Annotated in this window: 48 protein-coding genes (2 of these 48 running past the window's edge); 21 read left to right on the top strand and 27 right to left on the bottom strand. The window is 67.3% G+C overall.

Going from position 1 to position 57,671, the window contains the following annotated elements; genetic code table 11:
* The 13 genes from CDN99_RS20110 to CDN99_RS20050 all read right to left on the bottom strand — a co-directional run.
* A protein-coding gene (locus tag CDN99_RS20110) for a secretin GspD/PilQ domain-containing protein (RefSeq protein ID WP_088386667.1) crosses the window boundary here: on the bottom strand, positions 1-324 show its 5' portion. 2,058 nt of this gene lie to the left of the window's left edge; 324 of the gene's 2,382 nt are visible here — the first part of the coding sequence; the start codon lies at positions 322-324; the stop codon falls past the left edge of the window.
* 12 nt (positions 325-336) lie between these two features.
* A complete protein-coding gene (locus CDN99_RS28720; RefSeq protein ID WP_088386666.1) occupies positions 337-939 on the bottom strand; it encodes a hypothetical protein in 603 nt (200 codons plus the stop codon).
* A gap of 10 nt (positions 940-949) precedes the next feature.
* Positions 950-1,834, bottom strand: a complete 885-nt coding sequence (locus CDN99_RS20100) for a hypothetical protein (RefSeq protein ID WP_088386665.1) — start codon at positions 1,832-1,834, stop codon at positions 950-952.
* A 398-nt stretch (positions 1,835-2,232) separates the two neighbouring features.
* Entirely contained in the window at positions 2,233-2,589 is a 357-nt protein-coding gene (locus tag CDN99_RS20095; protein ID WP_088386664.1) for a hypothetical protein, read from the bottom strand.
* Positions 2,590-2,610: 21 nt separating this feature from the next.
* A complete protein-coding gene (locus CDN99_RS20090) occupies positions 2,611-2,937 on the bottom strand; it encodes a hypothetical protein (RefSeq protein ID WP_088386663.1) in 327 nt (108 codons plus the stop codon).
* 22 nt (positions 2,938-2,959) lie between these two features.
* Positions 2,960-3,289: a hypothetical protein gene (locus CDN99_RS20085; protein WP_088386662.1), complete on the bottom strand. Its 330-nt coding sequence runs from the start codon at positions 3,287-3,289 to the stop codon at positions 2,960-2,962.
* Positions 3,290-3,709: 420 nt separating this feature from the next.
* Entirely contained in the window at positions 3,710-4,318 is a 609-nt protein-coding gene (locus CDN99_RS20080) for a DUF416 family protein (RefSeq protein ID WP_088386661.1), read from the bottom strand.
* A gap of 3 nt (positions 4,319-4,321) precedes the next feature.
* A complete protein-coding gene (locus tag CDN99_RS20075) occupies positions 4,322-8,218 on the bottom strand; it encodes an RHS repeat domain-containing protein (RefSeq protein WP_158218899.1) in 3,897 nt (1,298 codons plus the stop codon).
* Between the two features lie 97 nt (positions 8,219-8,315).
* On the bottom strand, positions 8,316-11,831 hold the full coding sequence (locus CDN99_RS20070) for an FG-GAP-like repeat-containing protein (RefSeq protein ID WP_141100883.1): 3,516 nt from the start codon (positions 11,829-11,831) through the stop codon (positions 8,316-8,318).
* A complete protein-coding gene (locus CDN99_RS20065; protein WP_088386658.1) occupies positions 11,798-12,157 on the bottom strand; it encodes a hypothetical protein in 360 nt (119 codons plus the stop codon). Before CDN99_RS20065 ends, CDN99_RS20070 begins: the two co-directional genes overlap by 34 nt.
* Before the next feature lie 208 nt (positions 12,158-12,365).
* Positions 12,366-12,764 carry a hypothetical protein gene (locus CDN99_RS20060; RefSeq protein WP_141100882.1) on the bottom strand — a complete coding sequence of 133 codons (399 nt, stop codon included), beginning with the start codon at positions 12,762-12,764 and terminating at the stop codon, positions 12,366-12,368.
* Positions 12,765-12,813: 49 nt separating this feature from the next.
* Positions 12,814-13,236, bottom strand: a complete 423-nt coding sequence (locus CDN99_RS20055; RefSeq protein ID WP_141100881.1) for a hypothetical protein — start codon at positions 13,234-13,236, stop codon at positions 12,814-12,816.
* An 82-nt stretch (positions 13,237-13,318) separates the two neighbouring features.
* Positions 13,319-13,669 (bottom strand): hypothetical protein, encoded by a 351-nt coding sequence (locus tag CDN99_RS20050; protein WP_202820299.1) that lies wholly within the window; start codon positions 13,667-13,669, stop codon positions 13,319-13,321.
* 216 nt (positions 13,670-13,885) lie between these two features.
* Between CDN99_RS20050 and CDN99_RS20045 the strand changes: the two genes are divergently transcribed.
* From CDN99_RS20045 to CDN99_RS20000, 10 genes are all read left to right on the top strand, one after another.
* Complete coding sequence (locus CDN99_RS20045; protein WP_088386654.1) at positions 13,886-14,911, top strand: LacI family DNA-binding transcriptional regulator; 1,026 nt, start codon at positions 13,886-13,888, stop codon at positions 14,909-14,911.
* A 209-nt stretch (positions 14,912-15,120) separates the two neighbouring features.
* Complete coding sequence (locus CDN99_RS20040; protein ID WP_088386699.1) at positions 15,121-16,362, top strand: ABC transporter substrate-binding protein; 1,242 nt, start codon at positions 15,121-15,123, stop codon at positions 16,360-16,362.
* Positions 16,363-16,377: 15 nt separating this feature from the next.
* Positions 16,378-17,313 (top strand): carbohydrate ABC transporter permease, encoded by a 936-nt coding sequence (locus tag CDN99_RS20035; protein WP_088386653.1) that lies wholly within the window; start codon positions 16,378-16,380, stop codon positions 17,311-17,313.
* Positions 17,314-17,347: 34 nt separating this feature from the next.
* Entirely contained in the window at positions 17,348-18,211 is an 864-nt protein-coding gene (locus CDN99_RS20030; RefSeq protein ID WP_238139614.1) for a carbohydrate ABC transporter permease, read from the top strand.
* Between the two features lie 11 nt (positions 18,212-18,222).
* Complete coding sequence (locus CDN99_RS20025) at positions 18,223-19,683, top strand: GH1 family beta-glucosidase (RefSeq protein ID WP_238139613.1); 1,461 nt, start codon at positions 18,223-18,225, stop codon at positions 19,681-19,683.
* A 15-nt stretch (positions 19,684-19,698) separates the two neighbouring features.
* Complete coding sequence (locus CDN99_RS29665) at positions 19,699-20,835, top strand: ABC transporter ATP-binding protein (RefSeq protein ID WP_088386651.1); 1,137 nt, start codon at positions 19,699-19,701, stop codon at positions 20,833-20,835.
* A 349-nt stretch (positions 20,836-21,184) separates the two neighbouring features.
* Positions 21,185-24,256: a TonB-dependent receptor gene (locus tag CDN99_RS20015; protein WP_088386650.1), complete on the top strand. Its 3,072-nt coding sequence runs from the start codon at positions 21,185-21,187 to the stop codon at positions 24,254-24,256.
* A 113-nt stretch (positions 24,257-24,369) separates the two neighbouring features.
* A complete protein-coding gene (locus CDN99_RS20010) occupies positions 24,370-25,113 on the top strand; it encodes a SapC family protein (RefSeq protein WP_088386649.1) in 744 nt (247 codons plus the stop codon).
* Between the two features lie 37 nt (positions 25,114-25,150).
* On the top strand, positions 25,151-26,152 hold the full coding sequence (locus CDN99_RS20005; protein WP_088386648.1) for a cupin-like domain-containing protein: 1,002 nt from the start codon (positions 25,151-25,153) through the stop codon (positions 26,150-26,152).
* A 10-nt stretch (positions 26,153-26,162) separates the two neighbouring features.
* Positions 26,163-27,773, top strand: a complete 1,611-nt coding sequence (locus CDN99_RS20000) for a tryptophan halogenase family protein (protein ID WP_088386647.1) — start codon at positions 26,163-26,165, stop codon at positions 27,771-27,773.
* Positions 27,774-27,803: 30 nt separating this feature from the next.
* Here the strand turns inward: CDN99_RS20000 and CDN99_RS19995 are convergent, their stop codons facing one another.
* The 9 genes from CDN99_RS19995 to CDN99_RS19955 all read right to left on the bottom strand — a co-directional run bounded on the left by CDN99_RS19995 (position 27,804) and on the right by CDN99_RS19955 (position 38,708).
* Positions 27,804-29,282, bottom strand: coding sequence for a C13 family peptidase (locus CDN99_RS19995; RefSeq protein WP_088386646.1), 1,479 nt, complete (start codon positions 29,280-29,282; stop codon positions 27,804-27,806).
* 134 nt (positions 29,283-29,416) lie between these two features.
* Positions 29,417-30,310, bottom strand: coding sequence for an aromatic amino acid DMT transporter YddG (yddG, locus tag CDN99_RS19990; protein ID WP_088386645.1), 894 nt, complete (start codon positions 30,308-30,310; stop codon positions 29,417-29,419).
* Between the two features lie 47 nt (positions 30,311-30,357).
* A complete protein-coding gene (locus tag CDN99_RS19985; protein ID WP_088386644.1) occupies positions 30,358-31,683 on the bottom strand; it encodes a hypothetical protein in 1,326 nt (441 codons plus the stop codon).
* On the bottom strand, positions 31,676-32,116 hold the full coding sequence (locus tag CDN99_RS19980; protein ID WP_088386643.1) for a hypothetical protein: 441 nt from the start codon (positions 32,114-32,116) through the stop codon (positions 31,676-31,678). The genes CDN99_RS19985 and CDN99_RS19980 overlap by 8 nt, the downstream gene beginning before the upstream one ends.
* Positions 32,117-32,233: 117 nt before the next feature.
* On the bottom strand, positions 32,234-33,097 hold the full coding sequence (locus tag CDN99_RS19975; protein WP_088386642.1) for a glycoside hydrolase family 16 protein: 864 nt from the start codon (positions 33,095-33,097) through the stop codon (positions 32,234-32,236).
* A gap of 18 nt (positions 33,098-33,115) precedes the next feature.
* Positions 33,116-34,399, bottom strand: coding sequence for an extracellular solute-binding protein (locus tag CDN99_RS19970; protein WP_088386641.1), 1,284 nt, complete (start codon positions 34,397-34,399; stop codon positions 33,116-33,118).
* 87 nt (positions 34,400-34,486) lie between these two features.
* Positions 34,487-35,905, bottom strand: a complete 1,419-nt coding sequence (locus CDN99_RS19965) for a glycoside hydrolase family 30 protein (RefSeq protein WP_088386640.1) — start codon at positions 35,903-35,905, stop codon at positions 34,487-34,489.
* A gap of 123 nt (positions 35,906-36,028) precedes the next feature.
* Entirely contained in the window at positions 36,029-36,364 is a 336-nt protein-coding gene (locus CDN99_RS19960) for a YnfA family protein (RefSeq protein WP_088386639.1), read from the bottom strand.
* A gap of 49 nt (positions 36,365-36,413) precedes the next feature.
* Positions 36,414-38,708 carry an aminotransferase class V-fold PLP-dependent enzyme gene (locus CDN99_RS19955; protein ID WP_088386638.1) on the bottom strand — a complete coding sequence of 765 codons (2,295 nt, stop codon included), beginning with the start codon at positions 38,706-38,708 and terminating at the stop codon, positions 36,414-36,416.
* A 102-nt stretch (positions 38,709-38,810) separates the two neighbouring features.
* Between CDN99_RS19955 and CDN99_RS19950 the strand changes: the two genes are divergently transcribed.
* Both CDN99_RS19950 and CDN99_RS19945 read left to right on the top strand, forming a co-directional pair.
* Positions 38,811-39,272 (top strand): Lrp/AsnC family transcriptional regulator, encoded by a 462-nt coding sequence (locus CDN99_RS19950; protein WP_162296494.1) that lies wholly within the window; start codon positions 38,811-38,813, stop codon positions 39,270-39,272.
* A 209-nt stretch (positions 39,273-39,481) separates the two neighbouring features.
* Positions 39,482-40,021, top strand: coding sequence for a Csu type fimbrial protein (locus CDN99_RS19945; protein ID WP_088386636.1), 540 nt, complete (start codon positions 39,482-39,484; stop codon positions 40,019-40,021).
* Between the two features lie 73 nt (positions 40,022-40,094).
* Here the strand turns inward: CDN99_RS19945 and CDN99_RS19940 are convergent, their stop codons facing one another.
* Together CDN99_RS19940 and CDN99_RS19935 are read right to left on the bottom strand one after the other, a co-directional pair.
* A complete protein-coding gene (locus tag CDN99_RS19940) occupies positions 40,095-40,853 on the bottom strand; it encodes a class I SAM-dependent methyltransferase (RefSeq protein WP_202820298.1) in 759 nt (252 codons plus the stop codon).
* Between the two features lie 155 nt (positions 40,854-41,008).
* Positions 41,009-41,437 (bottom strand): TOBE domain-containing protein, encoded by a 429-nt coding sequence (locus CDN99_RS19935; RefSeq protein WP_088386635.1) that lies wholly within the window; start codon positions 41,435-41,437, stop codon positions 41,009-41,011.
* A gap of 198 nt (positions 41,438-41,635) precedes the next feature.
* On the opposite strand from CDN99_RS19935, the gene CDN99_RS19930 reads away from it, so the two are divergent.
* Complete coding sequence (locus CDN99_RS19930) at positions 41,636-42,919, top strand: DUF2325 domain-containing protein (RefSeq protein WP_158218898.1); 1,284 nt, start codon at positions 41,636-41,638, stop codon at positions 42,917-42,919.
* Positions 42,920-42,956: 37 nt separating this feature from the next.
* Here the strand turns inward: CDN99_RS19930 and CDN99_RS19925 are convergent, their stop codons facing one another.
* Both CDN99_RS19925 and CDN99_RS19920 read right to left on the bottom strand, forming a co-directional pair.
* Positions 42,957-43,505 carry a molybdopterin-dependent oxidoreductase gene (locus tag CDN99_RS19925; protein ID WP_088386633.1) on the bottom strand — a complete coding sequence of 183 codons (549 nt, stop codon included), beginning with the start codon at positions 43,503-43,505 and terminating at the stop codon, positions 42,957-42,959.
* A gap of 79 nt (positions 43,506-43,584) precedes the next feature.
* Entirely contained in the window at positions 43,585-44,211 is a 627-nt protein-coding gene (locus tag CDN99_RS19920) for a LysE family translocator (protein WP_088386632.1), read from the bottom strand.
* 245 nt (positions 44,212-44,456) lie between these two features.
* Between CDN99_RS19920 and groES the strand changes: the two genes are divergently transcribed.
* The 4 genes from groES (at position 44,457) to CDN99_RS19900 (ending at position 51,347) form a co-directional block, all read left to right on the top strand.
* Positions 44,457-44,747 (top strand): co-chaperone GroES, encoded by a 291-nt coding sequence (groES, locus tag CDN99_RS19915; protein ID WP_067277665.1) that lies wholly within the window; start codon positions 44,457-44,459, stop codon positions 44,745-44,747.
* A 186-nt stretch (positions 44,748-44,933) separates the two neighbouring features.
* Positions 44,934-46,571, top strand: coding sequence for a chaperonin GroEL (gene groL / locus CDN99_RS19910; RefSeq protein ID WP_088386631.1), 1,638 nt, complete (start codon positions 44,934-44,936; stop codon positions 46,569-46,571).
* A gap of 215 nt (positions 46,572-46,786) precedes the next feature.
* The gene (locus CDN99_RS19905) at positions 46,787-48,910 is read left to right on the top strand and encodes a DUF1631 family protein (RefSeq protein ID WP_088386630.1); all 2,124 of its coding nucleotides are present in this window, start codon (positions 46,787-46,789) and stop codon (positions 48,908-48,910) included.
* 118 nt (positions 48,911-49,028) lie between these two features.
* The gene (locus CDN99_RS19900) at positions 49,029-51,347 is read left to right on the top strand and encodes a patatin-like phospholipase family protein (protein ID WP_158218897.1); all 2,319 of its coding nucleotides are present in this window, start codon (positions 49,029-49,031) and stop codon (positions 51,345-51,347) included.
* A 256-nt stretch (positions 51,348-51,603) separates the two neighbouring features.
* Here CDN99_RS19900 and yihA read toward each other — a convergent pair whose 3' ends face one another.
* Positions 51,604-52,302, bottom strand: coding sequence for a ribosome biogenesis GTP-binding protein YihA/YsxC (yihA, locus tag CDN99_RS19895; protein WP_193531737.1), 699 nt, complete (start codon positions 52,300-52,302; stop codon positions 51,604-51,606).
* 538 nt (positions 52,303-52,840) lie between these two features.
* On the opposite strand from yihA, the gene CDN99_RS19890 reads away from it, so the two are divergent.
* From CDN99_RS19890 to msrP, 4 genes are all read left to right on the top strand, one after another.
* Entirely contained in the window at positions 52,841-53,431 is a 591-nt protein-coding gene (locus CDN99_RS19890) for a c-type cytochrome (protein ID WP_375134454.1), read from the top strand.
* A gap of 142 nt (positions 53,432-53,573) precedes the next feature.
* On the top strand, positions 53,574-55,688 hold the full coding sequence (locus CDN99_RS19885; RefSeq protein WP_238139612.1) for a cytochrome c biogenesis protein ResB: 2,115 nt from the start codon (positions 53,574-53,576) through the stop codon (positions 55,686-55,688).
* Position 55,689: 1 nt separating this feature from the next.
* A complete protein-coding gene (ccsB, locus tag CDN99_RS19880) occupies positions 55,690-57,105 on the top strand; it encodes a c-type cytochrome biogenesis protein CcsB (protein WP_088386627.1) in 1,416 nt (471 codons plus the stop codon).
* A gap of 232 nt (positions 57,106-57,337) precedes the next feature.
* Positions 57,338-57,671: the start of a protein-methionine-sulfoxide reductase catalytic subunit MsrP gene (gene msrP, locus CDN99_RS19875; RefSeq protein ID WP_088386626.1), read on the top strand. The gene runs 659 nt beyond the window's last position; only the first 334 of its 993 coding nucleotides appear in the window; it begins with the start codon at positions 57,338-57,340; its stop codon lies off the right edge, out of view.

Raw genomic sequence — 57,671 nt, 5'->3', positions numbered from 1 at the left:
CAGCGCCTCGCGCAGCGACGCGGTGGCCTCGTCGTACTGGCCGCTCGCGCGCTGGGACAGCGCCTGCGTGATCAGCCGCATCTGCGCGTCGTTGCGAGCCTGCAGCAGCGAGCTGCGCATGGCGGTGCTGTCGGGGAACTCCTTGACGCCGTCCTCCAGCGTGGCGAGCGCCTGCTGATACTGCCCGCCGGCCATGGCCTTGCGGGACTCGTCGCGGATGCGGTTCTCGGCGCAGCCCGCGATCAGGAGCAGCACCGCGAGCGCGCTGGCGGTGCAGGCGCGATGGCGGGTCGGCGGACGGAAGCGGTCGGGTCTCTGGAGCATCGGGCAGTCGAGTCAGGGCGACGGCGCGGCCGGCGGGATGCGGATCACGGCACGCTGTTGCAGGGGTTCGTAGATGAGGCGGATCTCGTCGTCGGTGATGGACTCGACGCGGTAGCCCTCGTCGAGCCGGGTGCCGGCCTCGACGAGCAGGTCCTTGTCCGGCCGCGCCAGGTAGACCTTGCGCTGGCCCTGCGGGTCGATCAGTTGGCCGAGGTAGCGGTAGTTCAACGGCGGCGCCGCGGGTGGAGGCGGCGGCGGCGGTGGAGGTGGCGGCGGAGGCGGTGGCGGCGCAGGCGGCTGCGGGACCGAGAAGGGATCGCGGTCGGCGGGCTCCAGCGGCTGGTCGGGCAGGCGCGCGGGCACGGCGGCCAGGGCGAGCGTCGCGGCGCCGACGCGTGGCGCGGGTGGCCGTGTCGTCGGCGTCGGGCCGCCCTGCCCGGCCGGCGCGGGCGCGGTGGCGGCGACGACCGGGGGTTCCGTGGGAGACAGCAAGGCCCAGGCGCTCGCCACGGCGCTCAGGCCGAGCGCCCAACGCAGGCCGGGGCGCAGCCCCTTGGCATTGCCGGTGTCGGGCGATGGCGGCGGGGGCATGGACGTCGAAGGGCGCTTGAACATGGCCACGTCCTCAACGGCGCACCGCGGACGCGGACGTCGGGGCGGTCGGGGACTTGGGGGCGGAGGCCGCGCGAGCCGGCGCGGACGCCACTGCGGTCTTGACGGACATCGGAGAGGAAGCCGCAGAGGCGCTCGACACCGCGGGCGCGCTGGTCATCGGCGCAGACGCGCCAGAGGCCGGGGCGGCTCGCGGCGCAGCCACCGCGGTCTGCGGCGTCACGCCCGTCGTCGCGCTTTCCGCGAGCGGCCGGCTCAGCCAGGTCGCGACGACGCGGGCTTCCAGATCACCGCCTGGATTCATCGGACGGATTCCGTTTCCCGCCATCGCACCCGCGCCGTTCATGGCACCGGCGTTGTTGAAGCCGCCCGACGACATGGACGGCGCGGCACCGGGCGCGCGTCGCAACGACAGCTGTTGCAGCACGGCCTGCTGCGCATCGCGCGTCAGCAGCTCGGCGAGCACCGTCTTGATCGCCCCATAGCTGCCACGCAGGTTGAAGTCGAGGCTCATGCGGCCGAGCGTGTTGGTTGTCGCCGGCTGATGCGCGGTGGAAATCGCGGTCACCCACACGGACTGTCCTTCCGCCGCTTCACGCAGATGCGTGACGGCGCGCGCGGAGGACTGCGTCAATGGCAGTCGGGCGGCGAAGGGCGAGGCATCGCTGGGAGGCGTGACGGCGGCCTTCGCGCGCAGGTCGGCGAGCGTGCTACGCGTGGCCAGGCGTTGGGCATCGGCGCGTTGCTCCACCTGGCGGGCGGCGAGCCACAGTCCGCCGGCAACCAACGGCGGCACCAGCGCCAGGGCGACCCACGCGAAGGTCGGCGCCTGAGCGATGCGTCGTTGGAGCGTGGCTGGATCCGTCAGCGCCCGCCAGTCGATGGAAGTCAGGCGCATGACGAGGGCGGGACGGGTCGGGAAGATCCGGCCGGGACTGCTGCCGAATGCATGGAGGGCTCCGGGCTACGCGACCGCGAGGGCGGTCACGCGCGGGCACGTCGCCGTGACAAGCACGGCAGATCTCGGCACGCCGGTCGCGCGCATGTCTGGAAACTTCATCTTGCCCTCCCTCATCCGCGGCGGGTGCCCGCCGGGCGGCCTTGTGTTCTTCGGCCAAGGCGCGACTTTACCGTGTCGCCATCGATCTTTGCGTGACGGAAGACGGGGGTGGGGTAGAGGATTGCCCTAGGGCGGCGGGGTCGGGTCGTGCATGCCCAACCCATGAACCGCAGGCAGCACCCGAGATCGGGCGCAGTGCGAACTGAATCGGGTCGATGAGGGGTTTGACGGCCTGCTCAACGCACGAGGCCGAGCGTCAGCGCTTTTGGGATTCGTACGCGGCCATCACCCCAAAGATCGACGCAGCCATCCACCCATCCGTTGAGCTTCTTGCCGGACGCCGGTGCGGCCAGCGCGGTGGCATACAGGTACTTGAAGCGCGGATCGGTCTTCTCGATGAGCACGAGTTTCTCGTGCCCTGGAGTGGCGCAGGTCTCGGAATGGCCGGTGGCGGCGTACTCGATGATCGCGTGACCAGTGTCGTGAATGCCGACGCTGATGACCTCCTGCGGGTTGTTGCCGCTGCCGGCCCAGACGGACACGGCGGAGAAAGTCAGGAGGCAAGAGACGATGGCAGGGATGCGGAGCGTCATGTTGAGGTTTCTCCCGTGGGGTCAATCGCCGGCCATGCCGATGGAGCCGATCACTTCATCCCAGACCGGCGCATCGCAATTCACCCCATCCCGCGAGTAGCGGACGATGACCTTGCGGTTGGCCATGTAGGCCGCGATGGCGATCGCGATCGCCGGTTTCGACAGCGCCGGATTGGCCGTCGCCCGAATCGCGCCGTTCAGGTAGCCGCCATTGACGGCGATGAAGAAGTTGCCGTCGACGTCACTCCAGACCTTGGTCAGGCGCATGGGCGCGCATTCGGTGTAGGCGTGGCTGACCAGCGGCAGGCTGGAGAGCAGGAAGGCGCTGATCAGAAGAAACCTTTTCATGGCGGCTGTCCTTTTTTCAATGTCATTGCCCGGCGTCGATTCCGAAGCTGGTGATCACGCAGCGGGCCGGCGCGTCGGCGTTGTCGTAGTAGACGAACATCTTGACGCCACTAGTTCGAACCATCGAATAAGTAATCCAAAAGCGACTCAAATCAGATTTGGTGAAGTTGGGGCCGAAAACCAGCTGGCCCTGCGAACAGGGAACACCGGTGTACCAGAGTACAACACGGTCGTTTTCGTAGTTCTCCACGCGCCAGGTGGCAGGATTGGAGGAGAGCACGACCATGGCCGCATGAGCGGAATTGGCAAGGCCGGCGAGACCGAGTAATGCGGTTGTGATGATGGATTTCATGGGTGTTGCGTTTATTTCACAGCCTCGCTTGATAGTTTTTATTTCAACAAGAAAATTATTGCCTGACTTCAAACCCGAGTCACATGGTCACGTGTGTGCTTGCCTATCCTGTGAAATCGGTTACTTCCTTGAAGGCACGACTAAGTAGAAGAAGACAGCATTTCCTTTGCGGCCTTCGTTACGAATCCTACAATGAAGCGTCCCACGCAAAAGGCATCAATTGCACCGTGCTCGCTTCCCAATTACTCAAGCTCTTATGCGACTTCCCCAGTATTACTACAAGCACCTTCGACCAACCTGGATAATCCAGTCGACTGACATTGAGAATCACCTGATACATCAAAAACAACCCCACGATGCGGAAATACATATGAGAGACCCATTCAGTTCTGGGCCTCACCCATGTTCCGTAAACTCGTTTTAGCTCCCCTTTTGACGCAGAAGCGAGATTTCCTGTTGATTCAAAATAACATTCAAATATGAATTATGACGGACCACTTCAAATTCTCCTGCCCGTAACAGCGCAACGTCTTCCCGTTGATGTGCCAGCTCACGTTGCACGATCGGATGACTTGATATAGCAATTTCGCTGTCGAAATCGTTTGGATCGAGATTAAGCATTCGAATCGCAGCTTGATCAGTAGCCTCGTAAGCTCTCCGGCCCGCCCAGGCTGCCTCTTGCGCGTCTGGCTTCATCAAACAGCGAATGGCATACATCAACGAAGCTAATGCATCCTCCGCAAGAGCATGCCACACAGTCCATCGATCTCCATCTTCTGGAAGCAAGCTCGTCATTTCCTCCAAGTGCTCAGACCAAACGACCCGTTCACTTGCAGGGTACGAAATTTCAGTCCACAAGCAAGTCAAAATTTCTCTTGGGCGCTTGACTTCCTGGATCTCCGCCTCTAAGGCATAGAGTTCGTAGCTCACAAGTTGACGAGTTGCGGTCGCCGTTGCAAATGCAAGCATTGCCCTTTCAGAAAGTTCCGCCAGATCCGTCTTCAGCAGTTCCTCATCAAAAGTTTTCATTTTTCACCTTGGCCATGTTGCGGATGTACTACTCGTCAAGCGACCACCACTCGCTTCAATAGCTTCACGGCATGAGAAGCAAATCGGCCTCGACACCGCCAATTGCGAGGGAGTTAGCGAATTATCGAACAAATATCGTATGGCGGTGCGCTCCGCGTGTTCGCCTGGAGACCGCGCCCCCACCTCTCCCGGCTGCAAGGCACTTCGTTGAGCTCGCGACAAGTCCCTTCCACCCGAAGCGACAATACGAGTACCACCCGTAGTTTCAAGAACAGCTGTGGTTCTTCTGTTTGCAGCGATCGGATCAAGTACCCCATGAATTGCAGCCACCCGGTCGGCTACCGTGGCGCCAGCTGCTGCCTCTGGAACCCCTAACGCAAGAGTAGCAATCTCCGCAAGAGAAGGATAATAGCGATTCGCCGCCTCAGCAAATCCATCAATCGCCGCCGCCGCTGAATCTTGTGTTGCCTCAATTGCAACTTCCCGAATAAAGCATCCCTTAACACAGATTGGCGCGAAGAAACGCGTGCGAACGCCTTCATTGATGGACTCTCGAGAAGGTTTAAATCGATCAAAGACGCCAAAGGATCGAGAAGCCTGAGACGCAAAACTGGATATCTTGCGCGCAGCCTTCGCCAAATAACTTGCTGCTGAAAACTGAGTCCCCGCAGTTGCGGTGGGCGGATTTACGGTAGCTGTGTCGATCAGCCGTAGGCAAGCACCGCTCGGACAGGACTGCCACGACGCCACGAAGACACGAGACAGCGCCATATCAACCGCATATTCATTGTCCCCCATCTCTCGGCTAGTTGGCGACAACTTTGTCGGCCAACTATCATCAGACCTTTTCTTCGGTGTCCTTTTCCCGTCGATATCAACGGGTGGAAGCTGAGCCACCATTCCGCTCGGATCGGACGCATTCAAGGGGTTGTTATATACATACGAATACGCACTGTAATTTTGCGTATTGAATCGATCCTGCAGCACCGGGTCGCCTTGAAGAAACACACCGACCAGATCGTCATAGATCCGTCCGTTCATGTTGATCAGGCCAATATCATTCAGCTGCTCATGGCCTGTAAAACCGCGCGCGGTTCCAGCGTTGGTATCGCTTCGCCAGTCAACTACCAATGACCCGCTGAGATCGTAATTTCCATCGTTCTGCCGACGTTTTCCGAAAGGATCGTAGGCATATCGTGCCGTTACGGCGCCAGAATGATCCGTGGTCGCGACCAACGAGTTCTGGTGGTTTTGGTGCCAGTACTCGATCTTGTTGATCGCCAGTACTCCAGCATCCGCAGGCGCCACCTGCTGAGCGTTCATGGCCGGCAAGCCACCCGCGCTAACAACCACGCCGACAGTTTGACTGCCGACTGTCAGGAAGTGCCTATGGCTGTTGACCCCATTTAGGGTTTCGAGTTCATACCCCAGTCCCCCGACAGCATCGGGATGGAGATACCAGAGCGTGCGCGTACCGTTGGACGCGACACGAGTCTCCTTGACGCGGAACTGTGATTCGTCATACGACCATGCATAGGCAATGCCGAACGAGGAACTCGCCGTCGCTACTCGATCGAATTCGGTGTACGTCAGCGTGCTGTATTTGCCCGCAGCTTTGGCAATGACGTTGCCATTGAGGTCGTATTGCAGAGCGGCGCCGGCGACGGACAACGGAGCATGCGGACGACGCACGCCGACCCCTTGCGCAGGGTAGGCATAGCTGCCTACATCGTCCTTAGACAGCATCATTCCCAGCGCGTTGTACTTGAGCTCGACACGACGCTGAATATTGGGAATCGTCGGCGAGGACACGGCATAGGCCGCCAGGCGGTTCAGCTTGTCGTACTCGAAGGACTCGCTGACCGCCCCGGAACCACTACCGATGTTGTCGACCCGGGAAGTCAGGTTGTCCACGTCGTCCCAGGCGTACCCCATGCTGGCGATAGCACCAAGAGCCCCGGTACTCACTGTCTGACCGGTCACTCGTCCGATGGCATCGGTGACGGTGGTGCTGACCACGCCACTCGAGAACACCGCTTGCTCGAGGCGACCGTCCGCGCGTTGCGTGCGCGCGGACCACAACACGGTGTTCGCTGCCAGGAACGAACCAGCCGGTATCGCACCTCCCGACGTAGCCGGCAGCGGCTTGAGGTCCAAGCTCGACAACGTCCGCAGCGCAGACAGGAATCCTCGCGCCGTGTACTCGTATCCGACCTTCAAGCCTGTCGGATAGGTCTTGCTGGCCAGATGCCCTGAAACGCCGTCATAGGCCACGGAGGTCGCGAACGACGGGCCTTGGGTGATGTCGGTTCTTGAACTGGTCGCGCGTCCCAGGGCGTCGTAGTAATAGCGTTTCGTCACGCCCTGCGCCGTGGTGGATTGGCTCAACCTGCCGATCGCGCCCGTGCCACTGTCATAGGACCACTGGTAGACATCATTGGACGCGCGCTGCTCAGTCCTGCGACCGAGCACGTCGTAGGCATACGTGGTCCAGCCAGGCCGCCCGGTAGCGCTACTGCCGCTGTCCCCGTCGTTCGGGCACGAGCTCTGCCCGTGACTGCCTCGCTGTTTGGAGTTCTGCGACGACTTCACCTGCCCCAGCACGTCCAGACAGGTCTGCGAAACACCCTTGTCCGGATCATCCGAGGCGACGACGCGACCGAGCACATCGAACGTCGTTGTGCTGACGTTCTGCAACGCATCGCGACTTTGGATCGGGAGTCCGAACGCGTCGTATCGATAGGCCAGCTGAGCGCCTCCACGATCCGTGACCCGGATGATCTGCGCCAAGGCATCGCGCTCGGAACTCGCTGTATGCCCTTGCGGATCAGTGGTTGTTGTCACAGCCCCGCTGTACTGCACCACCGTCAGTGTGCTGGCTCGACTGCCATAGCTGCCGTAGCCGAATGCGCCACCGCCAAAGGCACGTGTTGCCCGACCGTTCGGATTGGCGCTGTAGGTCCGAACTACTCTTCCCAGATCGTCGTAGTCGAACGAAGTAACACCGACGTCCTGGCTACCCTGCAACGCACTCGATCCGCTGGCAAGGAAGTAGGCGCCCGTCTGCATCAGCTTCTGGCCTTCGGGGCCATAGACGGTGTCGGAAACCACGGGGGTCCCGGCGCGACCGGCCGGTTGACCGGCACCATCGAAGCTTTCCGTGACGCTACGAATGGATCGTCCCAGTGCGTCGAGGTAGGTCCGAATGAATGGACCAGACTTGCTGTCTTGCGTATTGCGCGGCTCGGTATGAGTCATGCTCACCGCAGCATCCGGACGCTCAGGCGATGCGACGCTCGGGCAATTCGGGCTGTTGGACGACATGTCCACACCCGCCGCGGACAGCACGCAGTACTGCGTGACGACCGAAGTTCCGTCCGCAGAGAACTTGCGAATGACACGACCGAAGTCGTCAAGGTCGTCCCGAGCGATTGCGCCATTGGGATCCTCGACACGGATCGGTAGGCCGAACCGTGGGTCGAATCCCGACTTGCGCGCCTGCGAAAGCGCGTTCTCATTGGTCGTGGCGAAGACACCCGCAACAACCGGAATGCTGACAGCCGCCCCGTTAACGACGAAGGGCTGTGCCACGACTGCATCGAACCTGTCGCGCGTCGTGCGAGTCTGGATTCGGACGCGTGCCGGAGCGCCCTCACAGTTCGACTCGCTACTACTAGTGACATTGCCCCAGGCGTCGTAGGTTATCGATGTAGTTTTGCAAAGCGCGAGGTTGTCCGGCTCGACCTGCGTCGCAGACAAGCGCCCCGTTCCCGCCTCATAGATATACCGAACCGTTCTGCTGTAGTTCGACGAATCCACCGGCGCGGTGGATGTATCTGCCCTCGCCCCAATCGCCGCCAGATTCAAGATCGCGGTGATCGCGAGGATCTTGAATCTCACTCCCTGAATTCTCATGATGAGCATTCCAATGTCGTTCTTCTGAATGCCGTGCCCGATCAGAGGGCTACGACATCTGTGCAACTGGACTGATGCGCTGTCAGTCGTCCGCCAGGATCTGCCACATGGCGGCAACCAACGCAGCTGGCAGCCCCTGCGGCCCTTGAGGCACATTCGGCACCGTGCCGTTGATGCCGGTGGCCAAAGGTTCGTTGCCCGCAACTACAGTCGGTAGAACATTCGGCGCGGATTTGCTCACCGTGACCCGATCAGGGCGGGCAATCCACCAGCGGCACACCTGCGCGGTGGAACAGGCGGCATCGTCAGCCAGATAGCTCGTCGTTTCGGTACTGCGGAATAACTGCCCATTGAGCGACGCGATCGTGGCGACGGTAGTCGGATAGCCAGCACCATTAACGTCGGTCGTGATCGTCTGCGTTGGCATGACAGAGCCATCGAGGTCATATCCGACCGAGCGGACCAACCTTGCATAGGTACGTTTGATCGGTGAAACCACCGGCGCGCAGTTGCCAGCACCGGCAATTAGCGCATCACGGGCGCCGGCATCGTTGGCCGCATCACAGTATGCAAACTCCTTCGTCATCAAGACTTGGCCCTGATCGGCCACGGCCAGACTGGAGAGCACCGTGCGCGTGCTCATTGGCATTCCAACGTAGGGGAAGCTCTGGGAAAATCGCGTGACGCTGGTCATCTTGCGACCATTCGGCGTATCTGTCTGCGACTTGAATATCCGGTAGCCCAGGCTCCCTCGGCCATTCTTGTCTGCACGTTGACCCGCATACGCGTATTCGGTGACGGAAGGTTGGCCGGGGACGCCGCTGGGGCTCGACAAGGCGGTGACGATGACGCCTGAGGGCGCCACCGAAACCTGCCCCGTGTCGGCGCTCGTCTCGACGCTCACGCGGTCTGTCGCCGCCGCAGGCTGATAGGTGATCGAGGTCACTCCGGCGGCGCCTTCGCGTACCGTGAGCAGACGGTCCGGTGGGATTGGGTTGTCCGGCGTGTACAGAGCGTTTGACGTTTCGCCGCTGGCTACATCCCCAAGGCTGAGCACCTCAACAGACGACTTCCCGGTAAAATTACCAATGAACATCTGGCGCTTGTAGGTGCCGCCAGCCATGCCGTTCTGCATGGTCCCGAGTTTGTTCAACGGTATGTTGAATGCTCGGTCCTGTGTCGCCTGGTTGTTGCCCTTCGAGAGCTGCATCATGACCTGCAGATACTCCTCGTGTGGCTGAACGGCCTCGATACGAGGGATGAGGAACAACGAGTCGCTGCGGCCGTCACCGTTGAAGTCGAGCAAGACCGGATATCCACCACCTGCGAGCGGCTGGTCGCCGATCCATTCCGGCACGCCCTTCCAAGGAGGCTGAGGGATGACCGAGAACAAGGGGTCGGGAAGGCTCCAGACGTAAGTACCGCCACCATTGAGTCCCGAGTAGGTCAATCGCACTTCCAGCTGTCCATCGCCTTGGCTGTCAAATGCCATCGCGCTGGCGACCGAGTTGATCAATTGATCGTGCTTTTTGAAATCGAAGTTTCCGTCACCACGAGAAATCGCAATGTCCGCCCATCGGAAGTCGGCGCTGTAAGCGCCGCTGTACATCTCGGAGCGTGGATCCATGACGATCAGGTCACTCAGTCCATCCGCATCGAGGTCAACCGTCGCAGATCCACCCAGACCGGTGTAACCCAGTTGGATCATTGGATACGGCGCGAGGTTTGTCGGAACTTCAGAGAAACCGCCCTCCCCGTTGCCCAGAAATGCCCGAGTGCATTGACCACTCGGGCAGAGGTCAAACGTACTTGCAGCGAAATCCTTGCCTTCGATCTTCGATGTGATCACATCGAGAATGCCATCTCCATTCAAGTCCAGAAGGAAGAAGTTCTCCGCCGCACCCCACCCCTTGTAGGGGCTCGGTCCTTCTTCGCTTTGGAAGAACTCGGGGTACCACTCGCGGAACCGTTGCGGGAATCCCGTCACATCCTTCTTCACGAAGCCGCTCGGCAGATTGAGATAGAGCGCCGAGCTCATCGATGGACAGGGGTTCTCACCGACGACGAACTCATACTTGTTGACGAAGCGAAAGATGTCGGGGCGCCCGTCTCCATTGAAGTCGCGCACGATGACATCGATCCTGCAGTCCGTCGGCCAAGGCCAACTCTCAACCGTGAATCGCTCGTTCGCGATGACCGGGTCGATCACAGTGGCGAACTGCCCGTTCCCCAGGCTGCGATAGATGACGTTTCGTGGCGATCCGTAGACACTGATCTTCAACAGATCGGTCTTGCCGTCGTTGTCGAAATCCGCGGACACCGCACCGGAAGGGCTTCCGGACGTCCCTAGCGGGGAGTAGATGTCGTTCGGAAGATTCAGGCCGGCGACTTCGGAGTACGACGTTGGACCTCCCTCGGTGTAAGTGAACGACGTCGCAGGCAGACATGTGCCACCGGCAGGCGTCGTGCACACGCGTGCATCCTTCAGGCGAGGGCGACCGCTGACGGTGCCTGTGTCGTAGCTCAGTCTCGTGGTCTGCGCATGCACTGCGCCGGAAATCGATCCAACGTCGGTCGGAGCATTCACATACGTCGAGATGGCATTCAACAGCCGGACCGACACCGATTTGTTGCCGCGATAGAGCGTCTCTTCGCGCGCGCCCGGCGTGTCCGCCCGCTCGGAGTAAGAGAAGACTACCTTGTTGCCTGGCCCGTACTGAATCTCCCGCACCACGACGTCGAGGCCTGGCGTGGCATATCCGTCGGTGCCGCCGACATTCGTTCCAAGTGAATAAGATGCTTGGTCATAGAAGAATCGAATGCTATTGCCATGTCGATCCCGCATTTCCGACACGAGCCACGTCATGCCGGTCTTTGCATAGGCGACTTGCGATCCAACAACGAGCGCATTGCTGCCGAAATCGTCGGGCCCCTTGCCCAGGACTGCCATGCTGCCGTCAGCCTGCCAGACCTGAAAGTACTGCGGTCCAGTCTCTCCAGAAGTTCCGACCATGCCGTAGGCCCGCACGCGCGTCCGGCTATCCGTCTCCACACGGAACTCCCTGTACGCCGAAGCACCCAGCCCTTCCGCATCCCGACTGGCAAGACCTGTCACCGGATTGCCGCTGCCGTCGAGCGCGATCAACCGCGCGCCGTTGAAGCACAACTTGTCGGTCGCCATGAAATTGATGGTTCCCGGCATCCCATCGATGGCCTTGATCCCCGCGCATCGCGTGATCTGCGCACCGACATTCAACGACCACCCGGTACCGACAGAGCCATTCCGTCCCCCGGTGTAGTTGATGGAGATGCTCGGCTCCGGCCCTCGCCCTGGCGGGGTCGAGACGCTGATGCTGTATCCCGGCTGACCGCCAGGAGACACCGAAACCGCCGCATGGCTCGTCATCGAAACGCCGGTCACCACGGCGAGCAGCGCCATTCGAAGGGACAAGTAGTTCTTCATTTCACGCAGAGCCGAGTCTTTGGAGTTATTGAGATGTTCAAGGCGGGTATCGGGTAGCGGCCAAGCCACCGTGCCATCGGCGCGCACCGCGCTAGCAGCGCTCACAGCTTGATCGTCACCGACGTCAACGGACACGACAGCGGATCACCCCAAGGGCCTCGTCTTGCAGGGGCGGTGTCGTAGATCAACACGAAGGTCGACTTGATGGTGACGGCCTTCATCAGGGTGGCGTACATGACGATATCGTCGTCCGCATACAGGTAGACGCTCGTGCAGCCGTCCTCGAGAGTAGGCGCGTAGAGCATCTGCATCTTTCGCGCACCAACGGTCCCATGCGAGGCCGAATGCGCGCGCAGTTGCAGCGCCATATCGGGCGTGATCGTGGTGACCCTCTCGTCGGCCTGGGCGATACCGCACGACAACAGCAAAACTGCTGCGGCAGCAAGTCCGATTCGCTTCATATCCTCTCCCTCGTTTCCCGCGACGTGCCTGCATGGGCGCCGTCGTCATGTGTTCCTGATTGTCGGCACGAACAGTGACAACTCAGGGAATCTCGCGGACACACTTCAGCGAACAATCAGCAAATCGCATGGCTACGCAACTTCATTCCGCCGAGGCCTTCCAAGACCCGCACCACCATCACGTCACTTCGCAGGATGCCGCTTGCCGTCACGGATCCAACCCCACCCACATCAGGCTGCATTCCCCGACGAACGCGCACAACGCCGGGTCGTCGGTGATCCGAAGCCGCACGGTCTTCCCTTTTGACAGCGCCGCCGTCAACAGCATGAACATCCGCTGATCGCGATCGACCGTCTTCAACGTGGAGATAAATCGCGGACTGCAATTGACGCCATTCGGCATCGTGAATCCGCCGCGCACCGCAATGGCGAGCGTGCCGGCCAGATGCCCGCTGTCGGGTACTTCGACGACAACGACGCTCTCCAGATGCACGGGCCCAGTGTCTCCCGCGCCCGCCCATGAAGAGCCGCCCGGCAGCGCCACGGCCAATGCGCCTGCCACCGCCAGCGCCCGCCACTTGACTCGAAGGATGTTCTTGGCCGTCATCGATTCCCTCCCCTCTCCCGCCATCAACGCCCCGGCGCCCATGCCGCCTTCACGGATCCACCCCCACCCACATGAGACTGCACCGCCCAATGAATGCTCGGCGTGCCGGATCGTCAGTGATGCGAAGCCGCACCGACTTCCCCTTCAGGTGCGCGGCGGTCAGCAAGGTGAACATGCGCAGATCGGCATCGGTGGCTTGAAGCGTGGTGATGTAGCGCGTGTCGCAAACCACGCCCGGCGGCAGCGTGAACCCGCCCCGCACCTCGATCTCCATGTTCCCCGCCAGATGGCCGCCGTCGGCGACGGCAAGCACGCCGACGCTCTGCAGATACACCGGGCCGGTATCCCCCGCGGCGGCAAGCGCCGTCTGGCTGCCCAGGGACGCCATCGCCAGCATCCCGATCAGCATGGCTCGCGCCGCGCGCGACGACCGGCGCGACACCGCCTTCGCGGTCCGTTGCATTCGCTTCATGCCCTCTCCCTCATTTCTTGCGACACGCCTGCATGGGCGCCGTCGTCATCTCTGAAGAACGCTCGGATTCAGCCGTGACAGCTCAGGGAATTTCCCCGATGTAGGTCGGCACCGGCGCCAGACCATAGGTCGGCAAGGTCGCGCAATTTCCCTCTCCCGGGAAGTAGAACGTCGCCAATGCGTTGCGCTTCTTCACGCCCAGCAGCAGCGCGGTCCACATGGAGCAGGTCGTCGGGGACACCGTCCCGTACTGCGTATTCAGGTTGCAGATCACCGTGAAGTCATTGCGCCCGCTGTGCATCACGTTCACTCCGCCGTCCGCATAGACGAGGACGTACTTGATGCTCACATTGCACTCGTACGCCGCGTGTGCCTGCATCGGCAACACCGCCGCCACGACGAAGGCCATCAGCCTTGTCAGCTTTTTCCTCATGACCACTCCCTGCAGTCGTTCTTGATTTGATGACCCCGGGGGTCTGCGCCGCCCAACGGTCCGGCGACTCCCGCCGCGCGTGGCGCGCACCTTAACGCGATCACAACATCTTGTCGATGCGGATCGATCCCCGGAACCCACGCCCCACACGCTCCCCCCCGCCCACGGACCCGTCCCTTAAACTCGCCGCGCCCAGCCCCCACTCCGGACCCATCCATGAAGAGCTCCAAGACCAGCCGCTCCGCCGCCTCGAAGGTGACGCTGGGCATGGTGGCGGAGGTCAGCGGCGTCTCACCCAGCACCGTCTCGCGCATCCTCAACGGCACCGCCGTCGTGAGCCAGGAGAAGAAGGACGCGGTCGACCGCGCCATCGCCGAGCTGGGCTTCGTCCCCAACCCCATCGCCCGCGTGCTCGCCGGCGGACGCTCGCAGAGCGTGGGCGTCGTGACGCAGGCGATCGACAGCCCCTACTACGGCGTCGCGCTGCGCGGCATCGAGGAAGTGCTGGACGCCGCCGGCTTCGTGCCGCTCTTCGCCAGCGGGCACTGGAACGCCAAGGAGGAGCAGCGCTGCATCGACACGCTGCGCTCGCGCCGCGTCGACGGCCTCATCGTCCTCACCGGCCGGCTCAGCGACGACTCGCTGCGCAAGCTCGCCAAGGACCTGCCGGTGGTCGTCACCGGCCGCACGCTCAAGGCGCAGGGCCTGTATTCGCTGAACTTCAACGACTTCGAGGGCGCGCGGCTCGCCACGCATCACCTGCTGTCGCAGGGCCATCGCAAGATCGCGTTCATCACCGGCGACCCGGTCCACCCCGATGCCCAGGAGCGCCTGCGTGGCTACCGCGCCGCGCTCGAGGCGGCCGGCGTGAAGTACAAACCCGCGCTCGTGCTGCCCGGCCTGTTCCACGAGGACAGCGGCCTGATGGCCGTCGAGCGCCTCATCGACAGCCGCGAGCCCTTCACCGCGATCTTCGCGGCCAACGATCAGATGGCCTTCGGCGCGTCGCTCGCGCTCCACCGACGCGGCCTGCGCGTCCCCGATGACGTCTCCATCGTCGGCTTCGACGATCTCGCCGGCGCCGCGCATTCGATCCCGCCGCTCACCACCATCCACCAGGCCGGCCTGGAGCTCGGCCGCTGCGCCGCCCAGGCCCTGCTGGACCTGCTGGCCGACCGCAAGCCCACCGCGCAGTTGCCCGAGCCGCGCCTGATCATCCGGTCGTCCACCGGCGCCCTTTGAGCCCGCCTGCGATGTCGCTCCGCTCGACGTCCCACGCCGGCACTCCACCCTAAGCGATAACCCTGCTACGTTTCGGATCTTGTCGTCGCTATCATGAAAGCGCTTTCATAAATACGACAACGGAGATGAACGGCATGCGGCAGTGGGCCTCGCGCACGGCGGCGATCGGCATGGGCTTGGCCCTGACCTTCGGAGGGTCAGGACTTGCCATGGCTGGCTCTCCCGACGGCGCATCCACCGCCACGGCCCCCGCCGCCAGGATGCCCGCGACGACGCTGACCGTCGCCGCCTTCCCCGCCATCGACGAGATCGTCCGCGCTGCGTTGCCCGCTTGGCGCCAACTGCACCCGGACGTCGACGTGAAGGTCGTGAGCCGCGAGGTCAACGACCACCACACCGCAATGACGACAGCGCTCTCCACCGCCAAGGGCCTGCCGGACGTGATGGCGCTGGAGGTCGGCTATCTGGGCCGCTTCGCGCAGGGCACCGGGCTGGAGGACCTCTCCCGGCCGCCCTACGACTTGCGCCGCTTCCGCGATCGCTTCGTCGGCTACGCCTTCGACCAGGCCACCACGCCTGCCGGCGCGGTGCTGGCCGTGCCCACCGACATCGGCCCCGGCACGCTGCTCTACCGCACCGACCTGCTGGCGCGCGCCGGGCTGAAGGAGGCCGATCTGACCCGCAGCTGGGACGGCTACGTCGAGGCCGGCGTGAAGATCAAGGCCGCGACCGGCGCCTACCTGATGGCCCATGCACGCGACATGAAGGACATCCTCATCCGCACCGGCCTGCGGCCCGGCGAGGGGCTGTACTTCGACCAGGACTCGCGGCCGCTGGTGACCTCGCCGCGTTTCGTGCGCGCCTTCGAGCTGGCGCGGGCGGTGCGCCGCCAGCAGCTCGACGCGAAGGTCACCGCGTGGTCCTCCGACTGGACCGAAGGCTTCAAGCGCGGCGGCATCGCGACGCAGATGTCCGGGGCCTGGCTGGCCGGCCACCTCAACACCTGGCTGGCGCCCGGCACGCGAGGCAAGTGGCGCGCCGCGACGCTGCCCGAGGGCGCCTTCGCCGCCTATGGCGGCAGCTTCTTCGCGATTGCCCGCCACGGCGACCCGGCCCGCAAGCCGATCGCCTTCGAGTTCATCCGCTTCATGACCATGGACCGCGCGCAGCAGCTCGCCGCCTTCAAGGCGCAGGACGCCTTCCCCGCGTTGCTGGCCGCGCAGCAGGACGCGTTCTACGACCAGCCCCTGCCCTTCCTCGGCGGCCAGGCCGCGCGCCGCGATTGGCGCGATGCCGCCGGCCACATCCGCGCCGTGCCGGTGCACAAGCAGGACGCCTTCGCCCGCGAGGTCATCGACACCGAGCTCGACAAGGTGCTGGACCGCGGCAAGGACATCCCGACCGCGCTGGCCGACGCCCGGCGCCTGCTCCAGCAACGCGCGCGCCGCTGATCCGGACCCACGACGATGACGCTCCGCCTGCCCCCCTCGCTGCGACTCTCGCCCCGCTACGCGCCGTATGCGCTGCTGGCGCCGTTCCTGCTGCTGTTCGTGGTCTTCGGGCTGTTCCCGCTGCTGTTCTCGCTCTACCTGGCCTTCCACAGCTGGGAGCCGACCAGCGGCCTGGCCGCGATGCATTGGGTCGGGCTGGACAACTTCGCCTTCGCGCTGCAGGACGAATGGTTCTGGAAGTCGATGCGCAACACCGCCTGGCTGGCGATCGCGTCCGGCGTGCCGCAGCACCTCGTGGCGATCCCGCTCGCGACCTTCCTGCACCTGGCCTTCAAGCGCTGGCGCAACGCGGCCGTCGGCGCGTACTTCCTGCCCTACATCACCTCCTCGGTCGCGATCGCGATCCTGTTCAGCTCGCTCTTCTCCACCGACTACGGCCTGATCAACCTCGCCATCGCCACGCTGCGCGAAGTCCCGCTGCTGGGCGCGCTGATGCCGCAGGCGGCGGTGGACTGGCTCAACGACCCGGACGCGCTCAAGCCCGCCATCTCGATGATCGTGTTCTGGCGCTACGTCGGCTTCAACGTGGTGCTCTACCTGGCCGCGCTGCAGACCATCCCGCCCGACCTCTACGAGGCCGCGACGATGGACGGCGCCGGCCGCCTGCAGCAGTTCTTCCACATCACGCTGCCCAGCCTGCGACCGATGATCTTCTTCGGCGTCACGCTGAGCGTCATCGGCGGCCTGCAGCTCTTCGAGGAGCCCTTCATCCTCACCGGCGGCAAGGGCGGCTCCGACCAGGCCGGCATGAGCGCCGCTGTCTACCTCTATCGCAACGCGTTCGACTTCAACGACTTCGGCGCCGCCAGCGCCATGTCCTGGCTGCTGTTCCTGGTGGTGGCCGCGCTCACCTGGCTGACCAACCGCGCGTTCCGGCGCAAGGGCGAATGAGCCCCGCTCGCCCGCCCCAGCACGCACGACCGACATGAGCACCACCCTGCCCGCCCCCCTCGACGTCGCCGCGCCCCGCACGCCGCGCATGAGCGCCTGGGCCGCCTACCTGCTGGTGGGCGTCGGCGCGCTGATCATGCTGGCGCCGTTCTATTTCATGTTCGTCTTCGCGACCCACTCGCGGACCGAGATCTTCAGCCTGCCGCCGCCGATGTGGTTCGGCGACGACTTCCTGCACAACGTCGAGATCCTCACCCGCCGCCTGCCCTTCTGGCGCAACCTCGGGCTGAGCCTGTACGTCGGCGTGGCCAACACGCTGCTCACGCTGCTGTTCTGCTCGATGGGCGGCTACGCCTTCGCGATGTACGAGTTCCGCTTCAAGAAGGCGCTGTTCGGGCTGGTCATGGGCACGATGCTGCTGCCCAGCTTCATGAACATGATCCCCAGCTTCATGATCATGGACCTGCTCGGCTGGATCGATCAGCCGCGCGCGCTCTACATCCCCGGCGCGGCCAGCGCCTTCGGCATCTTCCTGATGCGCCAGTTCACCGCGTCGGCCGTGCCGCGCGAGCTGGTCGAGGCCGCCCGCATGGACGGCTGTGGGGAGCTCGGCATCTACGCCCGCATCGTGCTGCCGCTGCTCAAGCCGGCGCTGGGCACGCTGGGACTGATCACCTTCATCTCGTCCTGGAACAACTTCATCGGGCCGCTGGTGGTGATGCGCTCGCCCGACATGTACACGCTGCCGCTGGCGCTGCGCAGCCTGCAAAGCCCCGTGGACACCGAATGGGGCGCGCTGATGGCCGGATCCGCCATCGCGACGCTGCCGCTGATCGTGCTCTTCGTCCTGTGCTCCCGTCAGCTCATCTCGGGCCTGACCGTGGGCGCCGTGAAGTGAGCCCCCGACCCATGAGTCCCCCCGACTCCAACCCCACCGCATCGATGGCATCGACCTCCACGCCCTCCTCCTCCCCGTCGCCCGCCGCTTCGCCAGCGTCCGCGCCGCACGCCACGCCCGCCGCCCTGGCGCTGCCGACGGCCTCGGCGGCCGACTTCCCGGCCGACTTCGTCTGGGGCGTGGCCACCAGCGCCTTCCAGATCGAAGGTGCGGCGGACGCCGACGGCAAGGGCCCGTCCATCTGGGACAGCTTCTGCCGCCAGCCCGGCGTGATCGCCGACGGCAGCGATGGCGACGTCGCCTGCGGGCATTACGACCGCCTGGAACAGGACCTGGACATGATCCGCGACCTGGGGGTGGACGCGTACCGCTTCTCCGTCTCCTGGCCGCGCGTGCGCCCGACCGGCGACGGCGATTGGAACGAGCCCGGCCTGGTCTTCTACGAGCGCCTCGTCGACGGCCTGATCGCGCGCGGCATCAAGCCCTACCTGACGCTCAATCACTGGGACCTGCCGCAAGCGCTGCAGGACGTCGGCGGCTGGGGCAATCGCGCGACCGTCGAGCGCTTCGTCGAATACGCCGTCGGCATCGCCAAGAGGCTCGGCGGCAAGGTCGCCTCGATCGCGACGCACAACGAGCCCTGGGTGATGGCGCAGCTCGGCCACGAGACCGGGGTCTTCGCGCCCGGCATCAAGGACCGTCGCATCGCCGCGCAGGTCTCGCACCACCTGCTGGTCAGCCACGGGCTGGCGGTGACGGCGATGCGGGCGCTCGGCGTCACGGCACCGCTCGGCATCGTGCTGAACCTCGCGCCGATGGTGCCGGCGACGGACTCCGCCGCCGACCGCGCCAAGGCCAGGCTGGAGGACGGCAAGCTGCGCCGCTGGTACATGGATCCGCTGTTCAAGGGCGGCTATCCGCGGGACGTGCTCGACGACCTGGGCCACGCCGCGCCGTATGTGGAGGCCGGCGACATGGCGCTGATCCAGGTGCCCATCGACTTCGTGGGCGTCAACTACTACTCGCGCGGCATGATCAGCGCCGACGGCTCGTGGGACGCCAAGGCGGGAGGGCTGGAGCTCACCGACATGGGCTGGGAGGTCTACCCGCAAGGGCTGACCGACCTGCTGGTGGGACTGCATCGCGACTACGCCGTCAAGCGCCTGTACGTGACCGAGAACGGCGGCGCCTTCAAGGACCCGATCGGCGCCGACGGCCGCGTCCACGACGAGGACCGCACCCGCTACCTCGACACGCACATCGCCGCCGTGGGCGAGGCGCTGCGCCAGGGCGCGCCCATGGGCGGCTACATGGTGTGGAGCCTGATGGACAACTTCGAGTGGGCCTCGGGCTACGAGAAGCGCTTCGGCATCGTGCACGTGGACTACGCCACGCTGGCGCGCACGCCCAAGGACAGCGCCGTGGCGTATCGCGACTTCGTGCGGCGGCAACGCGCCGCGCGCGGCGGCTGAACGGGAGAACGGCTCATGGGACAAGTCACGCTGCGCGGCATCCGCAAACGCTACGGCGACCACGAGGTGATCCAGGGACTGGACCTGGACGTGCGCGACGGCGAGTTCATGGTCTTCGTCGGCCCGTCGGGCTGCGGCAAGAGCACGACGCTGCGCATGATCGCCGGCCTGGAGGACATCAGCGGCGGCGACCTGCTGATCGACGGCGCCCGCGCCAACGACCAGCGCCCCGCCGACCGCGGCGCGGCGATGGTGTTCCAGAGCTATGCGCTCTACCCGCACATGACGGTGGCGGAGAACATGGGCTTCGCGCTCAAGATGGCCGGCGTCAGCCGCGCCGAGCGCGACGAGCAGGTCCGCCGCACCGCCGAGATCCTGCGCATCACGGACCTGCTCGGCCGCACGCCCAGGCAGCTCTCCGGCGGCCAGCGCCAGCGCGTCGCCATCGGCCGCGCGATCGTGCGCAAGCCCAAGGTGTTCCTCTTCGACGAGCCGCTGTCCAACCTCGACGCCTCGCTGCGGGTGGACATGCGCATCGAGCTGACCCGCCTGCACCAGCAGCTCGGCACCACGATGATCTACGTCACCCACGACCAGGTCGAGGCGATGACGATGGGCGACCGCATCGCCGTCTTCAATCAGGGGCGCATCGAGCAGCTCGGCGCCCCGCTGGACCTCTATCGCCGGCCGGCCAACGAGTTCGTCGCCGGCTTCCTCGGCGCGCCGCGCATCAACTTCATCGACCGTCCCGCGGCCGACGCGCCCGGCGCCGCGCGGCAGTTGTGGGACCTGCTCGGCGGCGGCGCCCGTCCCGCGGCCCGGCGCCTGGGCCTGCGCCCCGAGCACCTGCAGGTCGCCGCCGCATCGGCCGTCGGCGATCCGGCCGGCGCCAACAGTGTCGCCAGCACCGGTGCCGGCGTCCCGGCCACCGTGGCGCTCGCCGAGCACCTCGGCGATGTGTCCATCGTTCATCTGCGCGTCGAGGGGCTCACCGGCCTGCTGACCGCGAAGCTGCCCTCGGGTGCCCCGCCGCTGCACGACGGCGACGCGGCGCGCCTGCATGCCAACGCGATCCACGCGCTCGGTTTCGATGCCGAGGCGCGCGCGCTCGACGACTCGCGCCAGCCCGGCGCGACCGCCGCCGCGGCCTGATCGTCGCCTGATCGCGACCTGATCACGCCCCGGCCGCCCTCGCGATCGCACCGATCGCGGCGGCCCTTTCGTTCCGCAGTACCCCGCGCCGATGTGGCGCGGACCCCTCGCTAGGGAAAGTCAGTAGAGGACCCCGGGCCGAAGCAGTTAAATTCTGAAAGCGCTTTCAAGACTTCTGCCGATCTCCGTTCGCGGGTGCTCGGAAGGACTGGAAAGCGCCGGAGAGACGGGAGCCAGCGGACGATTGAAGCCGCGCCCTGAACGGATCCGGATCCAGCTTGCCCTGCATTCATCGGGCCCGTCCGCGAGGACGGACCACGGCCAAGACTGAGAGAGAAGAAGGAGACAAATGAAGACCGTCCATCACACCCGCCAGCCCCAGCGCGGCGGACCGCAGCGCCAGCCCGTGGCGGCCGCCTGCGCCCTGCTGTTCATCTCCGTCGCCGCGCAGGCCCAGCAGGCGCCCGCCGCGCCGGCCGCGCCCGCCTCCGCGGCATCGGCCGCGCCGTCCGACGCGCAGCGCAAGGATCAGGCCCAACAGATCGAGACCGTCATCGTCACCGGCATCCGCCAGTCGATGGACACGTCGCTGAACCTCAAGCGCCAGCAGCATGGCGTCGTCGACGGCATCGTGGCCGAGGACATCGGCAAGTTCCCGGACACCAACCTGGCCGAATCGATGCAGCGCATCGCGGGCGTGTCGATCGACCGCTCGATGGGCGAGGGATCGAAGGTCACCGTGCGTGGCGTCGGCCCCGACTTCAACCTGGTGCTGCTGAACGGCCGCCAGATGCCGGCCTCGTCGATCGCCGACACGGCGGCCTCCAACTCGCGCGCCTTCGACTTCGCCAACCTGGCGTCGGAATCGGTCTCCGCGCTGGAGGTCTACAAGACCAGCCGCGCCAGCACGCCCACCGGCGGCCTCGGCGCGACGATCAACATCAAGACGGCCCGCCCGCTCGATGCCGGCAAGACCATCGCCAGCGTCGGCGTGAAGGCCGTGCACGACGGCGGCAACTCGCGCCTGCCGGACAACCTGAAGGGCGACAGCGTCACGCCCGAGGTCTCCGGCATCTACAGCACGACCTTCGGCGACGGCATGTTCGGCGTCGCGATCTCGGGCAGCTTCCAGCGCCGCGACCTCGGCTACAACACCGCCGGCGTGCCCGGCGGCTGGCTGCCGTTCAAGGGCGACGAAGGCGGCTGGGGCTCGATCCCGCAGGCGGGCCAGCCGGGCTCGGAGAACATCAAGAACCGCCCCGGCCCCACCGACGTCTACTCGGTGCCGCAGAACGTCAACTACAACATGAACGGCATCCGGCGCGACCGGACCAACGGCCAGTTGACGCTCCAGTTCGCGCCGACCAAGACGTTGACCGCGACGGCCGATTTCACCGGCTCGCAGAACAAGCTCCACACCCGCCGCAATGACATGTCGGCGTGGTTCAACTTCGGTGCGTCGTCCAGCTCCTGGACCAACGGCCCGGTCAGCGCGCCGCTGAGCTATTCGGAGACCATCGTGCCGGCCACGTCCGACCTGGCGATGGGCGGCGCGGACTTCAAGACGAAGAACCAGAACAAGTCGCTTGGCTTCAACCTTGAATGGAAGCCCAATGATCGGCTGAAGCTGGAGTTCGACGCGCACCACTCCACCGCCACGTCCGGCGCGGACGGCCCCTGGGGCACCAACAACGTCATCGGCACGGCCAGCTTCAACCGCGGCACCACCACGGTGGATTTCAGCAAGGACCTGCCGGTGCTGATCATCGACGGCACGCAGCGCGACGCCTCGCGGCAGCTGGTGACGGGCTCGTCGTTCCGCAACAGCTACATGAAGTCGGGCGTGGACCAGCAGCAGGTGCGCGGCTCGTGGAAATTCGACGACGTGTCCAAGGTGGACTTCGGCGTCGGCGCGACCAAGGTGGCCAACCGCTCGGCCTACTCCAACGTCCAGCTGGACACCTGGGGCGGCGCGACCAGCGCGGCCGACTACCCGGACGACATCTTCCTGCCGCAGAACCTGCACAGCTTCTTCGGCCATATCAACGGCGGCAACGATCCGCGCCTGTTCAGCCAGTTCTACACCTTCGACTTCGGCACGCTGCGCCGGCTCGCCGCGGAGGCCGCGGCCAAGGCGGACCCGGCCAAGGGCCTGTCCCCGGACGACTACCTGGCCTCCAACGTGTTCTCCGTCGACCGTCGCACCCGCGAGAAGTCGCAGAGCGCCTACGCCGAGTACACCCGCGAATGGGAGCTGGGCGTGCCGATGAGCGCCACCGTCGGCATGCGCTACGAGAAGACCAAGGTCACCTCCACCGCGCTGGTGCCGACCGCCACGGGCATCAGCTGGGGCTCCAACAACGAGCTGACGGTGAAGAAGGGCGCGCCCGGCTTCACCACGCTCGACGGCGACTACAAGTACTGGCTGCCGAGCATCGATTGGGACGCGGACCTGACCGACAAGCTCAAGCTGCGCGCCAGCTACGGCGTGACGCTGGGCCGCCCCGGCTGGGACGCGATCCAGGGCGGCCAGACGCTGACGGACCTGGCGCGCCTGAACGGCGGTACCGGCTCGCAAGGCAATCCGGCGCTCAAGCCGCTGAAGTCCAAGAACATCGACTTCTCGCTCGAGTACTACTACGCCCGGTCGAGCTATGTGGCGGCGGGCTTCTTCCGCAAGAACATCTCCAACTACATCGGCTCGACGCTGGAGAACGCGACCCCGTTCAACCTGCACACCCCCGTCGGCGGCAAGCTCTACAACGAGGCGTCGGCGGCCGGTGGTTGCGCCACCGACATCACCTGCATCCGAAACTACATCCTCAACAAGTACAACGGCACGAACGGCGTGGTGCGCACCGGCTTCGACGACAACGGCAACGCGCAGGGCACGATCACCGGCCAGCCCGGTGATCCGATCGCCAACTTCCAGATCACCACGCCGGCCAACACGCGCTCCAACAGCCTGAGCGGCTTCGAGCTCAACGTGCAGCACGCCTTCGGGCACAGCGGCTTCGGCGTGGCGGCCAACTTCACGAAGGTCAGGTCCGGGCTGAAGTACGACAACATGAGCTTCGACCAGCAGTACGCGCTGATCGGCCTGAGCGACTCCGCCAACCTGGTGGGCTACTACGAGGACGCGAAGTACAGCATCCGCGTGGCCTACAACTGGCGCGACAAGTTCCTGGCCTCGGTCAACGACGGCAACACGCTGGGCCGCTCGGCGCCGATCTACACCGAGCCGTATGCGCAGCTGGACCTCAGCCTGGGCTACAACTACAGCGAGCGGCTGAGCTTCCAGGCCGAGGCGATCAACCTCACCGACGAAGTGATCCGCCAGCACGGCCGCACAAAGGAGGAAGTGATCGGCGTGACGCAGACGGGACGCCGCTTCATGCTGGGCCTGCGCTATAAGTTCTGACCGCGGGGACACGACCCTGGCCTGACCACCCGGCGCGCGGCTCGATCCATCGACCGCGCGCCGGGACGTTTCAGACGACCGCCCTCATCGACTGCCCTCATCGACCGCCGCCCATGACCACCGTCCTGCTGAACAGCGCGGAGCACCAGCACCTGCGCATCGTCACCCGCCGGGGCTCGGCCTACGGCGACGCCGTGATGTCGTCGCCGCTCTTTCCCGCCGAGTTCCGCAACGCGCAGGCGCATTACCCCATCGTCTTCCGGGAGGACGCCGGCAACGGCGGCAACGCCGGTGATGGCGCCGGCCTCCATCCGGTGGCGCTGTTCGGGCTGACCGAGGGCAGCAACCTGTTCCTCGACCACCGCGGCGCGGACACCGTGTGGGACGCGCACTACCTGCCGTGGGCGATCGAGCGCCAGCCCTTCATGATCGGCCGCGGCGAGGGCCCCGACGACCTGCTGGTCCACGTCGACCTGCTGCACCCTCGCGTGCGACTGGCCGCGGACGACGACACGCCGGTCTTCGGCCCGCTGGGCGGCGCGAGCGAGACCCTGGAGCGCGCCAGCTCGCTGCTGCGCGCGATCCACGAAGGCATGCAGACGCTGCCGGCGTTCATCGACGCGCTGTTGACGCACGAGCTGCTGGAGTCCTTCGTGCTGGACATCGAGTCGGAGCATGGCGGCGTGACGCGCATCGCGGGCTTCCACGCGATCAACGAGGAACGACTGGCCGCGCTGGACGCGACGGCGCTGGCCGCATTGCATCGGGCCGGGCACCTGCAGCCGATCTACATGGCGGTGGCGTCGATGTCGCAGTTGCGCCCGCTGATCGAGCGGCACCGCCGGCTCGGCCCGTGAGCGATCGACGCACGCACGCATCGCGACGAGGCCGCGCATGGAACCGATCCACGAGCTCACCGATCTGACGCCCGGGCGCCTGCCCGACGGCTTGCTGGCGGCGGCGCAGCCCGTGGTGCTGCGCGGCCTGGTCTCGCACTGGCCCGCGGTGCAGGCGTCGCGGCGCTCCGATCGGTCCGCCGTCGACTACCTGCGCCAATGCTGGCGCGGCGAGCCGGTCGCGATCATGACCGGCGCGCCGGAGATCGACGGCCGCTTCTTCTACAACGACGATTTCAGCGGCTTCAACTTCGGCCGCGAGGACGCGCCATTGCCCGCCGTGATGGAAGCGCTGCTGGAGTTGCGCGAGCAGCCGCGTCCGCCCTGCTTCTACGTCGGCTCGACGACGGTGGACACCTGCTTGCCGGGATTCCGCGCCCACAACGATCTGGACGTCGGTGATCCGGATCCGTTGGTCAGCGTCTGGCTGGGCAATCGCAGCCGGATCGCGCCGCACTACGACCTGCCGGACAACATCGCTTGCGTGATGGCGGGCCATCGGCGCTTCACGCTGTTCCCGCCGGAGCAGTTGCCCAACCTCTACGTCGGCCCGATCGACTTCACGCCCGCCGGCCAGCCCGTCAGCCTGGTCGACCTGAAGCAACCCGACTTCGAGCGTTTTCCGCGTTTCGCCGAGGCGCTCGCCAACGGCCTGCAAGCGGAGCTCGGTCCCGGGGACGCGGTCTACATCCCCAGCATGTGGTGGCATCAGGTCGAGGCGCTGGATGCGTTCAACGTGCTGATCAACTACTGGTGGCGGCAGTCGCCGGCGCACATGGATTCGCCGGTGGCCGCGCTGATGCTGGCGCTGCTGACGATGCGCGACCTGCCGCCGGCCCAGCGGCGCGCATGGCAGGGCCTCTTCGACCATTACGTCTTCCAGGCCGACGCGTCCACCGTCGCCCACATTCCCCCGCAGGCGCGCCACGCACTGGCGCCGCTGACCGCGGACGGCGCCGACCATCTGCGCGCCCATCTGCTCAAACGCCTCCAACGCTGAGGAGCCCCCCATGCCCACGACGCCCGCCGACCCGATGTCCCCTCGCCGCCCGGTGCGGCGCGTCGTGATCGCCGGCGGCGGCACGGCGGGGTGGATGGTCGCCGCCTGCCTGTCCAAGACGCTGGGACGGCTGCTGGACATCCGCCTGGTCGAGTCCGACGAGATCGGCACCGTGGGCGTCGGCGAGGCGACGATCCCGACGCTGCTGACCTTCCACCACCTGCTGGGCATCAACGAGCAGGAGTTCATGGCCGCGACGCAGGCGACCTTCAAGCTGGGCATCAGCTTCGAGGGCTGGCGCGACGTGGGCGAGGACTACATCCACTCGTTCGGGGTCACCGGCACGGATCACTGGACCGCGGGCTTCCAGCACTTCTGGCTGAAGGGCCGCGAGCGCGGCCTCGCCACCGAGTACGGCGACTACTGCCTGGAGCTGCGCGCCGCGCAGGAGCACCGTTTCGCCCACCTGCCGCGCGCGGGCATGAACTACGCGTTCCACCTCGACGCGACCTTGTACGGCGCCTACCTGCGCCGTCTCAGCGAGGGCCACGGCGTGCAGCGTGTCGAGGGCAGGATCGCCGACGTCCTCATGCATGACGCCGACGGGTCCGGTGCCGACGTCCCGCCGCGGGACCGCGACATCCGCGCGCTGCGCCTGCAGGACGGCACGCAGATCGAGGGCGACCTCTTCATCGACTGCACCGGCATGCGCTCGCTGCTGCTGGGCCAGGCGCTGGGCGTCGGTTATCAGGACTGGTCGCACTGGCTGCCCTGCGACAGCGCCATCGCGCTGCAGACCGCGTCCGTCCGCGACGCGGTGCCCTACACGCGCTCGATCGCGCATCCCTGGGGCTGGCAGTGGCAGATTCCGTTGCAGCATCGCGTGGGCAACGGCGTCGTCTTCAGCAGCCGCCACACCGACGACGACACGGCGCAGTCCGCGCTGCTCGGCAACATCCAGGGCGAGGTGCTGACCAAGCCGCGCGTGATCCGCTTCAAGCCGGGGCAACGCGACGTGGTGTGGAAGCGCAACTGCGTCGGCATCGGCCTGGCCAGCGGCTTCCTGGAGCCGCTGGAATCCACCAGCATCCACCTGATCCAGCGCAGCGCGATCCGGCTGATGCAGATGTTCCCCAAGGACGGCATCCGGTCATCCGACGTGGACGAGTACAACGCGCAGATGGCCCATGAACTGGAGCACATCCGCGACTTCATCATCCTGCACTACCACGTGACGAATCGGTCGGACTCCCCGATGTGGCGCGACCTGCGGGCCATGGCCGTGCCGGCGTCATTGCGGCATCGGCTCGATCTCTTCCGGGAGACGGCGCGCGTGTTCCGCGTGCCGAATGAGCTGTTCACGGAGAACTCGTGGATCCAGGTGATGCTCGGCCAGGGCATCGCGCCGGAGCAGTTCCACCCGACGGCGGACCTGATGGGGGATGAGGAGCTGGCCCGCTTCCTCGGGGACATGCGCGAGCGGATCGAGCACACGGTGCGGCAGTTGCCGTCGCATGAGGCGTATGTGAGGAAGTACGGGGCAGGCATGGGAAGCGGTCTGCCTGCGACGCCGCCGACGGGAGCGCCCACCGTGGACGCTCGCCAACGCAGCGCCGCCTAGGGCGCTGACGCATCCACCCGCGGCGCGACTTCAACGGCCGCGCTGCTGGGCCTCCAGCCGCGCCAGCACGCGGCCGATGGCGACGCCCTCGCGCAGCTGCGGATTCGAATAACCGTCGGTCTTGCCCGCCTCGCGCTCGCGCACCTCGATCAGTTTGCGAGCCTGCGCATGGGCTTGCTGGAAGGACCAGGTGTCCTTCAACGCGTCCACGTACATCGCCTGCCCGAAGAACGTGAGCGGCGAGCGCGCCCCGCAGCCATAGGACGTGTGATCCGCGTCGGCGGCCGTCATCACCAGCGTGCCGTCGTCGGCCAGCGGCTCGATCCAGCTGCCGGAGTAGCAAGCGGAGATCGAGATCACGCGCCACCGCACGCCGGCCTCGTCCAGCCATTGCTTCAGCAACTGGGGCGTCAGCGGCTCGGTCCTGACCGGCCATGCATCGGCCGCCAGCTTCGCGTCCTTGCCGCCATGCGAGGTGAGGTGGAGGAACAGCACGTCTCGGTCGCGATCCATCACCGCGGCCATGCGCTCGATGGTCCTGCGCAGGTTCGCGTGGGTGGCCCAGGGGAGCGACATTCCCGTCGCCGGGTTCATGACCAGTTGAACCGTCCGCTCCCCGGCGTCGAAACGCTCCGCCATCGTCTTGGCGACCACCTCGCTCTCATGCATGAAGACGTCCTGGGTCGCGTAGGGCGCGAAAGTCACCGCGTAGACGTTGACGCGCCCCGGCGCCGAACGCGGCAGCGCGTTCAACGCGTCGGCGATCAGTTGGGGCTGCGCGGTGAGGACGTCTTCGGTGAGATGGAGACCGTGCTCCGGCGTCGCACCATCCTCCGTTGCCGCGCTGAGGATCGGCCGCCAGAACACGGCGGGCTGCGGCCAGTTCCCGACGACGAGCGCCCCGGGCACCAGGAGGACGACCAGCAGACGGGCCAGGCCCGTGCCCGCGAGGCGCCAGAGCAGGACGATGCCGGCCGCCGTGCCCCACAGCATGGGCACGAGCCAGATCGCCCACCGCAGCGCCTCCGGCCATTGATCGAGCGGGCCGACGGTCTCGCGCAGCAGCTGCAGGAGCATGGCGGCCACGAGGCTGATCAGCACGCTCGCAACGATCTGCACCCCGACCAGCGTGCCGAGGCCCGGCGCGGTCGGACCGTCCCCTCGCATGGAGCGCACGACCACCCACCCGAGCCACACCGAGAGGACCGTGGACGCCCATCCCTCCAACAGGCCCATCCATGAGAACCCGACCGGGATGTCGAAGGCCAGGCGCTGAATCCCGCAGCCCAGCAGCAGCGCGAGCAACATCAGCGTCGCGAGCGCCAGGGGGCCCGCGTCCAGGCGCCGCCACCGGGGCGCGCGGAAAGTCATCACCCGCGCCGCTTCGCGCAACCAGTCCCAGGCATCCAGACGACGCACCGACGACTCGTCGGTCATCGGCTCCGGGGATGACGCTGGTTCAGCGGCGGATTCAGGTTCTGGCGCCTGCGTCGGATCGCTCTCATTCATCGACAAACCTCCCTGGACTCGCGATCAAGTACGAGGCCCTGTGGCGGGCATCGTATCTGGGTGACGATGACAGGTGAGCTCGAGGCCGTGTTCAGCTTCCGCGATGCCGCGATCCTCCGTCGCGGCGCTCCCCGTCAGGTCGACCGCCGCGCCCCGATGCCGGCCACCAGCGACCCCGCCGCCACCATCGCGGCGCCGCCCCAGAAGATCGGCGACAACGGCGCGTCGAGCAGCAATGAGGCGAACAGCGCCGACATCAGCGGCGTGCCGTTCGCCGCCAAGCCCAACACATGGATGTTGCCGCGCAGCACGCCGATGTTCCACAGCAGGTAGGCGAGCGTCACCGCCGCGCTGGCCAGCGCGACCTGGACGACGACATGCATCGACACCGTCATCGGCGCCCGCTCCGGGTTGAGCAGGTGCACGCTCCAGAAGCCCGCGGCGCTGAGCGCCATGAAGAGCCAGAGCGCGTTCCGCCCCTCGGCCATGTGCTTCGTGCAGGTGCTGTAGAGGGCCCACACGATGGCGCCGATGAAGGCGAGTCCGTAGCAGAGCGGGTTGGACGCCGCGTTGTGGAAGAAGCGGCCGGGCGAGAAGCCGTCCGGCGGCGACGACGCCGTGATGACGCCGGCGAAGGCGAGCGCCAGGCCGGCGAGCATCACCGCGTTCAGTCGCTTGCGACCGGCGATCGACGAGAACAGGACGGTGAGGCTGGGCCAAAGGTAGTTGATCATGCCGACTTCGATCGCCTCATGCCGCGTCCGCGCGAGTCCGAGCGCGAGGACGAAGCACAGCTCGTAGCCGACGAACAGCGCGGCGCCCAGCCACAAGTAGCGCCGCGGCAGGTCGCGCAGCGAGGTGCGGGTGGGCAGGAGCAGCAGCGCGGAGAGCGTGAACAGCACCGCCGGCGCGCCGGTCCGTCCCAGGAATTCGATCGTGCTGCGCGTGACGCCGACCGAGGTGCTCCAGAAGAGGATGGCGATCAGGCCGAGCAGCGTGGCGCCTTTCGACGGATCAGACGTCGACATCGAGCAGGCAAGTCGTGTTGTCCACCAACGTCGGTATCCCGATCCGCTCAGACCGCCATGCGGTAGGGCATGCTGGCCGCGAACTGCGGCGGCGCGATCAGGCCATGATTGGCCAACTGCGCCTGCACGGTCAGTTCGCCCACGTCGAAGTGCTCGGCCGCATCCTCGATCGCGGGCGATGAGTGATCGCCATCCAGATAGCTCTCCAGCGCGCTGAAAGGGCAAAGAAACTCCGCCGCGAATGCGCGCTGGTACTTTTGCCTGGAGGTTGGCAGGTCCGTCGACGCCAACCACCGGGTTTCATGATCCTCCCGGAGGTGCTCGCCAAGAATCCTCGCCAACTCGAAGCGCTTGCCTCGCGGGTTGCGCTTTCTCGGGACGATCATCAGGCGTCCATTGCCATCGGGAATAGCGACGGCAACGGGCTCCCGAACATTCTGCGGAGCACTGCTCTGCACCTGATCTCGGCTCACTCCCAGCAGCTCGTGGAGCTCGCGATCGGAGACTCGGGCAGCGGCGTTGCCGATGTGCGCGCGAAGTGAGTTCGCGGCGTGACTGGCTCGCTCCCACGGCATGCCGGCAACCGGAGGCCCGATGGTGTCGAAACGAACTTCCGGTTTCGCGACGATCCCCGGCATCGTGGCGAGATGCCCGATCGCCGCGAGAGCGGGGTTGCCGCCGGACTGCGCGATCGCGGGCGCGATCTCCGACAAGGCGATTTCGCCGACGCGGCTCCGCCATTGGAGTGCCGCCTCGAGGATGTCCGCAGGGCACTCCTCGGCATCGAAGCCGAGTTGGGCCTCAAGCGTGCGGCGCCGACGTGACTCGACATCGGCCTGATCCTCCTGGATCAGCGCCCACAGCTGCGCGAGATTGGACCCGCCGAGTTCCTTCGCGTCGAGGCGGCTCAATGTGTCCTGAATGAACTGGCCCACGCTCGATTGAAATCGCTCGATGGCGATGGACCGGGGCGCCGGCAAGCCCTGGAGGTATCGGACGGACTGGTCCGGCGTCATCAATGGCGTGGCCCAGACCTGCATCGACTCGCCGTCCGAAGCCATCACGACCCGAGGCCAGACAAATCCATGGTTCGCGGCGCCGAGTTCATGCGCCATCCGCCATTCATGCGTCGGCTGGTTGCCCTGCGTCGGCAGAGGCTCATGATTCAGACGCCACCATGAACTGGCGAACCATTGCGCCAGCGGATACGCGGAGATGAAGACCTCATCGCTGACGGTCCGTGTCCAGATGTCCTCGTTGCGAGTCAGGCTCGTCTCGTCGAGGAACACGCCCAGCGACGCGGCGGTCGCTCGGACACATGGGTCACCCGATTCAGCGGACATCCATTTCAGTTGAATCGTCAGGTCAGACATCCGGTTCTCCCCAACGCTTCACCACTTCGGCGTGCATCGGATCCGACTCCGGCATCGGGTAGCCGTGATAGGTCCCCAACTCGGGGTTCTCCACCTGCGCTTCCAGCGGCATGCCGTCCGCGGTCATCGACCAGACGTTCTTGGGCCACACGCCGTCGCGCCGGTCACTGACAAGCCCTCGTTTGAAACCTTGGCGCAACAGCTGTTCCGCCTCCGCTCTCTTGAAGACACGGACCGCGTCGCACAGGGACTTGCCTGGCCTGGGGCCCGACGGCGGGGTCAGGCCGAAGTCACCGGGATTGCGTTCGTGCTCGGGATTCCCGCCGTATCTCGCACGCTCGGCCAGCCTCTCCAGTTCTTGCTGACGTAGATCCACTTCGCGCGGCGAAAGCAGTCGGCGCTTGTCGTTGAACTGGTTGTATCGGGGCCGCATGAGGGTCGGAGGAGGTTGGGAACGTCCTCGCCGAGTCTACCGGTCCGACCTCGCGAGCGCATGTTGTGCCCGCGCCGCAGAGGATGCGAACCGCAGGTTCGCTCCTCGGCCCGAGGGTCACCTCCCCGCCTGATACACCCTCACATACGCCACCTCATACCCGATCGGGAAGATTCCGTCGTCCACCTCGCCGCCGAGGTCTCCGCCGATGGCGAGGTTGAGGATCAGGAACTGCGGCTTGTCGAACGGCCATTGGTCCCGGCCCTTGCCCAGATTCGGATACGCCGCATGCACCTTGCCGTCGATGCCGAAGCGGATCTCCTGCGGCGTCCACAGCATCTGGTACGTGTGGAACTCGCTGCACGCGGTCGGCAGCCGCGTCGCGTCGCCGACGCCGTGGCCGCCGTGCCCGGACGTGGTGTGCACCGTGCTGAACACCCGGTCCGGCGTGTGGCCGATGTGTTCGAGGATGTCCAGCTCGCCCGCCGCCGGCCAGTCGCCCTGGCTGCCCAGCGTCCAGATCGCCGGCCACGTGCCCTTGCCGCACGGCAGCTTGGCCCGGATCTCGAAGTAGCCGTAGGTCCACTCGGCGCGACCCTGCGTGATCAGGCGCGTCGACGTGTACTTCTGCCCGCCCCAGTCGGGCCGCGAAGACAGCGACTCCTTGCGCGCGGTGATCACCAGCCTGCCGTCGCGGATCGCGGCGTTCTCGGCGCGCGGGCCCGAGTAGTACTGCTTCTCCCGGTTGTGCCAGCCCTGCTTGTTCATGCCCGTGTCGTAGGCCCACTTGGTCTCGTCGGGCAGCGGGCCTTTGTCGAATTCGTCGGACCACACCAGCCGATAGCCGTCCGGCAGGCCGATGGGACCGGACGCCGCGCCGTTGGTCCCCGCCGCGGTCTGCGCCAGCGCCGCATCCCCGGTGATCGTCAGCGCCGCCAGCAGCGGAACAGCGGCCCAGCGCCGCGAGAGTCGTTGCTTCATGAGGGAAGGTCTCCGTCGTTATCGTTTCGCGCGCCGTTGGAGCAATTGCTCGGCATCGGCCAGCGCCGTCCTGATCGTCTTCTGTCCGCGCAGCACCTTGTCGAGCTCGGTCTGCACCACCTCCTCGGCGAACTTGTTCTGCTTGTGGACCGGCTGCGCCGTGATGCGCAGCGCGTCGTCGCGCCACAGCAGCCGCGCGCGCTGGCCGCCGAGGAAGCTCACCGGCTCGCTGAAGAACGGGTCGTCCTGCACGTCGCGCAACGCGGGAAAGGCGTCGTAGTTCTTGAACGCCTGCAGCTGCCGGTGCGGATCCATCGTCATCAACTGAATGAAGCGCCACGCCAGCCGCTTGCGCGCCGGCGCCGACCGGCGCGCGATCGCATAGAAGGTGCCGCCATACGGCACCAGCGAGCCGCCCGGCAGCGACGCCGCGCGCCACAGCCCCTTGGTCTCCGGCGCCACGAACGCATGGAGCTGCCCCACCAGCCAGGCTCCGGACAACTCCGTCGCCAGCCGGCCCTGCTTGAAACCCGCGCCCCAGTCGTTCGACCACGCCTGGACCTTCGCATCGAGCCCCTTGCGCCGCGCCCGCAGCGCGACTTCGAAGGCGCGCTCGAAACGCGGCGTGTTCACCAGCACGCGGGAGTCGGTGTCGAAGTAAACCCCCTCGCCCGGCCGCAGGCCGTCGGCGATCAGGATGTCCTTGATCTCCTGGACGTTGGCGATGAGGTACGCGCCGGTGCGTGCCTTGATGCGCTCGCCCGCGGCGACGTAGTCGTCCCAACTGCGCGTCAGCTCCTTGGCCACGACGCCGGCGCGGTCCAGGATGTCCTGGCGGTACAGCAGCGTGCCGGGGCCGATGTCCGCCGGCATCGCCACCACCGCGCCGCCGCGCGCGATCGCCTGGTCATACGCATACGGCACGATGCGTGGGCGGAAGGCCTCGATGCCGAACGGCGGCTGGCGCAGATCCTCCAGCCCGCCGCCTTGCGCGAAACGACCGACGAAGCTGGACTCCAGCGCCATCACGTCAGGCAGGCCGACCGCCGTCGACAGCGCCGTGGTCATCGCCGTGTGGTGATCGGTGTATTGCCGCATCAGGATGCGCAGCTCCACGTCCGGGTGCATCGCCTGCCACGCCGGGATCGCGGCACGCGCGATCTCGTCCATCAGCGGGAACGCGGCGATGGTGAGCACCTCGCGCGTCTGCGCCAACGCCGGCACGACGATGAGTCCCGGCAGCGCGGGCACGGCGACGCCGGCCAGCCAGGCGCGGCGGTTGATCAGAATGCGGTCGGTCAAGCGCGCGGCTCCGTCGCGAGAGGGTGATGGACGTCGGCGAGTGGCATCGGCAGGTGCATGAGTCGACGAGGACGCAAGGGGCGCCGCTCAGCGCGGCAGCACGTAGGTCGCGATCGCGCGTGGCGGCAGGTCGGCCACAGTGGCCTGGCCATCGATGTGCAGGGCGAAGCGGTGCGACTTCTCGCTGCGGTTCAGCACCACCACTGCGACACTGCCGTCCTCGTTGACCGCCGCGGTGCATTCGAGGTCCTGGCTGCTCGCCGAGCACAGCACGCGGAAGGCGCCCGGCCGGATGAAGCGGCTGAAGTGGCCGAGGTAGTCGTAGGAGCTCTGCGGCATCAGCCGCTGCTGCTCCCGGTCCGCGAGCATCGGCGCGCTGCACAGGTTACCGACGTGGTTCGGTCCCCCGGTCTCGTCGAGCAGCAGGTTCCAGTCGATCCAGCCGACGGTCCAGCGGTTCAGGTCGTTGATGATGCTGCGCGCGTAACGCTCCCCGGGCGCCCAGGACCCGACGTGCGGCCCGCCCTCCTGGCAGCCTTCGGTGAAGAGCAGTTGCTTGTCGGGGAACGCGTCGTGGACCAGCTGCACGTGATCGAAATGGTCCTCGACGTACCAGTGGAAGCCGCAGCCCCAGACGTACTTCGCTGCCTCCGGGTCGGAGTAGACGACGTCGGCGCGCTGCACCATCTGGTCGCGGTTGTGGTCCCAGATCACGATGCGGATGCGCGCCAGCCCGGCGGCATGCAGCGCGGGGCCGAGGTGATCGCGGACGAAGTCGCGTTCCTCCTCGGCGCTGTACACGCAGGAGTCCCAGCGCTGCACCGCGTCGGGCTCGTTCTGGACCGACACGCCCCAGACCGGCACGCCCTCGGCCTCATAGGCCTGGATGAAGCGCACGTAGCACTGCGCCCAGGCGCTGGCATGCCGCGGCAGCAGCTTGCCGCCGCCGTTCATCTGCCCGTTGGTCTTCATCCACGCGGGCGGACTCCACGGCGAGACCAGCAGCTTCATCGGGCCGGGCGCGATCTGCTGCGCGGCCTTGATCATCGGCAGCAGCGCCTGGCGGTCGCGGTCGATGTTGAAGTGTTCCAGCGCCTCGTCGCCCGGCACGTCCGCATGCGCGTAGTTGCCCAGCGAGAAATCGCAGCTGTTCATGTGCACGCGATTGAACGTGTAGCCATGGCCGGCATTCACGTCGAAGTAGGCGCGCAGCAGCGCGTCCGCCTCCGCCGGCGGCAACTGCCGCCAGGTCGCGGCGGCAGCCTCGGTGAAGGCGCCGCCGAAGCCCTCGATGCGCTGGAAGCGGCGGCGGCTGTTCACCACCAGCCGGGGCATGCCGGCCCTCGCCGCGTCGGCCGCGAAGGCCGCCGCGGGCTGCAGCGACAGGTCCGCCTGCGCGGCGAAGCGGGTGGAAGTCGCCAGGTCCGCGCCCTTGGCGGTCAGGGTCCATCGCACCGACGTCGTCCCCGCGGACGACGCCGAGCTTGTCTCGGTCTTGTGATTCATGCGCTCCGGCTCTCTGTTGATCGGTTTATGAAAGCGCTTTCATGAATCGAGCATAGAGGCAGATCGAACGCGGGTCAATGCAGGATTCGCCCCGGGCGGAACGCGGGGCGCCCGGCCGCGGGCTCAGGCCGGCTGGCGCGCGCCGGACATGATGATCGCCATGCCGACGAAGCAGACCGCGACGCCGATGAGGTCGGTGGCGGTGGGGGTGATCTTGTCGACCAGCCACAACCACAGCACGGCCACGCCGATGTAGACGCCGCCGTAGGCCGCATAGACGCGGCCGGCGGCGGTGGGATGCAAGGTGAGCAGCCAGGCGAAAAGCGCCAGGCTGAGCGCAGCCGGTAGCAGCAGCCACGCGGATCGGTCCTGCTTCAGCCACAGGTACGGCAGGTAGCAGCCGATGATCTCGGCGAGCGCGGTGACGACGAACAGGGCGAAGGTCTTGAGCAGGTCCATGGCGGCGAATTGTCGTCGCGCCGCGGACGCGGGCCAGCCCCGGCCGGTCTCAGATCGCCATCGCCTCGAAGCCGGCCGGGCGGGTTTCCGCCGGCCATAGCGCCAGGCCGCCGGCCAGGCTCCAGGCCCGGGCGTGGCCCAGGCGGCGCAGCGCCCGCGCCGCCTGCGCGCTGCGGTTGCCGCTGCGGCAGAAGAAGACCACCGGCGTCTGCGCCGGCAACGCCATCCAGCGCGGCAGCTCGCCGACCAGCGTCGACAGCGGCACGCGTTCGGGCGCCAGCTCGTCGGCCGGGCTCAGGCGCTCCTCGTAGGCCTCACGAACGTCGACCAGCACCGGCCGCGTCGTCGACCGCAGCGCCTCGCGCAGCTCGGCGGCGCTCATCTCGACGCGCTCGGCCGGGCGGTCGCAATCGATGCGGGCGCCGCACACCATGGTCTGGTACTCGGTCAGCGGCAGGCTGCGCTCCAGCACCGACTTGCCGACCGCGAAGGCATGCGCGCTCAGGCGTCCACGCAGCACGCCGGCCAGCAGCGGCTGGGCCTCGCATTCGACGGTCAGCGTGGTGGCGAAGCGGTCGTCGTAGTCGTGGCCCGGCAGCAGCAGCGCGTCCGGACCGACGTTGCGTTCCAGCGTCTTCAGCGAGGCCCCGAACGCGTTCGGCGCGCTCTGCTCGAAATCGCTGCGGCCGAGCGCGCCCGGCATCACCGTGTCGCCGACGAAAACGCCCAGCAGCTCTCCGGCCTCATGCAGCAGGTAGGCGGTGGAATCTTCGGTGTGGCCGGGGGTCGCGAGCCGCGACAGCCGGTGCGTGCCCAGCGCGATCACCTCGTGACCCGTCGGCCAGCCCAGGGCGTCCAGGCCCTCGGGCCGGGCCTCGTCCGCCAGCAGCTCGGGCACCGCGTCGCGCAGCGACTGCGCCGAGGAGGCATGGTCGCCATGGCTGTGGGTGTCCAGCACCGCGGCCAGCGCCAGGCCGCGGCAGCGCATCCATTGCGCCAGGCGCTCCGTCAGTTCCGGCAGAGGATCGACGACCGCGCAGCGGCGGCTGGCCGCGTCGGCGACGACGTAGCAACAGGCCCCGTCGACGACGAAACGCGTCAGCAGGTCGGTGCGCCGCGGCGCGTCGTCCTCCTCCGGGGAGGGCGTCTGGCAGGTGGCCCGCAGCGACTCGCCGCAGGCGCGCAGGCGCCGGCAGGCTTCGTCGATGGAGGTCTCGTCGTCGGCCGCACCGAAGGACAGGCGGACCGCGGCGGCGGTGCGCCAGTCCGGCAGGCCCATCGCCTCCAGGACATAACTCGGCTGCGCGCGCGAGGCGCCGCAGGCGGAGCCGCCGCTGACGCGCAGCCCGGCGGCGTCGAACAGATCCAGCAGCAGCTTCGCGCTCAGGCCGGGAACGGAGACGTTGAGCGTCGTCGGCAGGCTGCAGTCGAAGGGCGCGTTGAAGACGACCTCGGGGAAGGCCTCGCGCAGTGCGGCGGCCAGGCGCTCGCGGCGATCGGCCAGTCGGGCCGCGGAGGCGAAGACATCGCCCGCTTCCAGGGCCGCCAGCACCGCGCCCAGCGCGGCGATGCCGGCCATGTTCTCGGTGCCGGAGCGCGATGCCCCCTCCTGGCCGCCGCCGGCCATCAGCGGCGTGAAGGGCGCGCCCTCGCGGACGTAGAGCATGCCGACGCCCTTGGGCGCGTAGAGCTTGTGGCCGGAGAACGGCGCGTAGTCGATCTCGCGGACGGCGATGCCCCGTGCCGGGCGTCCGCCCAGCGGCAGCGCCAGCTTGCCCAGCGCCTGCACGCCGTCCACCAGCCACAGCGCCGGGCTGTCGCGCAGGGCGTCGGCGATGCCGTCGAGGTCGCTGATCACGCCGGTCTCGTTGTTGGCGGCCATGGTGCAGACCAGGCCCGCCCCCGGCGCCTGCTCGCGCAGCCAGGCCAGGTCGTGGCGGCCGTCGGCGCCGACCGGGATGGCGACGATCTCCAGGTCCAGGCCGATCAACGCATTCCAGTGCTTCAGCGCCTCGGGCACCGCCTTGTGCTCGGTGGCGCCGTACAGCAGCCGCTGCGGTATCGCCTCGCCGACCTGGCGCCGCGCGCGCAGCGCGCTCAGCGCGGACAGCACGGCGGTCTGGATGCCTTCGGTCGCGCCGCTGGTGAACAGCAACCGACCGTTCGGCGCCCCCAGCACCCGGCGCGCGGTGGCGCGGACCTCGTCCAGCAACGCGCGAGCCTTCAGGCCGCTGCCGTGGATGCTGCTCGGATTGCCGAAGGCGTCGGCCATGACCGCCAGCGCGGCGGCGCGGGCTTGCGGCAGGACGGGCGTGGTGGCGTTGGCGTCGAGATAGATTTCCATGGCCGAGATTGTCGGAAGGCGAGATTGGAATTCAGGTGCAAAATTCCGCCCGATAACGACATTTCAAGCAATCGGATTCCAATATTCATGGCCAAAACAAAACTGGATTCCATCGACCGGAAGATCCTGGAGTTGCTGCAGCGAGACGCGACGATCCAGGTGGCCGATCTGGCGGAGGCGGTGGGGCTGTCGCAGACGCCATGCTGGCGCCGGGTGCAACGGCTGAAGGAAGCGGGCGTGATCACCCGCAACGTCATGCTGGTGGACCCGAAGAAGGTGAACGTCGGGGTGACGGTGTTCGTCTCGGTGCGGACCAATATCCACTCCCAGGCGTGGCTGGCCCAGTTCCGGGCCGCCGTCGAGGCGATCCCCGAGGTGGTCGAGTTCTACCGGATGAGCGGCGAGATCGATTACCTGCTGCGCGTCGTCGTCCCCGACATCGCTGCCTACGACCTGGTCTACAAGCGCCTGATCGCCAGCACGCAGCTGTCGGACGTCAGCTCCAGCTTCGCCATGGAGGAGCTGAAGTTCACGACGGCGCTGCCGCTCTCCTACATCGAGTGATTCGCCTGCGGCGGGCGGCTGCTGCGGCCCCTCGCCTTTCTCCTGCAATGGCCTCGACCTGCGTCCAGGCGCCGTTGCACCGGCTGACGCCTGTCAGCGCTTTGCCTACACGTGTCCCTCGCAACTGCCCGACCGGCGCTGACGACTTCAGCGTCTGTTAACGAAATGCGCCCCCGCCGAAGATTTGGTCATCGCAAACAGGGGGTCTCATGAACAAGTTCTCGAGCAAGGCAGGCAAGTCGGTCAAGCGCGTCGTGGTGGGCCTGGGCCTGCTGTCGGCGGCGGTGGCGACCTCGGTGACGGCCAACGCGACGACCGCGACCAACACCTTCCAGGTGACGGCCACGATCACCAGTTCCTGCAACGTGTCGGGCTCCACGCTGAACTTCGGCAGCGCGATCGACCCGCTGGCCACCGGCGTGCCGCTGGACGCCACGTCCACGCTGACGGTGACTTGCTCGAACACCACGCCCTACGCGGTATCCCTGAACGCCGGCGCCAACGCGGGCGGCGCGTCCAACTTCACGTCCCGGACGATGAAGAGCGGCTCCAACACGCTGGGCTACCAGCTGTACCTGGACTCCGGCCGCACGACGGTCTGGGGCGACGGCACCGCCAGCTCCAGCACCAAGAGCAGCACCGGCACCGGCAGCGCGCAGTCGATCTCGGTCTACGGCCGCATCCCCTCGCTGTCCGGCGTGGTGCCGGGCACCTACACCGACACGGTGACGGTCACCATCACGTATTGATCGGGTCGGGCGCGAGGGGCCGCGGGGGGTCGCGGCCAATGCTTGCGCCGGGCTCCGCGGGATCCGGGAGGCCTCAGAGGCTGCCCACCCGCATGTTGATCGGCCAGGTGATTCGGCGGGTGGCCGCCGGATCGCCCCACAGGGTCGTCAGGTCCTCGGCGAACGCGGTGAGCAGGTCCTCGCGGCCCGCCTCCCGGACGCCACGCACGGCGGACCAGGTCGAGACATACCCGAGAAACTCCCGCAGGGTCCAGTCCTTGCCGATCGCCATCGGCGGCGCGGCGCGCTCGTCGAAGGGAAACGGCAGGTCGGCGTAGCCGTTGTCGACCAGCTTGCGCTCCGGCGGCCAGTACGGGCCGATCTGTTGCCAGTAGAAGCGATCGAAGCGCTCGCTCAGCGCGTCATCCAGCGCCAGCACGCCATAGCTGATCAACGCCAGGACCGCCCCGCTCGCCGCGACACGGCGAGCCTCGGCGTAGAAGGCCGGCAGATCGAACCAGTGCGCGGCCTGCGCGGCGCAGACGAGACTGGCGCCGCGATCGCCCACGGGCAGGTGCTCCGCCGGCCCGAGGACATAGCGCACCCCCTCTTGCGGCACCGCGTTGGCGATCTGGTCGGCGCTGGGATCGATGCCGAGCACGGCATCGAAGTGCGCCGCGAGCTGCGTCGTCAACTGGCCGTTGCCGCAGCCCACGTCGACCGCCAGCTCCCGTGACGGGGCGATGCGGCCCAGATACGCCGCAAGTTCCGAGGGGTACTCCGGACGAAAGCGGGCGTAGGCCTGACCGCCCTGGTCGAACCAGTTGCGAGGGGACATGGGGTCGGTGGGCATGGGGACTCCTTGGGTCGGCTCATCTGTATAGCGCCAAATGCGACGGCGCTCACGCGATCACCCTGCCTCCGCCATGCGGGTGGGCGCCCCCCGTTCAGGCCGCACTCGCGGTCGCAGCGTCCGCCGAGCGCCTGCGCGCGGCGGGCGCCCCGCCATCAGGCTGCCACGCCCAGAATGACGCTGCCCGCCTTGAACAGCGCCGTCGCCGTCTGACCTGCCGACAAGCCGAGCCCGTCCGCACTCTCGTTGGTGACGATCGCGACCAGCAGTTCCCCGTCCGCCAGCGTCAACGCGACCTCGCTGTTGACGGCGCCCAGGGTCACCTGACTGACCGTGCCCTGGAACTGGTTGCGCGCCGAGAAACGCACCCCGCCCGCGTCGGTGACGAGCACCACCGACGACGCCTTGACCAGCGCCACGACATTCGCGCCCACGCGCAGGCCCAGCGTGTCGCGGCTGGCGCGGGTCACCGTCGCCACCACCCGCAGCCCGGAGGCGGTCTGCAGCTCGACCTCGTCGTTGACGGTGCCGTCCTGGATCGCGGTGATCTGACCGCTGAACTGGTTGCGCGCGCTGGCCTTCATGTCGACTCTCCTGGGTTGAGGATCCGGATCGCCGCATTCTCGCGGAGACGCCCCCGCCGCCGTGCATCGATGCCGGATCGCGTCCGGATCGCGTCCGGATCAGCGTCGGATCGGCCGCGGGAATTGGCCACCCGGCGCCTTTCGATATGTTTGGCCGTATATTGCGAAACCACCATGACCGTCCCGCGAGGCCCGTTGATGTTGACGCCCCCATTCAAGCGCAGCCCCAGCGGGCTGTCCCCGATCGGCTGCTGCGACCATGATGCCGAGGAGCCGGCCGTCGGCGCCACCGCCGCCGCGCGCACGCGACTGCATCAGCTGGACGGCCACCTGCATTGCTCGGTCATCGGCACCTGCCTCGGCACCGCCGAGTTGCGCCGCCTGATGACCCGGCATGCGTCGGTCAAGGGCAGCAGCGACCTGGAGGTCCATCACCTGGCCGTCAGCCTCGCGGCCCAGGGCGGCGAGGTGTCGAAGGCCCTGCATAAGGCGCTCGATCAGCGCCATGCCGGCGCGGTGCGCACCTTCGCCGCGGCGCGGGACGCGGCCGGGCTCGATCAGGCCTGGAAACACGCCTGGAGCCAGGGGGACATCCCCGGCGCCTATTGGGCGCTGCTCACGCACAAGGCGGTGACGCCCGAGTTGCGGCAGGCGGCATTCGGCGAGGTCCACATGCTGTCGCACCTGATGGGCTCGGCCAACCGGCACGAGCTCAAACGCTTCGTGACGCTGGAACGGGACAACGCGGACCTGCACGACCGCCTGGAGCGCGAGCAGTCGCGGCGCCAGGAAGCGATCCAGGAACGTGACCAGCTCGCGGAGCGGTTGCGCCAGCAAGGCATCGACTTCGAAGGCCGTCTGGCCGAGGCCCGCGCGCGGCCGACCGAGAACGCGCCGACGGCGGACGCGGCCGAGCTGATCGCACTGCACACGCAGCGCCGGGAGCACGCCGAACGCATCGCCGAGGACGCCGGGCACCGCCTCCGACAAGTGCAAGAGCAGTTGGACCGCGCACTGGCTCACGCGCAGTCGCTGACGGAGGAGCTGTCCGCGGCGGAAGGCGAGTTGCAGCAGATCAGCGCGCAAGGGACGTCGGCGGGTGAGACCGGTCCGGACGGGTCGGACGTCGCGCTGCTCGCGGCGCGGCGGGTGCTGTACGTGGGCGGTCGCCCCAGCTCGACGCCGGCGATCCGCGACTTCGTCCATCGGCATGGCGGCGAATTCCTGCATCACGACGGCGGGCTGGAGTCGCGCAAGGGATTGCTCTCCGCGCTGTTGCCGCGGGCCGATCTGGTGGTCTTTCCGGTGGATTGCGTCGACCATGATTCGGTCGCCAATCTCAAGCGGCTCGCGGAGCGGCATCAGGTGCCGTTCGTGCCGCTGCGCAGCGCCAGTCTGGCGAGCTTCGCGGCCACGCTGCGCCGTGAGTTGACGCCGTCCTCGTCGACCGCGCCCCCCCGCTTCTGCTTGCGACACGGCTGAGCCGTCGATGCTCGGGCCCGGAACCCGAGCCTGGCGCTCAGGGCTGCCGCAGCTCGATCCGGTCCAGCCATTTCACGTGTCGCGGACCGGTCCGCAGATCGTTGGCGGACACCAGCGCGATGCGGCCCTGGTCGTCGGCGAGCGGCTGGCCGTCGCGCTCGAACACCACCAGCACGCCGGCGCCGACCGCCGTGTTGATGAGCTCCGGCCACGAGAAGCTGACCTTGTAGCCGTCCGTCGCCGACGCCAGCACGATCAGGGACTTCCAATCGTTACGCCCCGGCGCGACCACGCCGGCCCGCTCGATCACGGCGCTGAGCTTCACGCCGCGCACGGTGCTGGCGACTTCTTGACCGTCCAGCCGCTTCATCGTGGTGAAGCTGGCGATCTGATCCGGCGGGAACGCACGCAGATCGGCCACGGTCAGATCGAGTGGCGTCTTCACCGCGCCGGCGATGCGGACAGTCTCGGACCGCGGGCCAGCCCACGCGGACAGCCCCGCCACGACGAGCGACAGGGCGACGACGCGCGCCGCGATCCAGTTCACACGGCTTGGGCGGTGCGTGCGGTGCAAGGGAAAAGACATGGGGGGTCCTGGCAGTCGACGTATCGGCGCGAATATAGCGTCGCGCCTGTCGGGCTGAAAGGACGGAACGGGGCCGCGCTCAGCGGCTGACGATCATCCGCAGGCCGATCCCCACGAACACCGCGCCCGCCAGCCGGTCCAGCCACAAGCCGGCGCGTGGGCGGCGGGTGAGCCAGGCGCCGACCGCGCCGGCGAAGAAGCCCAGCAGCCCGAACAGGACCGCCGCCTGCGCCGTGAAGACCAGGCCCAGCACGCCAAGTTGCCATTCCACGTGCCCCTGCGACGCGACCACGAACTGCGGCAGGAACGACAGGAAGAACAGCACCACCTTGGGGTTGATCGCGTTGGCCACCAGCCCCTTCACGAACAGCGATCGCAGCGAGGCCGGCCCGGCCGCGGCGGGTCCGACCGCGCTGCCGCCCCGGCTGCGCAGCGCCTGGATGCCCAGCCAGACGAGGTAGGCGCCACCCGTCCACTTCAACAGCGTGAAGGCCACCGGCGAGGCGGCGACGATCGCGCTCACCCCCACCACCGCCAGCAGCGTGTGGCTGAGGCAGCCCAGCGCGCAGCCCAGCCCAAAGGCAATGCCCTGCCGACGACCCTTGGACATGCCGACGCTCAGCACCATCAGGTTGTCCGGCCCTGGCGTGGCGGTGATGAGCAAGGCGACCAGCAGGAAGCTGACGATCTGGGAGGTGGTGACCATGGGTTCTGTCGTGAGGTCCGCGCGACGCCGCGCCGGCCGTGAGTATCGGGCCCCGGACGATCTCTCAAGCCCTCACCCTTGAAACGACGGATCCGGTCCATATAATCCATCTGCTAGCACTCACGAAGGTCGAGTGCTAACAAGCCCCGGACCTGGTCGCGGGGCTTACTTCTTGTGATGGACCGGCCGGTGCGATTGGCGCCCGGCGGGCCCAGGAATCAAGTCAGCACAGTCAAGGAGATCTGATGAAACTGCGTCCTCTGCACGATCGCGTGATCGTTAAGCGTCTGGAAAACGAAACCAAGACGGCCTCCGGCATCGTCATCCCCGACAACGCCGCCGAGAAGCCTGACCAGGGCGAAGTGCTGGCCGTCGGCCCGGGCAAGCGCAACGACAAGGGCGAGTTCGTCGCCCTGAACGTCGCCGTCGGCGACCGCGTCCTGTTCGGCAAGTACAGCGGCCAGACCGTCAAGGTCGACGGCGATGAGCTGCTTGTCATGCGCGAAGAAGACCTCTTCGCCGTGATCGCCAAGTAAAGCTACTTCGCGGCGCGCTGGCGTCGTTGGGCGGTGCTCGGGATCCTCACGTACCCAAGTACGTTCCGGTCCCTGCGCTCCTTCCGCCTAGCCAGCACACCGCTCGCTACGCTTTACTCGGCGATCACCGAGCGGTGAATCCCGTTGGGGCGTGGCCTTCATATCTATCAGATTCGGAGAATTCTCATGGCAGCAAAAGACGTCGTCTTCGGCGGCGAAGCCCGCGCCCGCATGGTCGAAGGCGTGAACATCCTGGCCAACGCGGTCAAGGTCACCCTGGGCCCCAAGGGTCGCAACGTGGTGCTGGAGCGCTCGTTCGGCGCCCCCACGGTGACCAAGGACGGCGTGTCCGTCGCCAAGGAAATCGAGCTCAAGGACAAGCTGCAGAACATGGGCGCGCAGATGGTCAAGGAAGTCGCTTCCAAGACCTCTGACAATGCAGGCGACGGCACCACCACCGCCACCGTGCTGGCCCAGGCCATCGTCCGCGAAGGCATGAAGTACGTGGCCGCCGGCATGAACCCGATGGACCTGAAGCGCGGCATCGACAAGGCGGTCACCGCCCTGGTCGCCGAGCTGAAGAAGGCCTCCAAGGCCACCACGACGTCCAAGGAAATCGCGCAGGTCGGCACGATCTCGGCCAACTCCGACGCCGACGTCGGCGAGATCATCGCCAAGGCGATGGACAAGGTCGGCAAGGAAGGCGTGATCACCGTCGAAGACGGCAAGAGCCTGGACAACGAGCTCGACATCGTCGAAGGCATGCAGTTCGACCGCGGCTACCTGTCGCCGTACTTCATCAACAACCCGGAAAAGCAGTCGGCGATCCTGGACAACCCGTTCGTCCTGCTCTACGACAAGAAGATCTCCAACATCCGCGACCTGCTGCCGACGCTGGAAGCCGTCGCCAAGGCCGGCCGCCCGCTGCTGATCGTCGCTGAGGAAGTCGACGGCGAAGCGCTGGCCACCCTGGTGGTCAACACGATCCGCGGCATCCTGAAGGTCGTCGCCGTCAAGGCCCCGGGCTTCGGCGACCGCCGCAAGGCCATGCTGGAAGACATCGCCATCCTGACCGGCGGCAAGGTCATCGCCGAGGAAGTCGGCCTGTCGCTCGAGAAGGTCACGCTGGCCGACCTGGGCCAGGCCAAGCGCGTCGAAGTGGGCAAGGAAAACACCACCCTGATCGACGGCAACGGCGCCGGCGCCGACATCGAAGCGCGCGTCAAGCAGATCCGCGTCCAGATCGAGGAAGCCACCAGCGACTACGACCGCGAGAAGCTGCAAGAGCGCGTGGCCAAGCTGGCCGGCGGCGTGGCCGTCATCAAGGTCGGTGCCGCCACCGAAGTCGAGATGAAGGAAAAGAAGGCCCGCGTCGAAGATGCGCTGCACGCCACCCGTGCCGCCGTCGAGGAAGGCATCGTGGCCGGTGGTGGCGTCGCGCTGCTGCGCGCCCGTCAGGCCGCTGGCGAGATCAAGGGCGACAACGCCGACCAGGACGCCGGCATCAAGCTGATCCTGAAGGCCATCGAAGCCCCGCTGCGCGAGATCGTCTACAACGCCGGTGAAGAAAGCTCCGTCGTCGTCAACACCGTGCTGGGTGGCAAGGGCAACCACGGCTACAACGCCGCCAACGGTACCTATGGCGACATGATCGAAATGGGCATCCTGGACCCGACCAAGGTGACCCGCACCGCGCTGCAGAACGCCGCGTCCGTCGCGTCGCTGATGCTGACGACCGAGTGCATGATCGCCGAATCGCCGAAGGATGACTCCGCCGGCCCGGCCATGCCCGGCGGCATGGGCGGCATGGGCATGGACATGTAAGGTCCTCCCGGGTCGACGCCGGGGCGTCCGCGCCCCGGTTCGTCCCTCGCTCGAAGGGGTCGCCACGGCGACCCCTTTTTCATTGCGCCGGGCGAGCGCCTTGCCGCCGTGAAAAATGCACACCCGACCTCCACCCGCCTCGCACGCCCCTCCGCCCCAGGGGATGTCACCTGAATAAGGGGCGCTCATAATGCGGACGCACATTGAAATCCAAGATGGTTCAAGCGCATTCGCCCAATCCCCCGCCTTCGCTGCAATCGCTGGTCGATGAGACCCTGGCCCATGTCCCCTCGTTGGCGCATGCGGTGTTCAACGGTCTCCAGGACGAGCTCAAGAGTCGCCTCGAGCACCACCTGCTGCTGGCCGGCTGGTCCAAGCGGCGTGCTCATTTCGCGTCTGACCTGGAAGACTCCCTCACCCGGCTGCTGACCGTCGCTCGCGAGGGCCGCGATCCGCTGCAACGCGAACGGCCCGCGCCGCTCGCGTCGGGCGACTTCTCCCTGAGCCTCGTCGACGAAAGCCAGGCGCTGAAGGACGTGGCCATCGCCCACGTCATCACCGCGATCGAGGACCAGACGAAGGCGGAGCTGCACCAGCTCAGCAACTTCTTCGCCGCGCTGCGCGGCATCGCCCGCCCGCTCAAGAACGACAACCCGCTGCGTGCCGCGCTGTTCGCGCATGGGCTGTCGCGCGCGATCGAGGGCGTGGACCTGGACGCGGACGGTCGCTCCGCGTTGATGCGCATGGCCGCGATGCCGCTGGCGCGCAAGCTGCAGCCCATCTACGCCCAGTTGTGCCAGCAACTGCGCCAGGCACAGCTCAGCGGCATGCTGACCAGCCACGGCGCCGCATTGAAGGAATCAGAACTGCGCTTCCGCCAGTTCAAGACCCTCACCGACACCCCGACGCAGAACGCGACGCTGGATCAGGTCGCCCTGAAGCTGGACGCGATGAACTCGCGTGCCGCCGGCCTCACGGCGGCAAAGAGCGGAACGCCCGCCACGCCGCCCGCGCCCGGAGCGCCGCCGCGCCTGGGCCCCGGCATGGCGGCGCCGGGCACCGACCTGCTCTCCCGCCTGTATGACCAGATCCTGGCCGACGACAGCCTGCAACCGCCGCTGAAGGTGTTGATGGGCCGGCTGCAGGTCGCCATTGTGCGGCTGTCCCGCGCGGACGTCACGCTGCTGCGCCGCCAGGATCACCCGACCTGGCAGTTGCTGAATCGCATCGCCGCGCACGGCGCCGGCTTCGCGCGTCCCGACGACGCCGAACTGCGCAACTTCCTGCAGTTCCTGGAGCGCGTGATCCAGCCGCTGCTGGACAGCGCGCACCCGTCCGCCCTGCAGTTCCAGCAAGCGCTGACCGAGGTCGACAACCACATCCGCTCGCAGGTCGAGGCGCGCGGCCAGCGCAGCACGCTGGCGCTCGAACGCCTGGACCGCGAGCAGCAGCGGCAGGAATGGCAGCGCATGCTGCGCGACCAGCTCCAGCATCAGCTCGACGACGCCCAGGCCGGCAAGCTGATGCGGCGTTTCCTGCTCGGCCCCTGGGTCGAGGTGATCGCGCAGGCGATGGTGCAGCACGGCCGCGACGCACCGCAGGCGCAGACCTTCGTCGAGCTGGTGGATGCCCTGCTGCACAGCGTCCAGCCGCAACCCGACGACGCGGCACGCCAGCGCCTGCGCGGGCAGTTGCCGGATCTGGTCCGCGCGCTGGACCAGGGCATGAACTCGATCGCCCTGCCGCCGCTGCAGCGCCAGGCTTTCATGGACGAGCTGATGCGCCAGCACGGCCGCGTGCTGCGCGGCATGCCGGCCGTCGAGGAAAAGCCACCGGCCGCGTCGGGACCCAAACGCCCGGCGCTAACGCCGGAGGAAGTCCTCCAGCAACTGCTGAACGAACGCGAATCGCAACTCCCCTCGCGCTGGGCCCATGAGCAGGTCGACCGCGGCCAACTGCCGACGGTGCCGGTGGCGCTCTACAGCGAGGAGCGCTCGCCGCATGCGCGCGCCGCGCTGCAGGACTGGATCGCGGGCGTGCAGATCGGCGCCTGGTACCACCTGTTCCTGCAAAGCGAATGGATCACCGCGCAGATCGCCTGGATCAGCGACAGCCGTCAGCTGTTCCTGTTCATCGGCCAGGTGAGCGACGAGCGCCACTCGATGACGCGCGGCGCGCTGGAACAGCTGGTGGCCAACGGCCTGATCACCCAGCTGGAAGAAGAGCCGCTGCTGCAGCGCGCGATCGGCACGCTGATGCAGGATCTGGAGCAGACCCCCATGGACCACGGTCACGATCAGGAACAACTGCCGCGGCTGGATCTGGACCGGCGGTCCTGAGGTTTCTGTTCCACTCCGGGTGGCGGCGATGTCCGCCGCCCGAGCCTCGCGTCCCCCGCGGCGCCGGCCCCTCGTGTTTTCCGCCGCGCCTTCGGGCGCGTCTCACGTTCCGCGCCTCATGTCCGCTGCCTTTCGCGTCGACTTCCGCCTGCCCGTCCTGCTGCTGGCCGCGGTGCTGACCGCCTCCGCCGCCTTCGCGCAGACCGTGCCGCCCAATCCATCGCCCGGCGCGGTGCCGGCACCGGCCGCCGACCAGGCGCGACGGCCGCGGCTGGGTCTCGTGCTGTCCGGCGGCGGCGCGCGCGGGCTGGCGCACGTCGGCGTGCTGAAGGTGCTGGAGCGCGAGCACATCCCCGTCGACATCATCACCGGCACTTCGATGGGGGCCATCATCGGCGGCCTCTACGCCAGCGGCATGTCGGCCGAGGACCTGGACCGGGAGCTCTCGAAGATCGCCTGGGACCGGCTCTTCGCCAGCCGCATCGACCGCCAGGATCTGTCGCAGCGCCGCAAGGAGGAGGACTTCGAATTCTCCGCGACCATCGAGTTCGGCCTGCGCGACGGCGAGGTGCGCGTGCCCACCGGCACGCTCTCCAGCCGCGGCCTGGAAGCGCTGCTGCGTCGCCTGACCCTGCCGGTGCGGAACGTGCGCCAGTTCGACCGCCTGCCCACGCCGTTCCGCGCCGTCGCCACCGACATGGAGAACGGCAACGAGCGCGTGCTCGCCGAAGGCGACCTGGCGCTGGCGCTGCGTTCCAGCATGAGCGTGCCCGGCGTGTTCGCGCCGGTCGAGTGGGAGGACCGCATCCTGGGCGACGGCGGCCTGGTCAACAACCTGCCGATCGACGTGGCCCGCGAGATGGGCGCCCAGCGGCTGATCGCGATCAACGTCGGCACGCCGGTGGGGGGACGTGACTCGCTGAACTCGCTGATCGGCCTGACCGCGCAGATGATCAACATCCTGACCGAGCAGAACGTGCAGCGCTCGATCGCCAGCATGACCGCCGGCGAGGACCTGCTCATCACCCCCAAGCTCGGCAAGCTGACCTCCGGCGACTTCGCCCAGGTGCGCGACTTCATCCGCCTCGGCGAGGAAGCCGCCGAGGCACTGCTGCCGCAACTGCGCGCCTATGCCGTGGACAACCAGACCTATGCCGACTGGCAACTGGCGCGTGGCGGACTCAAGCCGCCGGCGGTGGTGATCGCGGCGGTCCGGATGGAGGGCAGCGACCTGACCAATCCGGAGCGCTTCCGCAGCCAGCTCGAATCCAAGCCCGGCCAGGTCTTCGACAACACCGTGGCGGAGCGCGACATGCGCTTCCTGTCCTCCAGCGGCGACTACAACCGCGTCGACTATCACGTCGAGCAGCGCGCCGAGGGCGAGACGCTGGTCTTCAACATGGAAGACAAGCCGTGGGGGCCGAATTACTTCCGTGTCGGCATGGACTTGTCGACCGACTCCAACGGCGACAGCTTCTTCAACCTGCGCCTGAGCCACAACCGCCACTGGCTGACCGACAAGGGCACCGAGTGGCGCAACCAGATCACGATCGGCGAGACACCGCGGCTCTACACCGAGCTCTATCACCCGCTCGGGCTGAAACTGGGCGTGGCGGACGACTGGTTCGCCAGCGCCTGGGCCGAGGCCAACCAGCGCAAGCAGATCGTCTACAGCGACAACAACCCCGCCAATGCCGGACTCGGCCAGGCGCGGCTGGTGCGGCGCGACGCCTCGATCGGCCTGGACCTGGGCCAGCCCTGGGGCCGCTGGGGTGAGGTACGGCTGGGCGCGATCACGCGGATCCGCTACGCCAGGCCCGACCTGATCACGACCGTGGGATCGAGCGCCGACCTCGGCACGCTGCGCTGGACCAGCTACGAGCGCGGGCTACGGCTGCGCACCGTCGTCGACCAACTGGACTACGCCAACTTCCCGCAGCATGGCTACCGCTTCACCGTCGACGCCTCCGGCGGGCGCCAGGAAAACCGCAACCTCAACAGCGGGCGCTTCCTGCGGCTGAACCTCGACGGCACGATGGTTCGCAGCTTCGGCGGCCACACGCTGAGCTTCTACGCACGCGGTGTCGCGGCGCAGCAGCCCGACGACACGGGCCTGGGCGGCGACACGCTGGGCGGCTTCCAGCAGTTGTCGGGCTACCAGCCCAACCAGCTCAGCGGCAATGCGCTGCTGTTCACGCGGGCCACCTACTACCGCCGACTCAACGACACGCCCTTCCTGTCCCGCGGCTTCTTCGTCGGCGGCACGCTGGAGGCGGGCAACGCCTGGGCCTCGCGGCGCGACATCAATCTCAAGGACCTGCGCTATGGCAGCAGCATCTTCCTGGGCTCGGACACCGGCCTCGGTCCGTTGTATGTCGGCATCGGCTACGCGCCCAAGGGCGGCACCGCGCTGTACGTGTTCATCGGACGTCCATGACCCGACGCCCCACCCGGACCTCAACGCCGAACGTCAACTGGCATCGACAGCCCCAAACGCACGTCGACAAAGGTAGACGAAGGTCGACGAAGGTCGACGAAGGCCGATGAACGTCAGCGGGCGGTGAAGGAGGCCGGAGGGAGCCGGGGGGTTGGGCCGATTTGGGAACCGTATGAGGCCCGGCCCCCCGGCTCCCGCAGGCCGGCGCTCGGTACCCGTCCGGCGCTCGATGCAGCGCCCTGACGACCGGCCCGGGTCAGGACGTGTGCTCGTCCTCAAGATCGGCGGCGTCATCGCCCGCCGCGTCGCCAGCATCCTCGCCGGCCTCTTCCGCCACCGGATGCGCCCAGTCGTAGAGCACTTCGGCCACGTCTTCCAGGCCCTGCTTGCTCAGCGCGGAGAACAAGGTCACCGCGATGTTGGAGTCCTCGGTCGCCAGCACCGCCAGGTCCTTCTGGACCTGGGCCAGTATTGCGGTGCCTTCCTTGCGGTTGAGCTTGTCGGCCTTGGTCAACAGCACCAGGAGGCTGATCTCGCCCGCGGTGACGCGGTCGGAGACGAACTCCAGCAGTTGTTTGTCCAGCTCGGTCAGGCCGAGGCGGGAGTCGACCATCAGCACGACGCCGGACAGGCTGTCGCGCTTGCCCAGGTAGTCGGCCATGACGCGCTGCCAGCGCAGCTTGGCGTCGCGCGCGACGGCGGCGTAGCCGTAGCCGGGCAGGTCGGCGAACAGCGCGTCGGGCGCGTCGCGCGGACCGAGCGAGAACAGGTTGATGTGTTGCGTGCGGCCCGGCGTCTTGGACGCGAAGGCCAGGCGCTTCTGCTGCGCCAGCATGTTGATCGCGGTGGACTTGCCGGCGTTGGAGCGGCCGACGAAGGCGATCTCCGGGAGCTGGCGCGGGGGCAGGTCTTGCGTGGTGACCCCCGGGTCGCCGGCCGTTGCGCCGTCGGTCAATCCATCGCCATCGCCCTCGACCTCGCCGTCCTCGACCTGGCCCGCGGCGGCGTCGACATCGGCGACGCTCGTCTCCAGCTCGTCGTCGAAGTCATGCGCCAGCGCCGCGGCCTCCTCGGCCGCCAGCGCGTCGGCGGGCAGCACGCCGTTCACCGGCAGGTGCTTCAACTGGCTCGCGGTGGTGAGGAACCGCGCGGTGTGGGTCCAGGCCAACGCTCGTTTGCCCGGTGTCATCGGCGCGGCGGGCTTCTGCGCCGGGGTCACGACTTGCCCCTTGGCCTTCGCCTTGGCTTTTGCCTTGGCGGCCGCGCGCAGACCGGTCTTGCCGGGGCCCTGCTTCCTGGCCGTCGCTCCCGGGCGACCCGCGTTGCCCGTGGAGCGGCCTGCGGGTTTCCCTGGGGCCGCCGGAGCGGGTTTCTTGTTGGAATCGGTCATCGCGCTGCGGGGCTCATAAGGGGCGCCATTGTAAGATCCCTCGGTTGCGCTCACCCAACCCCCCTCAACATTCATGAAGACTGCCGCTTTCTTGTTGTCGAGTATGGTTCTGATGTCCGGCGCTGCGCTGGCTTCCGAATCGCCAGCCGCCGCCAAGCCCGATCTCGCCAAGGGGCAAGCGATTTCCTCCCAGGTCTGCGCCGCCTGCCACGCCGCCGATGGCTCGCGCGGCAGCCCCGCCAATCCCATCCTGCAGGGTCAGCACGCCGACTACCTGGTCAAGCAATTGCAGGAGTTCAAGTCGGGTAAGCGCAAGAACGCGGTCATGGCCGGCATGGCCGCCCCGCTGTCCGACGCCGACATCCGCAACGTCTCCGCGTTCTACGCCAGCAAGCAGGCCAAGCCCGGCTTCGCCAAGGACAAGGAGCTGATCAAGCTGGGCGAGAAGATCTACCGCGGCGGCATCGCCGACAAGCAGGTCCCCGCCTGCGCCGGCTGTCACAGCCCGAACGGCGCCGGCATCCCGGCGCAGTATCCGCGGCTGGGCGGTCAGCACAGCGACTACACCGAGGCCCAGTTGAACGCCTTCCGCGCCAACGCCCGCCCGAACAGCCCGCAGATGCTGGCCATCGCCGCCAAGATGAGCGATCGCGAGATCAAGGCCGTCTCGGACTACATCGCCGGCCTGCGCTGAGCCACGGCGCCGCGCGTTTGCTCCGCCGGCGCCGGACCTTCCGCATGACGACCCGGGCCGGTGATCCGTCACCGGCCTTTGTCATGGGCGGTGACGCCGCCCCTCGCCCGCCGCGACACCCGGGCGCCCCAGAATGCCGTCCATGACCGAGAAGTCCCTTGCCCGCCCCTCCGCCCGCGCCGTGCTCGACGACGCGATGGAGCTGGTGGCGTCCATGCGTTTCGCGATCGCGCTGCTGACCGTCATCTGCATCGCCTCCGTCATCGGCACCGTCGTGCGCCAGCGCGAGCCGATGACCAACTACGTCAACCAGTTCGGGCCGTTCTGGTCGGAGCTGTTCGGCAAGCTGGACCTCTACACCGTCTACAGCGCCTGGTGGTTCCTGCTGATGCTGGCCTTCCTGGTCGTCTCGACCAGCCTGTGCATCGCGCGCCACACGCCCAAGATCCTGCGCGACCTGAAGACCTACAAGGAGACGATGCGCGAGCAGTCGATCCAGGCCTTCAAGCACAGGGCGCTCGGCTACCTGCACATGAACCCCGAGGCGGCGCTCGCGCAGGTCAATGGCTGGCTGACCGCCGAAGGCTGGAAGGCCCGCGCGCAGGTGCGCAACGGCGGCGTCATGATCGGCGCGCGCAAGGGCTCGGGGCACAAGATCGGTTATCTGGCGGCGCACTCGGCGATCGTGCTGATCTGCCTGGGCGGGCTGTTCGACGGCGACCTCGTCGTGCGCGCCATCATGTGGGCGCAGGGCAAGAGCATCTACCAGGGCGCCGACCTCAACCAGATGACAGCGGTCAACCGCCTGAGCCCGTCCAACCCGAGCTTCCGCGGCAACTTGTACGTGCCCGAGGGCAGCCGCTCCGCGTCGGCGCTGCTGTCCATGCCCACGGGCGTGGTGCTGCAGGAACTGCCCTTCGACGTCGAGCTGAAGAAGTTCATCGTCGAGTACTACGCGACCGGCATGCCCAAGCTGTTCGCGAGCGAGATCGTCATCCACGACCGCCAGACCGGCGCGGCCACCGCGGCCACCGTCAAGGTCAACGAGCCGGTGACCTACCGCGGCCTGACGCTGTACCAGAGCAGTTTCGAGGACGGCGGCTCGGCGCTCAAGATGAAGCTGCGCTCGCTGCAATCGCCGCATGACGGCGCCATCACCGGGCGCGTCGGCTCCACCACCACGCTGACCAGCGACGGCGAGACGCTGGGCCTGGAGTTCAGCGGCCTGCGCGTCATCAACGTCGAGAACTTCGCCAACACCGGCGCCGACGGCGCGACCGACGTGCGCAAGGTCGACCTGGTCGGCCGGCTGGAACAGCACCTGGGCTCCGGCGCCAACGTCAGCGACAAGAAGACGCTGCGCAACGTCGGCCCCTCGTTCAGCTACAAGCTGCGCGATGCCAGCGGCCAGGCGCGCGAGTACAACAACTACATGCTGCCGCTGGAGCTGGACGGCCACCGCGTCTTCCTGCTCGGCGTCCGGGACACGCCCGCGGACAACTTCCGCTACCTGCGCGTGCCGGTCGACCGCGCCGACAGCCTGGAGGGCTGGCTGACGCTGCGCCGCGTGCTGGCCGACCCGGCGCAACGGCTGCTCGCCGCCAAGCATTACGCGCTGGGCGCGACGCCGGTGGACAAGCCCCAGATGCAGGCGCAGCTGGAGGCCACCGCGCTGCGGACGCTGACGCTGTTCGCCGGTGCCGAGGGCCTGAAGGCCGACGCGCCGGCCAAGGATGCCGCGATCGGCGGCCTGCCCGCGCTGTCCCAGTTCATCGAGCGCGAAGTGCCGGAACCGGAACGCGCGCGGGTCTCCGAGGTGCTGCTGCGCATCCTCAACGGCAGCCTGTTCGAGCTCCACAAGCAGGCCGAGGCGCAACTCGGCCGCCCGCAGCCGGAGCCCGGCGAGAAGACGCAAGCCTTCATGACGCAGGCGGTGCTGTCGCTGTCGGACGCGATGTTCTATCCCGCGCCGGTGGTGCTCCAGCTGGAAGACTTCCAGCAGGTGCAGGCCAGCGTCTTCCAGGTCACCCGCGCGCCCGGCCAGACGTTGGTCTACATTGGCGCCGTCTTGCTGATCGTCGGCGTGTTTGCGATGCTCTACATCCGGGACCGCCGGCTCTGGCTGTGGCTCGAGGCCGCTCCGGGGCGGCCCGAGCAGACCCGGGTGCGCATGGCGCTGTCCAGCAACCGCGAGACCCCCGACCTGCCGGTCGAATTCGATGCGCTCAAGCAGCGGCTGCTGCATGAGGAGGCCTGACATGAACACCACGACCACCGCCGCCGACCCCTCCACGTTGCAGCCCGGCGCGCCCGCCGCCGGCGCCGCGTCCGGCAAGACCCTTGTCGTCGGCAAGCGCGGCTACTTCCAGGGCCGCGACGCGGTCGACTGGCTCTTCGCGGCGCTGGTGCTGGTCGGCGCCGGCTTCGCGTTCAGCCGCTACCACGCGTCGATGGACGTCTACGAGAAAGGCATCCTGGCCTGCGCCGCGCCGGCGCTGATCGCGCTGGGCTGGTTCTGGCGGCCGCTGCGCCTGCTGTGCGTCGTCGTCGGCGCGGCCAGCCTGCTGGCGATCCAGCTCTACCTGCGTCAGACCGACAACTTCGGCGCCGACCTCGCCGCCGCGGACAAGGTCTTCTTTCTGAAGTACCTGCTGTCCAGCCAGAGCGCGATCCTGTGGATGAGCGTGCTGGTGTGGATGAGCACGCTGTTCTATGGGCTGGGTTTCCTCAAGCGCGACGGCGGCCACAGCGCCGCCGAGGCGATCGGCTCCAGGCTGGCCTGGGCCTCGGTCGGCATGGCGCTGATCGGCACGATGGTGCGCTGGTTCGAGAGCCATCAGATCGCCCCCGACATCGGCCACATCCCCGTCAGCAACCTCTACGAGGTCTTCGTGCTGTTCACGTGGCTGACCACGCTGATGTACCTCTACTACGAGGAGCGCTTCAAGACCCGCGCGCTGGGCGCCTACGTGATGCTGGTGGTGAGCGCGGCGGTGGGTTTCCTGCTCTGGTACACGGTGGCGCGCGACGCCCACGAGATCCAGCCGCTGGTGCCGGCGCTGCAGAGCTGGTGGATGAAGATCCACGTCCCGGCCAACTTCATCGGCTACGGCAGCTTCGCGATGGCCGCGATGGTGGCCCTGGCCACGCTGCTGAAGACGGCGACGCCGCGTGCGCTGGTGATCGGCCTGATCGGCGTGCCGGTCGGGCTGGTGGCACTGCTGCTGGCCTTCCGCGTCGGCGCCAACCTGCCGCCGGAAACGGTCGCCGGGCTGGACGGCTGGGCCGGCAAGATGGCGGGCCTGGCGGTCTTCCTCGCCGCCAGCGTCGCGCTGCGCAAGCCGCTGACGGCACGGCTGCCGGCGCTGACGGCGCTGGACGACCTCATGTACAAGGCGATCGCCCTGGGCTTCGCCTTCTTCACCATCGCCACCATCCTGGGCGCCTTCTGGGCCGCCGAGGCCTGGGGCGGCTACTGGAGCTGGGACCCCAAGGAGACCTGGGCGCTGATCGTCTGGCTGAACTACGCGGCCTGGCTGCACATGCGGCTCATGAAGGGTCTGCGCGGTGTCGTGTCCGCCTGGTGGGCGTTGATCGGCCTGCTGGTCACGACCTTCGCCTTCCTGGGCGTCAACATGTTCCTGTCGGGCCTGCACTCGTACGGGACGCTGTAAGCCGGTCGCGACCATGGGTCGCCGGCCGTCGAGCTGCCCGCCCACCTGCCGGTTGGCCGGCTTCCGCGCCTGGCGACGGCGTCGCGGCGGCAAGATGCGGCGGCAAGATACCGCGGCAACATGCGGCGATGCGAGGCGGGGCACCCGGGCACGGGGGGTTTAAGGCATCCCTCATGAAAACCAGCGGCGGGAAGCGTAAGGTGCGAAGTTCGTCTTCCCCGAAGGTTCGCCCATGCACTTCCTGCGACAGCGTGACGGCCAGCGCATCCCGTCCTCCGAGATCACCTCGCGCGAGGTCTACGACAGCCGCCGCGACTGGCTCAAGTCCGCGGGCGCGCTGGGGCTGACGGGCCTCGGCTTGTCCGGCCTGGCCGGGCCTGTCCAGGCCCAGACCGCCGGCCCCGGCAAGCTGGCGAAACTGCCCGGCGCCAAGAGCAGCGTCGCCGGCGCCAACGTGATGGAAAAGCTGACCGCCTACAAGGACGTCACCAGCTACAACAACTTCTACGAGTTCGGCACCGACAAGAGCGACCCCGCCGAGAACGCCCACACCCTCAAGCCCCGGC

Source organism: Roseateles aquatilis (genome assembly GCF_002205645.1).
GTDB classification, from domain to species: domain Bacteria; phylum Pseudomonadota; class Gammaproteobacteria; order Burkholderiales; family Burkholderiaceae_C; genus Roseateles; species Roseateles aquatilis.
Note: the sequence above shows the minus strand (reverse complement) of the source record. Positions and strands in the feature narration are given on the sequence as shown.

Bases quoted from the DNA above. Each gene is read 5' to 3' on its own strand.
- CDN99_RS19985 (WP_088386644.1), bottom strand. From the start codon at position 31,683: ATGTCTGACCTGACGATTCAACTGAAATGGATGTCCGCTGAATCGGGT.
- CDN99_RS20045 (WP_088386654.1), top strand. From the start codon at position 13,886: ATGAAGAGCTCCAAGACCAGCCGCTCCGCCGCCTCGAAGGTGACGCTG.
- groES (WP_067277665.1), top strand. From the start codon at position 44,457: ATGAAACTGCGTCCTCTGCACGATCGCGTGATCGTTAAGCGTCTGGAA.
- CDN99_RS20060 (WP_141100882.1), bottom strand. From the start codon at position 12,764: ATGACGGCCAAGAACATCCTTCGAGTCAAGTGGCGGGCGCTGGCGGTG.
- CDN99_RS20095 (WP_088386664.1), bottom strand. From the start codon at position 2,589: ATGACGCTCCGCATCCCTGCCATCGTCTCTTGCCTCCTGACTTTCTCC.
- CDN99_RS20010 (WP_088386649.1), top strand. From the start codon at position 24,370: ATGACCACCGTCCTGCTGAACAGCGCGGAGCACCAGCACCTGCGCATC.
- CDN99_RS19930 (WP_158218898.1), top strand. From the start codon at position 41,636: ATGTTGACGCCCCCATTCAAGCGCAGCCCCAGCGGGCTGTCCCCGATC.
- CDN99_RS19925 (WP_088386633.1), bottom strand. From the start codon at position 43,505: ATGTCTTTTCCCTTGCACCGCACGCACCGCCCAAGCCGTGTGAACTGG.
- CDN99_RS20015 (WP_088386650.1), top strand. From the start codon at position 21,185: ATGAAGACCGTCCATCACACCCGCCAGCCCCAGCGCGGCGGACCGCAG.
- CDN99_RS20065 (WP_088386658.1), bottom strand. From the start codon at position 12,157: ATGAAGCGAATCGGACTTGCTGCCGCAGCAGTTTTGCTGTTGTCGTGC.
- CDN99_RS19940 (WP_202820298.1), bottom strand. From the start codon at position 40,853: ATGCCCACCGACCCCATGTCCCCTCGCAACTGGTTCGACCAGGGCGGT.
- ccsB (WP_088386627.1), top strand. From the start codon at position 55,690: ATGAACACCACGACCACCGCCGCCGACCCCTCCACGTTGCAGCCCGGC.
- CDN99_RS20030 (WP_238139614.1), top strand. From the start codon at position 17,348: ATGAGCACCACCCTGCCCGCCCCCCTCGACGTCGCCGCGCCCCGCACG.
- CDN99_RS19905 (WP_088386630.1), top strand. From the start codon at position 46,787: ATGGTTCAAGCGCATTCGCCCAATCCCCCGCCTTCGCTGCAATCGCTG.
- CDN99_RS19975 (WP_088386642.1), bottom strand. From the start codon at position 33,097: ATGAAGCAACGACTCTCGCGGCGCTGGGCCGCTGTTCCGCTGCTGGCG.
- CDN99_RS19945 (WP_088386636.1), top strand. From the start codon at position 39,482: ATGAACAAGTTCTCGAGCAAGGCAGGCAAGTCGGTCAAGCGCGTCGTG.
- CDN99_RS20055 (WP_141100881.1), bottom strand. From the start codon at position 13,236: ATGAAGCGAATGCAACGGACCGCGAAGGCGGTGTCGCGCCGGTCGTCG.
- CDN99_RS19885 (WP_238139612.1), top strand. From the start codon at position 53,574: ATGACCGAGAAGTCCCTTGCCCGCCCCTCCGCCCGCGCCGTGCTCGAC.
- CDN99_RS19900 (WP_158218897.1), top strand. From the start codon at position 49,029: ATGTCCGCTGCCTTTCGCGTCGACTTCCGCCTGCCCGTCCTGCTGCTG.
- CDN99_RS19980 (WP_088386643.1), bottom strand. From the start codon at position 32,116: ATGCGGCCCCGATACAACCAGTTCAACGACAAGCGCCGACTGCTTTCG.
- CDN99_RS19995 (WP_088386646.1), bottom strand. From the start codon at position 29,282: ATGAATGAGAGCGATCCGACGCAGGCGCCAGAACCTGAATCCGCCGCT.
- CDN99_RS20100 (WP_088386665.1), bottom strand. From the start codon at position 1,834: ATGCGCCTGACTTCCATCGACTGGCGGGCGCTGACGGATCCAGCCACG.
- CDN99_RS19920 (WP_088386632.1), bottom strand. From the start codon at position 44,211: ATGGTCACCACCTCCCAGATCGTCAGCTTCCTGCTGGTCGCCTTGCTC.
- CDN99_RS20090 (WP_088386663.1), bottom strand. From the start codon at position 2,937: ATGAAAAGGTTTCTTCTGATCAGCGCCTTCCTGCTCTCCAGCCTGCCG.
- CDN99_RS19965 (WP_088386640.1), bottom strand. From the start codon at position 35,905: ATGAATCACAAGACCGAGACAAGCTCGGCGTCGTCCGCGGGGACGACG.
- CDN99_RS19955 (WP_088386638.1), bottom strand. From the start codon at position 38,708: ATGGAAATCTATCTCGACGCCAACGCCACCACGCCCGTCCTGCCGCAA.
- CDN99_RS20040 (WP_088386699.1), top strand. From the start codon at position 15,121: ATGGCTGGCTCTCCCGACGGCGCATCCACCGCCACGGCCCCCGCCGCC.
- CDN99_RS20050 (WP_202820299.1), bottom strand. From the start codon at position 13,669: ATGAGGAAAAAGCTGACAAGGCTGATGGCCTTCGTCGTGGCGGCGGTG.
- CDN99_RS20080 (WP_088386661.1), bottom strand. From the start codon at position 4,318: ATGAAAACTTTTGATGAGGAACTGCTGAAGACGGATCTGGCGGAACTT.
- CDN99_RS28720 (WP_088386666.1), bottom strand. From the start codon at position 939: ATGTTCAAGCGCCCTTCGACGTCCATGCCCCCGCCGCCATCGCCCGAC.
- CDN99_RS19890 (WP_375134454.1), top strand. From the start codon at position 52,841: ATGGTTCTGATGTCCGGCGCTGCGCTGGCTTCCGAATCGCCAGCCGCC.
- CDN99_RS29665 (WP_088386651.1), top strand. From the start codon at position 19,699: ATGGGACAAGTCACGCTGCGCGGCATCCGCAAACGCTACGGCGACCAC.
- yddG (WP_088386645.1), bottom strand. From the start codon at position 30,310: ATGTCGACGTCTGATCCGTCGAAAGGCGCCACGCTGCTCGGCCTGATC.
- CDN99_RS20035 (WP_088386653.1), top strand. From the start codon at position 16,378: ATGACGCTCCGCCTGCCCCCCTCGCTGCGACTCTCGCCCCGCTACGCG.
- CDN99_RS19960 (WP_088386639.1), bottom strand. From the start codon at position 36,364: ATGGACCTGCTCAAGACCTTCGCCCTGTTCGTCGTCACCGCGCTCGCC.
- CDN99_RS20085 (WP_088386662.1), bottom strand. From the start codon at position 3,289: ATGAAATCCATCATCACAACCGCATTACTCGGTCTCGCCGGCCTTGCC.
- groL (WP_088386631.1), top strand. From the start codon at position 44,934: ATGGCAGCAAAAGACGTCGTCTTCGGCGGCGAAGCCCGCGCCCGCATG.
- CDN99_RS20025 (WP_238139613.1), top strand. From the start codon at position 18,223: ATGAGTCCCCCCGACTCCAACCCCACCGCATCGATGGCATCGACCTCC.
- CDN99_RS19935 (WP_088386635.1), bottom strand. From the start codon at position 41,437: ATGAAGGCCAGCGCGCGCAACCAGTTCAGCGGTCAGATCACCGCGATC.
- CDN99_RS20005 (WP_088386648.1), top strand. From the start codon at position 25,151: ATGGAACCGATCCACGAGCTCACCGATCTGACGCCCGGGCGCCTGCCC.
- CDN99_RS20000 (WP_088386647.1), top strand. From the start codon at position 26,163: ATGCCCACGACGCCCGCCGACCCGATGTCCCCTCGCCGCCCGGTGCGG.